Consider the following 57,465-nt stretch of genomic DNA (forward strand, 5'->3'; position numbering starts at 1 on the left):
GGTTGATAGGCCGGAAATGTAAGCCCGGTAACGGGTTCAGTTGACCGGTACTAATAGGCCGAGGACTTGCTCACAAAGGTTCTGCTCGCGTCCACTGTGTAACTCACAACAAACAAATGATCCCGCCAGCTGTTTGGTTGGTGTGTGTGGTTGTTTGACATGTTGATAAGGTTACGGCGGTCATGGCGGAGGGGAAACGCCCGGTTACATTCCGAACCCGGAAGCTAAGCCCTCCAGCGCCGATGGTACTGCACTCGGGAGGGTGTGGGAGAGTAGGACACCGCCGGACATTCTTCGATTGAGGGCCACCCCTGACGGGGTGGCCCTCAACGCGTTTACCCCTGCTTTCTGAGCACAGCGCAGCTGCTTCCGCTGACGAACGATCAGGGCGCCCGGCGGCTGAAGACGCGGATTGGCGTGGTGGCGACCGCGACGTGCACCAGCACCAGGACGGCGTCATCGGGAAGACCGACGTGCTGGTCGGCCGCCGGCCCACCGATTCCGGCCGGCGCACATCAAAGGCTCCGTCACGGAACGAGGATGACCTTGCCGCGGATGCGGCCGGACTCGGCGTCGCGGTGTATCGAGGCCAAGTCGGTGAGCGGACGCGACGCGGTGACGTCGACCCGGACAACACCGGCGTCGACGAGCTTGACCAGCGCGGCGAGGTCGCTGGTGTCGTTGCGGGCCACGAAGTGCACTGCGGTGACCGGGGAGTCGGTGGGTACCTGGACCGGGACGGTGGCGGACACGACAACGCCACCCGGCCGAACCAACTGGACCAGAGTGGTGGCTTGTCGTGCGCTGACCACGACGAGGTTGAGGATCGCGTCGACCGGTTCGTCCAAGGCGTCGGCGACGGGTGTGGTCGTGTAGTCGATGATCTGGTCGGCGCCGAGCTGGCGGACCGCGTCGGTGCTGCGTGGGCTGGCCGTGGCGACGACATGTGCTCCGGCATGCTTGGCGAGTTGGACAGCGAATCCACCGACACCACCGCCGGCGCCGTTGACGAGAACCCGCTGCCCGGACGCGACGCGCGCGTGCTCGAACACCGCCTGCCAGGCGGTGACGCCAGCGACGGGGATGGCAGCGGCATGGGCGAGAGGGATGGCGGCGGGCGCGGCAACGAGGGTGTCCGCTGCGGCGGTGACATAGTTGGCCGCCGTGCCTTCGCCGCGACCGATGACCCGATCACCGACGGCCAGGGCCTGCACCGCGTCGCCGACCTCGACGACTGTGCCCGCAACCTCCGCACCGAGCGTGCACGGGAGGTCCAGCGGAAAGATGGCGCGCAGCAGCCCGCGGCGCAGCCCGATGTCCGACGGGTTGAACGAGGTGGCGGCGACCTGGATCAACACCTCGCCGTGGCCGGGTGCTGGGCGGGGAATGTATTCCTGGCGGATGACGGACGCGTCGCCGTACCGATGAATTCGCATGGCTTGCATAAAGCGAACCTATGCCGTACGTCAAAGACGATCTATGCTTTGAAGTCGCGGATTCATATCCGACCGTCTCCGCCGCGATACGGTAGGTCGGTGGACGTACTCAGCGACGTGATTACGGTCATGCGCACCGGCCAACCACGTTCGGCGCGGGTGGCATGGCACGCACCCTGGGCGCAACAGTTCGCCTCCGTACCCGGAGCCGCCGGCTTCCAGATAGTCCTGCAGGGACCGTGCTGGCTCATCCTGCCGGGCACCGAGCCGGTGTCCCTGGCCGCCGGGGACGTGGTGTTCCGGCCCCACGGGCGGGGGCACACACTGGCGGACAACCCAGCGACCCCACCAGCCGTGCCAGTGTGCGACCCGAACGACCCGCAGGCGGTGCAGCGCTACGCCGCCGACACTGTCGGCACCCCGGCCACCACCGGTGCCCCAGCCACGGTGACGCTATGCGGTGCCTACGAACTCGATCCAAGTCGAGCCCATCCGCTGCTAGCCGACCTACCCGAACTCATCCACCTGCCGGCGCACCTCGGCAGGCACCCCGAACTGCGCGCCACCGTGGACCTGCTCGCCGTCGAACTGGAACGACCCCGCCTCGGCACGGACGCCATCGTCCCCGCACTTCTCGACACACTGCTGCTCCACATCCTGCGCAGCTGGCTCGACCAACAGCCCACCTTCCCGATCGGCACCGGCTGGGCGGCAGCGCTCAACGATCCCATCACCGCCACCGCACTACAGGCCATCCACCGCGACCCGGCGCGGCCGTGGACCGTCGCGGCGCTCGCTGCCGAAGCCGGACTGTCCCGGGCGCCGTTCGCCCGCCGGTTCACCACGCTGCTCGGTCAACCGCCGCTGACCTACCTGACCTGGTGGCGGATGACCATTGCGGCCCGGCTCCTCCAAGAATCCGACGCACCCCTGAGCGCCATCGCAGCCAAGGTCGGCTACACCTCCGAGTTCGCCTTTGCCAGCGCCTTCAAACGCCAGCACGGCACCCCGCCCGGCAGATACCGCCGCGGCAGGTAGACGCCGATCCGCGCACCCGGTCTCAGGAACGACGCCGTCCGTCGACCAGACGAGCAGCAGCCGTCAGGACGGTTCCTTGGCGCAGATGAAGCGCGGCTCCGCGTCGTAGGTCCAGCTGAACTTCTCCCGCTTGACCACCTTGCTGTCCTTCTTGATGACCCGGAAGGCGTCCTGGGTGAAGCCCTGGCTGCCGTTGGCGGGGATGCAGCTGGGTCCGGGATCCAGGTAGACGGTCTTGGGCGAGGTGATGTTGCGGCGGGGACCGTACTCCGTCTTCACGCTGTCCCAGATCTTCGTGCTCCAGATGGAGACGGTGACCGAGTTGGCGCTGTACGAAGTGTCGATCAGGACGCCGTACTCGGTGTTGTTGCGGAACTTGAAGTCGAGGTTCGGCCAGAAGATGGTCGACTCGATGACCGCCGGGTAGCGGCTGAAGTAGTACGAGTGCGGCTTGTGCTCGACGTCCTCCAGCCCCGCGTAGTACGTCGCGTTGAACAGCGTCGTGGTGAACTGCGAGGTGCCGCCGCCGACCCCCGGCACCAGCTTGCCGTCCAGGATGACCGGGGCATCCCGGTAACCCTGTGCGTACCCGCGTTCTCCGGTGTGACCGTTGAGCGAGAACGTCTCGCCGGGCAGTACCACCGTGCCGTCCACGTGCCGGGCGATCGTCACGATGTTCTGGCTGCGCGCTGACGACAGCCCGCCGGTGAAGTTCGTGGTGAAGGAGGAAACCTTCTCCTTGATCCCGAGCCCGGCGAGCTTCTCCGTGGTGAGCTTCGGCGCGACCGGCTTCAGCTCGGCGGAGATCGTACGGTCGTCGGTGCGGGGCAGCACGGCCAGCAGTTCGTCGCCGAGCGCGCTGACGTCCACCTGTTGCCCCGAACGCCCGTCGACCATCTTCGGCTTGCCGCCGGAAATGCTCATCGTGGCGTTCTTCGGCGCCACCTCGACCGCGTCGAGCCGGTCGCCGAGAGCGGACCGGAGCTGCTTGACGTCCACGCTGGGGGTGAGCTTGCCGGCCTTGTCAGCCTTGAACCGGAGGCCCTTGGCGATCGCCTGCGGGGGAATGTTCACCGAACCCCGGTCGGTGGTCAGCTTGATCGGCTTCGCCACCGCCGGCTTGGCCAACTCCTCGACCATGCGGTCCACCTCCTCGGCGGAGGTGGCGGGGTGGTTCTCCACCAGCGGTACGGTCACCGGCTCTCCGCGCAGCCAGCCCTCCTTGACCACCTGGGCCGAGTGTTCGGTGTCGATGGCCAGGCTCGGCTTGGGGTAGCGGACCTTCGGCGTGGTGCCGGCGAAGGTGATGGCCGGCATGGTCATCTTGCGGCCCTGCTTGCCGACGAGCTTCTTCAGCTCGGTCTCCAGCTTCGGCACGTCGACGGAGACCACCGGCTCGATCTCGCGGGAGCCGACCAGCCGGTCCACGGCGTGCGCCTGGGCTGCCGCCGCGGCGGCGATGGTGGCGTCCACGTCGACGGTGAGCCCGACCTCGGCCGGGGTGATCTGGGCGGTCCGTTCGCCCACCCGTACCTCGATCGGAGCGGCCAACTCGGCCGCCCGGCGGTCCAACTGTGCCTGCAACTCCCGCGCCGCGTCCGTCCGGCTGCGTCCGCCGAGCTCGGTGCCGAGCACGCTGGTGCCTCGCGGCACGTCCCCGACGTACGCGTAGACGGCCACGGCGCCGACCGAGGCGAGTACGGTGGTGGCCACCCCGGCGGCGACCAGAATGCGGACCCGGCGGGAGCGGTTTGGTCCGCCCTGCGGGGCGACCGGTGCGGGACGCTCCGGTTCCTCGACAGGCCAACTGACCGCTGTCACCTGGACCGTGGGTCGGTCATCGTCAGCGGGCGGACGGTTCTCGCCGTACAACGTCACAGCTACCTCTTCGGAAAAGGCCGTGGGTGAAGCCGGGAGCCCCCACCCCGGGAGCAACTACGGTAGCCAACGTGGCGGCCAGCGGGGAGCCTGAGTGCCGGCCGATTCGCCACCGACACCGGTTTACTGCGTCACGGCTGCCCGCCAATCACGGTGAGTAGCCCCTGAATGTCCGGGCAGTCAGCGGCGGCTCGGCCGAAAGACCAGCCAGGCCATCACCGTGGCGGTCGCGGCAGCGGCGAGCAGCGCGCAGGACAGCACTCCGGTGACGGTGCGTGGCGCGATGAGCGTAGCGCCCGCGGCCAGGCCGGCCGTGGCCACCCACAGCGGTGCGGCCGGCCACCGGGCACCGGTCGCCACCCGGTCGTTGACCAGGATGAACACCACCGCGTAGAGGGCGCCGGTGGCGGCGAACAGCGGCGCCGTGTCGGCCAGGTGCAGGTAGTCGGCGCCGCCAGCGAGTCGGAACGCCAACTCGCCGCCGACGGTGGCGGCGGCGACGAGAACCGTGCCGCAGGCCATGATCAACGCCAGTGCGACCAGGCGGGCGCGGCGATCGCCCCGGGCCAGCCGGGGCAGGACCAGCAGCGTGACGACCTGCGGGGCCCACAGCGCACCCTTGGTGAGTACCGCGCCGACCGCGTACGCCCCGGAGGCGGCGGCGGGCAGCAGTTGGCGGGCGAGGATCAGGTCGGCGTACGAGATGGTGAGCATCGCCAGCGTCGCCGCGCAGGCGGTCGTCACCTGCCGGGCGCCGAGCCGCCGTGGCACCGCCCCGCCCACCCCGGCGGAGCCCGGCTCGCCTCTCCCCGACCCGGTCGTCACCGCCCCCGGTGCGGGGGCCGACGGTGCGGGGGCCCCTGGTGCGGCGGCCGGCGGTGCGGCGCCCAGGGTGGCGGCGGCCGACGGCGTGGCGGCTGACGGGGTGGGGGGCGGCGGGGTGGCGAGGCGGGCCAGGATCGGCAGGGCGAGCAGGCCGGTGACCGTCGTCAACAGCAGGCAGGTGACCGGCCCTCGGCCGAGCAGGAGGCCGACGACCAGGCCGCCGTACCGCCCGGCGGCCAACACGGTCATCGCGACGGCGAGCCGCAGGAAACGTTGGTCGCCCTGCAACTCGCCGAGCCACCGGCCGGCCAGCACGGTGACGAACGTGGTGGCCGCGAGCAGCAGGGTCAGCGGGGCCGGCAGCCGAAGCAGCGCCGTCAGCAGCGGTGCGGTGACGAGGGCGATCGCCCCGGTCAGCGCCGCGGTGCGCAGCCCGAGCCGGGCGGCCCCACCGCCACCCCAGCGGGCCCGGTGCGCGGCCACCGCGATCTGTAGCCCGAAGCCGGGTACCGCGGCTATCGCGCCCAGCGCGAGGACAGTGGCCAGCGCGCCCAGGTCGGCGGCGGTGAGCCGGCGGGCGCCCAGCACCGGGACGACGTACGCCAGCGCGTTGGTCACCAGCGTGGCGAGGGTGACGGCGGCACCGGCCGCGCCGAGCCGAACCCTGCTGGTGTCGCTGCCCGTCGTCTGCGTCATGCCACTCCGCGTCTGCCGGCCGCCCGCGCGCCCGGCCGGCGGATCCCGTCGGGAGGCGGCCCGACCGGCAAGACGGTACCGGCCGGTAGACCGTCCGGACAGCCCCACGCCGTGACCCCTGCCCACCGGGCGCGCGAGCGTCTAGTGTGCTGCCCCATGGCGTCGACGAAGCTGGCCCCCGCAGCAACCTCCGGCCTGGCGGCCATGCTCCCCGAGCGGCTGCTCGGGGCGGCGATCCGCCGCGCGTACCCTCGGGTCGAGCCGGAGCTGGCCCGGCTGACCGAGTTCGTTCCCTCCGGCGGTACCGCGGTGGACGTGGGCGCGTGGTACGGCCCGTGGACCGCCCGGCTGCTCCGCCGGGCCGAGCGGGTGGTCGCGGTGGAGCCGACCGCAGCGCTGGCCGGGCAACTGCGCTCGGCCTTCCCCACCGTCGAGGTGGTCGAGGCGGCGATCTCCGACCATGCCGGCGAGGCCACGCTCTACCTGCCCGAAGGGGGCGCGATCGTCGGCACCTCGTCGCTGGAGGATCCGACGCAGGGCGTGCCCGTGTCGGTACGACGGATCACGCTCGACTCGCTCGATCTCACCGACGTACGGTTCGTCAAGCTCGACATCGAGGGTCACGAGCTGCCCGCCCTGCGTGGCGCGGCGCAGACCGTCCAGCGTGACCGCCCGGTGCTGTTGGTCGAGGTGGAGGAACGAATCCAGCCGGTGGAGCCGCTGCTGGATCTGCTGACCGGCTGGGGCTATCGCGGGTACGTGCTGCCCGGCCGCGAGTGGGTGCCGCTGGCCGACTTCGACCTCGGCGGGCACCAGCGGGAGGCGATCGTACGGGTCGGCCAGAGCTTCGCCCGCCGGGTCGTCTGGCCCCGCCCCCGGTACGTCAACTCGGTGCTGTTCCGCCCCGAGTGAGAGGGCGCGGCTACTCGGGTTTCGGCGCCGGCTCGCCGATCGCGATCTCGTTGGTGCAGAGCGACACCTCGCCGCTCGTCACGGTCAACTCCACCGTGTCCCCGCCGCCGACGATGCGGAAGAAGCGCTGGTTCAAACCCTTCCGGACGGGGAACTCGGCCACCCCGTCGCCGAGCCGCAGCCTCGCCGTGCCGTCCGCCGAGCTGAGGTAGCCGATCCGGACCACCCAGTGCCACTGGAAGCGCGGTTCGTTCAGCGGCATCCGCACGGTCTGCCCGGTGCTGACCAGGTAGCCGCAGCCCTCCTGTGGCCCGGGCTGGATGGTGCTGCCGACGATCGTGGCCACCTGCACGCGGCCCAGACCGTCGAGCACCGACGCGTTGTCAGTCTCGTCCACGAAGGTGGGCCGGGTACCGAAGGCACGAAAGAACCGGGACTGGAGGTTGTACGGCGAGGACAGGCGGGGTACGACGTTGTCCGGCACCGGGGCGTCGAAGAAGACGGTGTCCGGCGGCGCGCTGGCGATCTCGATCCGCACGGTTTCGATGTAGGACCGGCCGGACTTCGCCGCCCATTCGTCGCCGTACCGGGACGTGGTCCACACCGTGCCCAGACAGACCGCCACGAGGACGAGGACGAGGACGACGTTCACCGCCTCCCGGTACCGCTCGGGGATCGGGCCGAGCAGCCCCGACGTCGGCGGCTCGTCCGGCCCGGACGCTGCACCCCCGGCCGTCCGGTCCGACTCCGGCCGGTCGGCCCCGGGCTGCGGCTGGCCCGATCCGAACTCCGGCTGGCCCGGCCCGGACTGTGACTGGCCCGGCTTCGAGAGTGCCTGCCCGGCGTCGGGGGGCGTCGCGGCCGTCGCCGGTGCCGCGACAGGCCCGGGCACCGGACCGGCGGCCTGGTGCGGATCGGGCTCCGGCAGTGGACGGGCGGCCTGGTGCGGATCGGGCTCCGGCAGTGGACGGGCGTCCTGGTGGGGGTCGGGCTCCGGTGACGGGTCGGGCTCCGGGTCGACGGGGGCCTCGGCGTGGATGACGCCCCGGCGGGAGGTCACCAGCGCCGGTCGGACGGCAGGTACCGGGGCGGCCACCGGCTGCGCCGGAACCGGCGACGGCGACGCCTCGCCGACCGGCTCCCGGGGAGTCCCCGGGACCGCTGGTTCGGTGTGCGCGGTCGAGGACTCGACCGGCGGAGCCGACTCTGCCCCGTCGAGGGTGCCAGGTCGCCCGCCGATGGCAGGTGCCCCGTCGGTGGTGGACGGCTCGGTGGTGGGTGGCTCGATGGTGGGTGGTTCGGTCGCGCCGGTGGCCCGGGCCAGCCCGGCCACGGCGACGCCCAGACAGATCGCCGCGACCACGACGACGTCGCTGACGTACCGGGGGACGCCACCGGCGACCCCGCTGAAGGCCGAACCGAGCCGGGTCGCGGCCAGCATTCCCGCCACCATGACCAGGTAGGCCGCGAGCAGCAGCCAGGCCCGGCCGGCCCGACGGCGACGGCGTACGGTCGCCGCGACCACGACGGCGACGATCAACCAGCCCACCCAGGTGCCCAGTTGCGGCGGTGCGGCGACGGGCGCGCCGTCGCCGGCCCCGAGCCACTGCCATGGTCCGCCCACCAGACCGGGCACCACTGTGGAGCCGAACATCTGCGTCAGGAAGGAGAACACCTCGCCGGCTGATTCGGGCCGACGCAGCGAGGACTCCGAGCCGCTCAGGTACGCCGCCAGGAAACCGAGGGACAGTACGGTCAGCACCAGCCAGGACGGCCACCAACGACGGATCGTGGTCCAGATGGTGCGTACCGGGCCGCCGTCGGCGTAGCAGGCGGCGGTCAGCAGGAAGACCAGCGGCACGATCAGGATCGCCTTCTCGAAGAAGAAGACGCCGAGCAGGACGGACAGCGCCAGGGTCACCAGGTGTCGCTTGCGTCGGGTCTGCACGTAGCCGACCTGCGCGGCGACCGCGAGCACCATGGCGATCTGCATCGGCAGCATGTTGACGCCGACGGCCCACCAGGAGGTCGCCTCCAGGGTCAGCGGGCTGAACAGCAGCAGGCCGAGGGGCAGGAGCAGCAGCGCGGAGGGCGTGAGCAGCCGGCGCAGCAGCCGGAAGAAGGTGATCCCGAGGATCGCCTGGCCGATCGCCATGAGCAGCACGTACGGCCAGTAGGCCAGGCCCACGTACTCGGTGACCAGCCAGATGAGCAGCCGCCCGCCGGGCATGAGGTGGTTGTTGTAGAGCGTGAACAGGTGCTCCACGGTCAGCTCGGACTCCGCCGCCTGGGTGATCAGCACGTAGTCGTCGGCGGCCAGGAAACCGCGGGACGCCACCTGGGCCCGCCACAGCACACTGAGTGCGATCATGGCCAGCGCCGCCGTGCCGATCCGGTCGCTGCTCAGCCAGCCGCCGACCCGACCCGGTGCCGTCGGCACGCCTGCCCCCGTCGATGCCATGGCGGGAAGACTGCCACACCACGCGCCACGCCTCCCATCAGGTCAACGGATGGTTCGACCGCCGCAGAGCCGGGCGGAAACGGCCGCGTACAGTGGCCGCCACCTGCGCGGCCGGTCGCCGCGCACCGGCGAGGCGAGGTCGACGGATGCGGGTACGGCTGCGACGTGCCGGATCGCCGGGCGTCGGTGGGTCGGGCTGGGTGCCGCACCTGGTGGCCGTCGCTGTGACGGCCGTGGTGCTCGCGCCGTTGGCCCGGCCCGGCTACGTGCTGCGCTACGACATGCTCTTCGTGCCGAGTCAGGCGCTGAGCTGGGAGGTGATCGCCCCGGCCACCGCGCTGCCCCGAGCGGTTCCGCAGGACGCGGTGGTGGCGTTGGCCAACCAACTGGTCCCGGGATGGCTGCTGCAACGGCTGGTGCTGGTGGCGATCCTCTACTTCGCCGCGCTCGGCGCCGCCCGGCTGGTGCCGACCCGGCGCACCGCCGTGCGGGTGGTCGCCGCCCTCGGGTACGCCTGGACGCCGTACCTGGCCGAGCGGCTGTTGATCGGCCAGTGGGGACTGTTGGTCGCGTACGCCGCGTTGCCCTGGCTGGTGCGCGCGGCGCTCGGGGTGCGGGCGGGCGAGCGGGGCGCGCTGCGTCGGCTGTTGTTGGCGGCGGCGGTCTCGGCGATCACCCCGACCGGCGGCCTGCTCGCCCTGGTGACGGTCGCCGCCCTGATGATCGGGCGGTACCCGGGAGCGGCCCGGTCGGCATCGGCCGCGACAGGTGTGACGTTGCTGCTGAACGCCCCGTGGCTGGTGGCCGGGTTCACCAGCGCCGGTGATGGCCGGTCCGATCCCGCCGGGGTGGCGGCCTTCGCCGCCCGCGCGGAGAACTGGGCCGGTCCACTGGTGGCGCTCGCCGGCACCGGCGGCATCTGGAGCGGGCAGGCCACCCCGGCGTCGCGGGCTGGGCTGCTGGTGCCGCTGGCCACCGTGCTGCTGCTGGCGATCGCCGGCTGCGGCGTACCGATGCTGCGGCGTCGTTGGCCGGGGCCGCTGGTCGGTCGTCTCGGCCTGCTGGCGGTGGGGTCGTGGTTGGTGGCGGCGCTCGGGGTGCTGCCGGGGGCCGTGGCGCTGCTCGGCTGGCTGGTCGCCAACGTCCCCGGTGCGGGTCTGCTGCGCGACGGGCAGAAGCTGCTCGTGCCGTACGCGCTGATGTTGGCGATCACCGTGGCGTTGGGCGCGGAGCGGCTCGCCGAACTGCTGACCGCCCGGTTCGACGTGCCGACCGGGCGGGTGTTGCTGGTCGGTGCGGCATTGCTGCCGGTGGCGGTCCTGCCCGACCTGGCGTACGGCGGGGCGGGGCGGCTGCGGCCGGTGGCGTGGCCGGCGGACTGGGCGACGGTGGCCCGGCTGGTGGACGAGAGGCCGGGTGAGGTGGTCTCGCTGCCGTTCCAGGAGTACCAGAGCTATGCCTGGAACGCAGGTCAGGTGGTGATCGATCCGGCCCCCCGCTATCTGGGTGTGCCCGTGCTGATCGACGACACGTTGCGCGTGGACGGTACGGCGGTCGCCGGCGAGGATCCCCGGGCCGCCCGGGTGCGCGAACTGCTTGCCGCAGGTGAGCCGGTGGCGGCGGCCGATCCCCGGTGGGTGCTGGTGCAGCGGGCGGCCGGCCCGCCGGTGGACCCGGTGACGCTGGCCGGCCTGCGGCTGACGTACGCGGGCAGTGAGCTGACCCTGTACGAGAATCCGGCGTGGCGCCCCCCGCCCGCCCCCGCGCGTCCGGGGCCGGTGGGCCTGGCGCATCTGCTGGCCGCGACGGCGGTGCTGGCCATCGGTTTTTCGGGCGCTGCGCGACGGTGCTACCGCGTGGTAGCGTCCCGGCACGCGAGTCCCGCGGAAGGAGAAGGTGGATGAGGAACCTGCCCGCGTTCGTCGCCGTCGGGGTACTCGGAGTCGTGCTCGGCATGCTCGGCAGCGTCGGTCTGGCCAACGTGCTCAGTCCGTCGGCCAAGGAAGCCGCCACCACCAAGGTGAGTGAGCAGACCGAGCCCCCGCTGTACGGCACGCGCTGACCTCGTACGGCAAAGGGCGCCCGCCCGAGGCGGGCGCCCTTTCGTCGTGTTCCGGGTCGGTCAGCGGGCGGTGGCCTGGGCCACCAACTGGGCGAACCGGGCGCCGGTGGCGGTCCAGGTGAACCGGGCCGCGTGGGTCAGGGCGGCCTCGCCCATCGCCTTGCGGCGTACGTCGTCGGCGAGCAGTTCACGGACGACGGTGGTGAACTCCTGCTCGTCGTCGACGAGCAGACCGGTTTCGGTGTCCACCATCGCCTCGACCACCCCGCCCGCGTAGCGGAACGCCACCGTCGGGGTGCTGCACGCGGCGGCCTCCACGATGGTCAGTCCCCAACCCTCCTTGAGGGACGGGGTGAGCGCGAGCCAGGCCGAGCAGAGCAGGGCGTGCTTCTCCGGCTCGCTGACGAAGCCGGCGAACCGGACCCGGTCGGTGATGCCGAGCGTTGCGGACAGTTCGCGCAGCGGCTCCTCCCACCAGCCCTGCCCGGCCACCACCAACTCCAGCTCAGGCAGCTCGCCGGCCAGCTCGGCGACCGTCCGCAGGGCGATCTCCACCCGCTTGTGCGGCACCAACCGGCCGAGCACCAGCAGCGACGGATGGGGCGTACGCGGCAGGGCCGGGCCGGCCACGGTGGGGGTGCCGTTCGGCACCACGTCGATGCGTTCGGCGTCGACGCCCAGCGTGGTCAACTCGGCCCGGCTCGCCTCCGAGACGGTGACGTACCGGCAGCGCCGGTACAGCCGTACCGCCAGCCACGATTCGATCCACCACCCCAGCCGGCACATCCACGGCCCGAACACCACCGGCCACTGTTCCCGGTGCACGTGGTGCACCAGCGCGATGACCGGTCGTCCGACGTAGAGCGGGGCGAAGAACGGCACCCCGTTGCAGACGTCCACGACCAGGTCCGGCCGGCCCAGACCGCGCCGGCTCAGCGGGCCGAAACCGAACCGGCCGGCGAGGCAGGTGAGCGCCGCGCGCAGGTAGACGGTCATCCGCGAGCCACGGCGCAGCACCCGTACGCCGGTGTCGGTGGTTTCGGCCGGGCCAGCGTTGTCGTGTGCGGCACAGAGCAGAGTCACCCGGTGACCGCTGGTGACGAGTTCGGCGGCGATCCGTTCGATGTAGACCTCGGAGCCGCCGCCTTCCGGGTTGGTGGTGTCGCGCCAGTTGAGGAACAGGACGTGGCGGGAGGGGGTGCCGGAGTTGTCCACGCTGCTCCTACCGACGAGTAAGTGAGCACGATCGCGCCACCCTAGGGCGGCCCGACCCGGGTGCGCAATGGGCAGATCCGGTAGCGGCGGTCGGACGACGGGCCGTCGATCGGGGGGTTTGCCGAGGCGCACAAACCTTGGCAGGGTGTGCAGCGCAACAGCGTGCGCTGCCCGATGCCCGGTGCCCGATCTCGTCGCGGCGCGAGTGACCTGCGGCGGCGCGTCGTCCGCAGGGGTGACGAGGAGGTGAGGCGGCGGTGGAGGCCGACCGTCGAGCGCCCACGCGCGCCCTGTCCCGCCGTTCGCCGGTGGTGCTGCTCAGCGCCGCACTGGCGGTGCTGCTGGCCGGCTGGGCGGCGGTGTCGTACGTGCGCGCCGACCGGGGCACGCCCACCTGTTTCGAGCAGGTCCGGCTGCGGGTGGTGGCCGCCCCGGTGATCGCGCCGGCCCTGGACCGGGTGGCCCGGGCGAACGCCGGCAACCAGCCGTGCGTGTCGGTCGAGGTGCAGGCCCGACCGTCGGCGGCGGTGACCCGGGAACTCGCCGAAGGTGGCGACGTGGCGGACGCCTGGCTGCCGGAGTCGACGTTCTGGCTGCGTCGGGCGCGGGCCGCAGGTGCCTTCGAGGTACCCGCGGTGGGCAGTTCGGTGGCGAGTACGCCGGTGGTGCTGGCGGTGAACGATCGCCTCGCCCGCCGCTCCGGCTGGCCGGCCAAGGCGCTGACCTGGAAGTCACTGGTCGGCACCAGAGCGCGGACGGTCCAGGTCGGGCTGCCCGACCCGGCGGCCGACCCCGCCGGGGTCGCTGCCCTGCTCGGCGTACGGGTGCTGGCCGACGACAACCGGGACTCGGCCGCGACCGTGGCGGCGACGCTGCGCCGCCTCGCTGCCCGGACGTTCAGCCCGGAGGGGGACGGTCCGCTGACTCCGGGCCGTGACCTGCCGGGCCGGGTCGACGTGATCGCCGTGAGCGAGCAGGCCGTGCTCGAACACAACGCGTTGACCCCGTCCGGCAAGCTGGTCGCCGCGTACCCGGAGATCGCCGTGCCCTGGCTCGACCTGCCGTACGTGGTGTTGCCGGGCACCCAGGGCCGGGCCCGTGACGCCGCCGCGAACTTCCTCGCCGAACTGCTCAACACCACCGCCCGGGACATCTTCGTCGGCCACGGCTTCCGGACCGCATCGGGTTTTCCGCCAGCCATGCCGAACGACGACCGGCTCCGCGCGGAGGAACGCCAGCCGATCCCGCTGCCGGCCGAGGAGACGGTCACCGACGTGCTGACCGGCTGGAGCGGCGTGCAGCGAAGTGCCCGGATCCTCACCCTGCTGGACGTCTCGGGCTCGATGGCCGCGCAGGTGCCCGGTGGGGGTACCCGACTCGACGCCACGGTCCGCGCCGCCGCCGAGGGTGCGGCGCTGCTGCTGGACAACAGCGAACTCGGCATCTGGGCCTTCGCCACCAGGCTCGACGGCGACCGGGACTACCGGGAGATCCTGCCGGTCGGCCCGCTGGGCGGCCAACGCGAGCGGTTGGTCGAGGCGCTGGACGCCGTCCGGGTCCAGCCGCAGGGCGGCACCGGGCTGTACGACAGCACGCTGGCCGCGTACCGCGACGCGCGACGCAACTGGACCCCCGGGCGGATCAACCTGGTGCTGGTGATGACCGACGGGCGCAACGAGGACGACGACGGCATCGGTCGGGCCGCGTTCCTCGCCGAACTCGAACGCATGCAGGAACCCCGCCGGCCGTTGCCGATCATCTTCATCGGGCTGGGCGGCGAGATCGACCCCGAGGAGTTGAAGGCGATCGCGAAGGTCACCGGCGGGCGGGTCTTCGTCACCGAACAGCCCGGCGGGATGCGGCGCATCTTCTTCTCCGCCCTGGCCGACCTGAGCTGCCTGCCCCCGGAGTGCCGCCGATGAGCCGGATGCTGGCCCGGTTGCGCCGGTCGCCCGGCACGGTGCTGTCGCTGCTGCTGCTCACCGCGATCGCCTTCGGGCAACGGCCCGGCCAGGTCACCTTCGACACCAAGCTCGACCTGGCCGCCAACCCGATCCACTTCATGGCCCGGGCGTTGCACCTGTGGAACCCGGAGGCCACTTCCGGGGAGTTGCAGAACCAGGCGTACGGCTACCTGTTCCCGATGGGGCCGTTCTTCGCCGCCGGGCAACTGCTGGGGCTGCCGCCGTGGATCACCCAGCGACTCTGGACGGCGCTGCTGCTCGCCGCCGCGTTCTACGGGCTGCTACGGCTGGCCCGGGCGATGAACATCGGCACCGAACCGACCCGGTACGCGGCGGCCCTCGGCTACGCGTTGGCGCCCCGGATCCTCACCGAGGTCGGCGCGCTGTCGTCGGAGACGCTCTCCGCCGCGATGCTGCCCTGGGTGCTGCTGCCGCTGGTGACCGTACGCCGGATCGGCTCGCCACGCCGGGCCGCCGCGCTCTCCGCGCTGGCCGTGCTCGGGATGGGCGGGATCAACGCGGCGGTGGTGCTGATGGCTCTGCTGCTGCCCGGCGTCTGGCTGCTCACCCGGCGGTGGGACGCCCAGCACCGCCGGTTGGTCGCCTGGTGGTGCGCCTGCGTGGTCGGGGTCTGCCTGTGGTGGATCGTGCCGCTGCTGCTGCTCGGCCAGTACAGCCTGCCGTTCCTCGACTACATCGAGTCGTCCACCACCACCACGGCGGTGGCCTCGCTGTTCCAGGCGATACGCGGCACCAACCAGTGGGTGGCGTACATCGTGCAGGGCGAGCCGTGGTGGCCCGCCGGATGGCTGCTGATCGACCACCCGGCGCTGATGGCACTCACCGCGGTGGTCGCGCTGATCGGCCTGGCCGGGCTGGCCGGCAACCTGCTGCCGCAGCGGCGGTTCCTGGTGACCGGCTTCCTCGCCGGGCTGACCCTGCTCACCATCGGCTATGTCGGCGCGGTGGACAGCCCGGTCTCCGAGCTGGTCCGTGGGCTGCTCGACGGCCCGCTGGCCCCGTTGCGCAACGTGCACAAGCTCGACCCGGTGCTGCGGCTGCCGCTGATGCTCGGCTTCGCCCACGGCGTCGACGCGGTGGCCACCCGGATGCATCACGCGCTGGCCCGCCGCCGGCCCGGAATCCGGCTGCGTCCGCTGGTCTTCGTACCGGTGCTGCTGCTCGTGCTGGGCGCCGCCGCACCGGCCTGGTTGGGGCTGCTGCGTCCCGGTCCGGGCTGGGCGGACCTGCCGCCGCACTGGCGGTCGGCGGCGACCTGGCTGGCCGACCGGGACGCCCTGGCCCGTACGCTGATGGTGCCCGGTTCGGGCTTCGGGCAGTACGAGTGGGGACGCACCGTCGACGAGCCGTTGCAGGCCCTGGCCGGCGCGCCGTGGGCGGTCCGCCACCAGATTCCGCTCGGCTCGGCCGGCAACACCCGGATGATGGACACCGTCGAGGAGGCGCTGGCCGGCGGCCGTGGCTCCACCGGGCTGGCCGACCTGCTCGCCCGCTCCGGATTCCGGCATCTGCTGCTGCGCAACGACATCGACCGGATCCAGGTGGACGCGCCGCCGGTGGCGGTGCTGCGCCGGGCGCTGGCCGAGTCGCCGGGCATCGTCCGGGTCGCCACCTTCGGCAGCACCGATGCCCTGACCCGCACGATCGGCAGCCCGGTCGACGAGGGCGTCGACGAGCTGCCGGCGATCGAGGTGTACGAGGTCCGCTCGCCGGTGCCGGCCGCCTCGGCGGTGCTCACCGCCGACGTACCCACGGTCAGTGGCGGCCCCGAGTCGTTGCTGCCCCTGCTGGAGCAGGGCGTGGTGGAACGGGACCGGCCGGTGGTGCTCGCCGGCGACCGGGAGGAAGCGGTCGACGCGACCGGTGACGCGTGGATCGTCACCGACGGCCTGCGCCGCCGGGAACGCGACATCGGCCGGGTTCGGGACAACCTCTCCCAGACGTTGACCGCGAGCGAGGTGGGACGGCAGGGTCGGGTCGCCCTCGACCTGCTGCCATTTCCGGGCGAGCAGCACCAGACCACCGCGACCTACCAGGGCGTACGCGAGGTGACGGCGTCCTCGGCGGTGAGCTTCGTGGACACCCTCGGTGCGGCGGACCCGTCCCGCCTGCCGTTCGCGGCGATCGACGGCGAGCCGCACACCGCCTGGCACTCGGCACCGCTGAGCGGGCCGGTCGGGCAGTGGCTCCAGGTCGACCTGGACACCCCGCGCCAGGTGGAGAACGTGCGTCTGGCGTTCGTCACCGACCTGGCCGTGGGCTGGCCGGTGACCCGGTTCCGGCTCACCACCGACCGGGGCTCGGTGGACCACGAGGTGGCCGCGACGCTGGGCGGGCACACCTACTACACGCTGCCGGGGCCGACCAGCCGGGTGCGGGTGACCGTGTTGGCGGTGGCCGACGGGCGGCTCGACGGTGCCGTCGGCATCCGTGAGCTGACCATTGCCGACACCGAGCCGCGTCGGGCGCTGCGTGTCCCCACCGATCTGCCGCAGGACCTGGCGGGACCGGTCAGCTGGGTGTTCAGCCGGGGCCCGGCGGATCGGCCGGCCTGCTACCCCACCGAGGCGCGGGACGCCGACCGGATCGTGGCGGTCGGATCGGTGGCGCGGGCGGACGACACGGTGATCCGCTGCGACCGCTTCCTGGCCCGGGTGGGCGAGGAACCGCTCGGACTGGACCGGCTCTTCCGTAACCCGGCCGCTGGCACGTACCGGATGCAGTTACGGGCCGTGCCCCGGCCGGGCGGCGAACTGAAACTGTCCGGCCCGGACGTCACGGCGACCGCCTCGTCCCACCTGGCCGGAGACCCGACCGTGGCGGCGTACGCGGCGATCGACGGTGACCTCGGCACCGCCTGGCTCGCCGGCACCGGCGATCTGCGCCCCACCCTGCGGCTGAGCTGGTCTGGCCCACGCCGCATCGACCAGCTGCGGCTGCGGGCCGCGCAACTCCCGGTCGGCTCACTGCCCGAAGAGGTGGAGATCCGTACGCCCGGGCGTGAGGTGGTGGTGCCGGTGCGCGCCGACGGGACGGTGCGCTTCCCGGCGGTACGCACCAACCGGATCGAGATCGTGGTGCGGTCGACCGAACACCGGCTGGCCGACCAGCGGGGCAACGGCTGGCCCGCCACCGCAGGCATCGCCGAGGTGGAGATCCCGGCGCTGGCGAAGTTGCTGGATCCGGTGGACGCCGACACCCGCGTGGTCGAGCGGTGCGGGGACGGACCGGTCGTCGAGTTGGACGGGTTCCGTTACGACACGTCGGTCACCGCCACCCTGGGCGACGTGCTCGCCGGACGGCCCGTGCCGATCCGGATCTGCGGAGACGACGGCGGATTGTTGGACCTGTCGGCCGGTGGGCACCGCCTGGCGACCGTTCCGTCGGCCGGCTTCCTCGTGCAGGACGCGACGCTGCGCCCAGCCGACGACCCGGTCTCCGACGCGGCTGGCGGTGCGGCCTCCGGCGAGGTGGACGGCGACACCGACGCGCCCCGGCACCGGGCCGTCACCGTGCTGGACTGGGCACCGACCGACCGGACGGTCCGGGTCGCCGGCGGTGCGTCGGCGCTGCTGGTGATGCCGGAGAACGCCAACGCGGGCTGGACCGCCACGCTGGACGGTGCGCGGCTGGCCACCACCCGGGTGGACGGCTGGCAGCAGGCGTGGGTGCTGCCGGCCGGTGCCGGCGGCGAGGTCCGGATGGTGTTCGCGCCCGACCGGGCGTACCGGGGTGCGCTGCTGGCCGGCGCGCTGGCGGCCGTCGGCGTGGTGGTGTTGGCCGTCTGGCCGGTCCGTCGTCGGGCGTCGCCGGGCGTGGACGGGGCCGGGGCGATCCCGGCGGAGGCACCGGCCTGGGCGATCGGTGGACTGCTGGTGGTGCTGCTCGCCGCGCTGGGCGGGGTGTTGCCGGTGGCCATCGTGTTGGCCGCGATGCTGCTGCGGCAACTGGCCGTCCGGGCGCTACCGGTGGTGGTGCTGGGCGGCCTGACGGTGGCCACGGTGATCGCGGTGACCGGCCGGTTGCAGGGCCACGGGCAGGACTGGGCGTACCGCTCCTGGGTGCAGGCGGCGATGCTGGTCGCGGTCGGCGCGGTGGTCGCGGCGGTGGTGCCCGCACCCGGCGTACGGCCCGAGGCGCCCATCCCGCATGATGTGACGCCGAGCACATCCGATGCGCCGCCGGCGGCGGCCGACGCGAGGACCGAGAACGAGGACGGGACGGTGACGCGGTGACGGCAGCGGACGACCGGACGCGGCGGGCGGCGCGGCGTCGCTTCGCCACCCTGCGCCGGTCGGTGACCCTGTTCCGGGCGTTCCTGGTCGAGCAGACCGACCCGGACCACTTCTACGGTCTGCTGGCCACCGACTCGGTACGCCAGGTCCACGGCTACACGGAGTTGGCCGGCCGGACCGTGCTGGACGTGGGCGGTGGGCCCGGATACTTCGCCGCCGCCTTTCGCGCGGCCGGCGCCCGGTACATCGGGCTCGACCCGGACGTGGGTGACTTCTCCGCGGCCGGCGAATCGGTGGCGGGAATGCTGCGCGGCAGCGGCACGGCGTTGCCGGTCCGCACCGCCAGCGTGGACGTCACGTTCTCGTCCAACGTGGTGGAACACGTCGCCGAGCCGCCCCGGATGCTCGACGAGATGGTGCGGGTCACCCGACCCGGTGGGCTGATCTTCGTGTCGTACACGCCGTGGCTGTCGCCGTGGGGTGGGCACGAGACCGCGCCCTGGCACTACCTCGGCGGCGACCGGGCCCGCCGCCGCTACGAACGCCGCACCGGACGGCCCCCGAAGAACCGGTTCCGGGAGACGCTCTTTCCGGTGTCGATCGCCGACACCCTGCGCTGGGCGCGGGGCCACGACGAGATCGAGATGGTGGACGCGCTGCCCCGGTACCACCCGTGGTGGGCCCGGTGGGTGATCCGGTTGCCCGGTGTCCGTGAGGTGGTGGCGTGGAACTTCGTCCTGGTGTTGCGACGGTCTATCCGACGACAGCCCGACGTGGTGCAGAAATCAGAGCTGACCGGGGGTCGCGTTGCTATGTGACCAAGTAGTAACCTCGCGGCCATCTCACTGATCGATACCGACGAAATTCGCTCCTCTAGGGAGGAAACATGAAGCACCGCGCCGTGGGTGCCGTGCTGTTCGGCGGCGGCGTACTGCTGCTGGCACTGGCCGCCGGACTGGTGTTCGTCGTCAAGCCGGCGATGACCAAACTGCCCTACGACCTGGATCCCTCGACCTCGATCGCCGAGGCCAAGGGCGCGACGTTTCTCCAGATCACCAATGGCGCGGTCGCCATCAACCAGGCCGACCTGAAGTCCACCATCCTGGTCACCCCGGAGCGGGACAAGACCGCCGAGCTCAGCGGTGACCTCGCCGGTGACACGGTGGTCTGGCGGGTCGGCCAGACCGTCGACCGGACCGACACCAAGGAACTGGTCAGCGCGTACGGCGCCGAGCTGGCGCTGGACCGGGTCTCCGGTGCGGCCGTCGAGTGGAACGATCAGTTCCTCGACGAGAGCGGCACCCCGGAGAAGGTCACGTTCGCCGGGCAGGTCTACAAGTTCCCGTTCAACGCGGCGCAGGACAACTACGAGGTCTTCGACCGGGACCTGCGGCAGACCCGGATGGCCGAGTTCAAGGGCACCGAGGAGGTCGACGGCCTGACGGCGTACCGCTACGAGCAGGTCATCAGCGACGAGAAGCTGCCACTGCCCACCGACCGGGTCGCCTTGCTGCTCGGCGCGCTCGCCCCGGGTGCGACCTCCGGCGACGTCGTCTACAGCAACACCCGTACGGTCTGGGTCGACCCGGTCACCGGCTCCTACGTCAACGTGCGGGAGCAGCAGAAGAAGGTGCTGGTGCCGAACGTCGGCACGCCGGTGACGCTGTTGAACGCGGACTTCTCGTACACCGACGAGACCGTGGCGTCCTCGGTGGAGCGGGCCAAGACGAGCCAGGGTCAGCTGGCCATTCTCGGCGTGTGGGCACCGATCGGCCTGGCCGTGCTGGGTCTGGTGCTGATCGCCGTCGCGCTGCTGGTCTCGCGCCGGCCCGCCCCGGCGGCCGTGGCCAGCGCGCCCGTGGCCAGTGCGCCGGCCGTGGCCGACCCGGCGCCGACCCGGGTCGACCAGCCGGTGGTACGCGAGGACGACCGGGCCGGCGGCCCGCTGACCGACGAGATCCCACCGGCGACGACCAACTGGAAGTCCACCGAGGAGCCCACCGTGCCGAGCCAGCGCCCGGCGCAGGGCGAGTCGGAGAAGCAGTGAACCGCTGAGCAGCTCGACACCGAGGGGTGGACCCGCACGGGTCCACCCCTCGTCGCGTCGGTGCCCGGATCAGAGGCGGGCCAGCGCCCGGCGCAGCGGGTCGAGCCCGAGCGCGCCGAGGTCGAGCGCCTGCCGGTGGAACTCCCGCAGGTCGAAGTCGGCGCCCTTGCGGGTCTTCGCGTCGTCGCGGGCCTGGAGCCAGATCCGCTCGCCCACCTTGTACGACGGTGCCTGCCCCGGCCACCCCAGGTAGCGGTTCAACTCGAACCGCAGCATCTCGTCCGGCACCCGGCAGTGTGCCCGCAGGAACTCCCAGCCCAGCTCGGGCGTCCAGCGTTCCCCCGGGTGGAAGTCGAACGGGTTGTCCTTCGGGATCTCCAGCTCCAGGTGCATGCCGATGTCGACGATCACCCGGGCGGCCCGGAACGCCTGGCCGTCCAGCATGCCGAGCTTGTCGCCCGGATCCTCCAGGTAGCCCAGCTCGTCCATCAGCCGCTCGGCGTACAGCGCCCAGCCCTCGCCGTGCCCGGAGACCCAGCAGAGCAGCCGCTGCCAGCGGTTCAGCAAACCGGCCCGGACGGCGGTCTGCCCGATCTGGAGGTGATGCCCCGGAACCCCCTCGTGGTAGACGGTGGTCACCTCACGCCAGGTGGAGAAGTCCGTCACGCCCTGCGGCACCGCCCACCACATCCGGCCCGGCCGGGTGAAGTCCTCACTGGGACCGGTGTAGTAGATGCCCCCGTCGCTGGTCGGCGCGAGCATGCACTCGATCCGGCGGACCTGCTCCGGAATGTCGAAGTGGGTGCCGTTCAGCTCGCTGATCGCCTGGTCGGCAAGCTGCTGCATCCAGTCCCGGAAGGCTTCCTTGCCCTGGATGGTGCGGGCCGGGTCGGCGTCCAGCGCCGCGACCGCCTCGTCGATGGTGGCACCGGGGGTGAGGATCTGCCCGGCCACCGTACGCATGTCGGCCTCCAGGCGGGCCAACTCGGTGAACCCCCAGGCGTACGTCTCGTCGAGGTCGATCCGGGCGCCGAGGAAGTACTGCGAGGCCAACTCGTAGCGCTCCCGCCCGGCGGCCTGCTTCTGCCGACCCTGCGGGGCCAGCTCGGTGCGCAGGAACTGCCCGAACTCGGCGATCGCCGCAGTGGCCGCCGCCGCACCCCGGCGCAGGTCGGCGTCGAGGGCGCCGTCGGCACCCAACCGCTCGACCAGCCCGTGGAAGACGTTGTCGCCCTCCGGGTCGACCCAGGCGTCGCACTGCTTGGCCACTTCGAGCAGCTGCGCCTGGGAGCTGACCTTCCCGGCCCCCGCCGCCTCGCGCAGCGTGGTCTTGTAGCCCTCCATCGCGCCCGCGAAGAGGTTCAGCCGCGCGGCGATGTTGGCCTGTGCCTCGACGCCCTCGGTGGGCATCAGATCGAAGATCATCCGGGTGTGGTGCAGCCCGCTGGTGATGACGCTGACCTCGCTGGTCGCCTCGCCCGCCTCGTACCGGGCGAGGTCGAGGCCCAGCCGTTCCTGCATCGCCTCCCGGGCGGTGCGCTCGGCCTCCGTGTCCGGCTCGGTCGCGTCGAGGTCGGCCAGGGTGCGTCGGGTCAGCTCGGCCTGGGCGGCATACCCGTCCGGCGACAGGTCGTCCAGCTGGTCGTCGTAGCCGGCGATGCCGACGTAGGTGGCGCCGGTCGGGCTCAGTGCTGCCCACTCGGCGACGTAGCGGTTGGCAATGTCGTCGATTCGTCCCACGCCCGCGACCCTACGTTATGTGTAAGGAAGGGCCCCCTATTAACGCCTGCGGTAGAGCAGGGGTCCCTTGTTAACAGCCCGGGGCGAGGGTGTCGTGGCCGCCGAACCTGCCGGGCGAGAACAGCTGCACCGCTGCCGGCGCGGGGATTGCACTCCGCATGGCGTACGGCACTGGCCGTAGTTCGTGTGGGTGGCGTGGGCAGCGGGCAGTAGGCGGCTTCTGTGGTACGCGACACGACGACCGAAAACCGCAGGACAATGGCGCTTTCGATGGGCAGAGTGTCAGGGGTGACAGCGGACTTCACCCCTGACCGGCCAGCCCTACGGAGCTGGCTGCCCGGATTCGTCGCCCTTGCCGCGATCTGGGGCTCCAGCTTCCTGTTCATCAAGCTGGGCGTGGCGGAGCTGCACCCGCTGCACCTCACCCTCTACCGGGTCGCCGCCGGCGCACTGACCCTGCTGGTGGTGCTCGCCCTGCTGCGGGACCGGCTGCCCCGGGACCTGCGCGTGTGGGGGCACCTCACCGTGATCGGCGCCTTCGGGGTGGCCATGCCGTTCACCCTGTTCGGCTACGGCGAGCAACGCATCGAGTCGTTGCTGGCGGGCATCTGGAACGCCACCACGCCGCTGGTGGTGTTGCCGCTGGCGGTGCTGGTCTTCCGTACCGAACGGCTGAACGTACGCGGCGCCGTCGGGCTGGCGCTCGGCTTCGCCGGTGTGCTGGTGGTGCTCGGCGTCTGGCAGGGCGTCGGCGGGGCCCACTTCGTCGGTCAGCTGATGTGCTTCGGGGCAGCGGCCTGCTACGGCCTCGCCATTCCGTACCAGAAGAAGTTCGTCGCCGGCAGCACGCTGTCCGGGCTGTCCCTGTCGGCCGCGCAACTGGTGGTCGCGTCGGTCCAACTCGCCATCGTGGCGCCGCTGGTGGCCGGAGCGCCGCCGGCGCCGACCTCCCTGTCACCTCGGGTGCTCGCCGCCGTGCTGGTGCTGGGCGCGATCGGCACCGGCCTGGCCTTCGTCATCAACCTGCGCAACATCCGGATCGTGGGGGCGACCAGCGCCGCCACGGTGACGTACCTGATCCCGGTCTTCGCGATGCTGATCGGCGCGCTCGTGCTCGGCGAGCGGATCACCTGGCACCAGCCGGTCGGCGCGCTGATCGTGCTGCTCGGCGTGGCCGTGTCACAGGGGCGGATCGGACGCCGTCCGCGACCCCGGATGGCCGTGGTGGACCCCCCAGCCCAACTCGCCGCAGGCTTACCACCGGCAACCGCCACCCCGCGCTGACCATCGCCCCGTTCCGGCGGCATGGCGGTGTGGCGGGCTCACGGTTACCGCAACTCGGGCGGTATCGCGGCGCCGACACAGCCACGACCGGATCAGGTGGCCGGGGCGTGTGTCCAGGCGATCAGGTCGGTGGCGGTCCAGGTGTTGACCACGCGGTCGGCGGGTACGCCGCAGCGGGCCGCCCGCTCGCAGCCGAAACGCTGCCAGTCGAGCTGACCCGGGGCGTGCGCGTCGGTGTTGATGGCGAACACGCAGCCCGCCTCCAGCGCGCGGCGGATCAACCGCTTCGGCGGGTCCTGCCGCTCGGGCCGGGAGTTGATCTCCACGGCGGTACGGTGCTCGACGCAGGCGGCGAAGACCGCGTCGGCGTCGAATTCGCTCTCCGCGCGGGTCCGCGCCCGGTGCCCCCGGTCGCCCGGCCCGGTCACCCCGGCCGGGCGGGACGACACCATCCGGCCGGTGCAGTGCCCGAGGATGTCCAGGTGCGGGTTGGCGATCGCGGTCAACATCCGGCGGGTCATCTTCGCCCGGTCGTCGTTGAGGCCGCTGTGCACCGACCCGACCACCACGTCCAGCCGGGCGAGCAGCTCCTCGTCCTGGTCGAGTGAGCCGTCGGCGAGGATGTCCACCTCGATGCCGGTGAGGATCCGGAATCCCTCCGGCAGCGCCTCGTTGAGCCGTGCCACGTGGTCGAGTTGCCGGCGGAGCCGGTCGGCGGTCAACCCACGGGCCACCTTGAGCCGGGGCGAGTGGTCGGTCAGCACCAGGTACTCGTGGCCCAGCTCGACGGCGGCCAGCGCCATCTCCTCGATGGGGGAGCCACCGTCGGACCAGTCGGAGTGGGTGTGGCAGTCGCCGCGCAGGGCGGTACGCAGTGCGGTGGCCTCGGCATCCAGGTCGCTGCCCTCGGTGGCGAGCAGCCGGCGCAGGTAGACCGGCTCCTCGCCGGCCAGCGACTCGGTAACACAGCGGGCGGTGACGTCGCCGACCCCGGCCAGTTCGGTGAGACTGCCGGCGCGGGCCCGTTCCGCCACCTCCTTCGCCGGCAGCGCGGCCAGCGCGTTCGCCGCCGACCGGAAGGCCCGGACCCGGTAGGTGGCCTCGTTGGCCCGTTCCAGCAGGAAGGCGATCCGGCGCAGGTCGGCGATGGGGTCGCGGCTCATGTCCTGCAACCTACGCGCCCGCGCCGCCGGTCGGCAGAAGACCGGCGGCGCGGGAACGGGTGGTACGCGGGATCAGCTGTACGGCAGTCGGACGACCGAGCGGTTGCCGACGCCGAGGGTGCTGGGGTTGTTGCCGATGGCGGACCAGACCTCCACCCGGACGGTGCCGCCGCGCAGGTTGCCGAGGGCTCCGCTGCTGGAGTGCAGCCCGGCCGCCTGGGTGTAGTTCTCCCAGCCGGGCACCGGATCGGTGGCGAAGTAGCGGTACGTCTCCACCCGCTCCCAGGAACCGTCGCCGGTCAGGTCGTACGAGATGCGGGCCTGCACCCCGTTGCCGACCGCCTGGCCGGCGTCCAGGAACAGGTCGAACGCGGTCTGCCCACCGTTGTGGTTCAGGTTCAGCCCGGTCGCGGTGAACACCACCGGGTTACGCGGCGTGCCGTCGTAGTTGGCGCCTCCGGCGCTGGTCACGGTGGTCGTGCCGGCGCTGCCCGCCGCCCCCAGACCGCCCCCGGAGAGCAGGTAACGCACCGGCGAACCGGACGGCGGATTGGTCGGCGTCGGCGTCGGCGTCGGGGTGGGCGGCGAGGTCGGGGTGGGCGTCGGGCTCGGCGAGGTACCCCCGGCACCGCTGCCTCCGCTCCAACTGTGCGCGCCGCTGGTGGTGGTCCGTCCGGGTGCCACCGACAGTTGGGTCCCGTCGGAGAACCGTACGGTCAGCGGGGTGCCGGAGATGTTGCTGGCCACGTACGTCCGGGCGCCGCCCCGGTTGAAGACCGCGGCCAGCGGATGGTCGGCGGTGACCCCGGTGTCGACCCGGCCCAGCGCGGCCAGGTTGCGGACCCAGTGGAAGGTGTGCGCCCGGCTCTCGCCCTCCTCCGGGGTGTAGCCGGGGTTGGCGCGCAGCTTGGCCAGGGCGGCGTCGGCGTCGCCGAGGGCCAGGAACTGCCAGTGCAGGTCCTGCCACACGGTCGGCTCACCGCCGTTGTTGCGGACCAGTTCGGCGTACTTCTGGGAGTTGTAGTTCGGGTGGTAGCCCAGGTAGAGGTGTCCGCCGGTGATCGGCAGCAGGTTGATGCCCTGGATCATCTCCGGCTCGGCGCTGAACCAGGTGGCGTACGCTCCGCCGTCACCCCAGACCATGCCGACGTTGTTGTGCCCGAACGCGGCGGGGAAGTTCTCGTCGTTGACGTCGAACCAGTACTCGTGGATGGCCGAGGCCTGGGTGGTGTAGATGAAGATGCCGGCGTCGCGGACGGCGGTGTTGCCGGTGGCCTGCCCCCACTGGATCAGGGCGTTGGCGAAGTTCATCCCCTCCGACGACGACTCCTGGTTGTTTCCGCTGGCGAACGCGCCGTGCCCGGAGGCCCAGTCGTGCCCGGCGTAGATGTCGAAGTCCCGCAGGTACGGGAAGCGGCTGTCGGCCCGGTCGTAGTTGTTGGCGTCCCGGATGAGCAGGTCGATCATGCCGCCGTACTGGTCCTGGCGGGCCCACGTCGGGTCGAACTTGGCAAGCGTCGCGGCGGCGGCGATGTAGTAGCCGTAGTGGAAGTGGTGGTCGTTGAGTTCCTGGTCGGAGCCGTACGAGGCGGGGTAGCCGATCAGGGTGCCCCAGCGCTGGTCGTAGTAGAACAGGCGCTCCGTCTCGCCGGGCGAGGCGGTGAGCCAGTCGGTGAGCGTGGCGCGGATGGCGTTCAACGCGGCGGTCCGGGTCTCGGTGTCGCCGACCTGGTCGGCGATCTCGGCGATCCGGGCCGCCCGGCCCAGCCCCTTACCGGTCCAGTAGGTGTCGTTGCCGCGCTGGTCCATCGGGTTGCCGCGCACGGCCGCCAGGTGCTGGCGCAGCGTGGTCAGGTCGGCGCCGGCCCCGGTGGCGACGGCGGGCACCTCGGGCAGTACGCCGTGGAAGCGCATCGTGGTCCGGAACTCGGCGACTCCGGTGAGCACCTTCATCCGGCCCCGGGCCGACGGGTAGGTCTGGGTGATCGGGGTGGCGCCGGTCAGCGCCTTCCACTGGTGTGGATAGAGGCTCACCACCGTCCGCGTCTCGGTGCCCTCGCGGGGGGTGGTGGTGAAGGTGTACCGGGTCTCCACCTGGCTGGTCGCCTGCTGGTAGCTGTAGTTCACCCGGGTGCCGGTGACGTGCGCGTGCGCGTACGTGCGGTAGGTGGTGGCGAGTTGGCTGCGGGCCGTGGCGTCGGCGGTGGCCGGCAGCAGGGCGACGGAGAAGTAGCCCCGCCCGGCGAGGTTGGAGCTGATCCGCCCGCCGCTGACGGTCCAGGTCGCGCCGGTCGGCGCGTACGCCACGTAGTCGTGGCCGCGCACCGTGAAGCCGATGGTGTTGCCGCTGTTCGACCAGACGGCGGGGCTGCCGCCGGTCGCGTTGATGACCGCGTCGCCGCCGCTGCTGCGGAAGTACGTGAACGGCAGGCCGTGCCCGATGGTGGCGCGCAGGGTGCGTGCCCCGTCGCTCCAGTACGGGGTGACCGTCCAGTCCGTCCAGTCGTCCACCAGCACGTTGGGGGCGCCCAACCCGGCCACTCCGACGCGGATGTCCTCGACGTAGGGGTACTTGAATTCGCCGACGCCGGTCGCGGTGCCGGTGATGGTGGCCGTGGAGGTGGCGGAGAAGCCGAGCCCGTCGGTGACCGGCTGGTAGGCGACGGGGTGGGCGTGCAGTGGCTCGCTGAAGGCGCAGTTGAGGCGCTTCCACAGCAGCGAGGACCACCAGTCGTTGGTCGGCACCGGCCCGGGTGGCGCGGCGGCGGTGGCGAACTGCCGGGGGTTGGTGGCGATGTTCCCGCAGCCGCCGGGGAGCGGGCCGACGGGGGTGGTGGTGTAGCTGCCGGCGCCGACGGGCCCGGCCTGGGCGGCGGAGGTGGCGATGACGGCCAGCCCGCCGAGGACGAGGGCCGCGGCGGCGGTGGCGGCCAGGAGTCGGTGGTGGGTGCGGTGCGGGACGGGAGGTCGCATCTTTCCTCCATCGCGCCGGTCCGGCCGTACCGGTCGGCGCGTTTCGTCGTCATTGTCGGGTTAGGTGGCAGAGAGAGCGCTCTCTGAGTTGTTACGCGACGGTAGTTCACCAGCAAGACCTGCGTCAATGTGGCGGAGTGATGAAATGCGAATGACGCCGGACGCGACGCCTGGCGCTCAGCGCCCCGGCGGCTTCGCTGGGCACCCGTGCCGGCGGTGCCAGGCGGCGACCTCCGTCGCCGGTTCGCGGTTGCCGCCCTTGCGCCACGAATCGAGGTACGGCGCCGGCCAGACCACACCCCGGCGAATCCACCAGCCGTCCTCACCCGGGCACGGCGGAGAGACGCCGAAGTGCACATGGCAGACGTTGTTCGCGTTGCCCGTCCGGCCCACGGTGCCGAGCTGCTGGCCGGCGCGCACCCGTACGCCCGGTTCGATGCCGGCGGTGACCTCGGTCAGGTGCGAGCCGTAGTAGCGGACGCCGTCGTCGCCGAGCACCGACACCGACAGGCCGCCGTTGTACGGACCCTGTGGACCCTGCTTGTCGTACCGGTCCCGGCGGCTCACCTCGCCGATCGTGCCGTCAGTGACCGCCACGAACGGCTCGCCGCAGTCGGCGAAGATGTCCGTTCCCGGGTACGCCGAGTGGGTGGGGTGATAGTCCACCTTCCGGGCGCGTACCGGAAAGACGTGTGGCAGCCGCTCCCGGGTCGGGGTGGCGCTCGGCGCCGGCTGGTCTGCGCTGTCCGGCGCCGCACTGCCGGTGGTCGGCGCGACGCTGGTCGCGGCGGGACCGGCCGGGGCCGCCGGACCGGTCGTGGAGCGTGGACCGGTCGGCTCGGCCCAGGTGGGCGCCGCGCTGGACCCGCAGCCGGCGGCGAGTATCGGCACGAGCAGCAGCAACGCGTACGGCAGCCGTCGTCCGATCGTCAGCGAAGCCACCGGGCCATCCTGACAGACGGCGGCACTACCGGCCGGCCCGCGTCGACACCACCGCATCGACGGGCCGGCGGACGCTGAGCCGGTACGGTGAGCAGTACCACCGACCACGCGGGGGAGGAGTGCCCAGTGATGCCGTACAGCCCATCGGGTCTCTTCCCCGCCGAACGCCCCTCGCGTCCCACCTACCGCGAGCCGAACCCGGTCAGCGGTCCCGCCGTGGCCGCCGGAGCCACCGGCACGATCGCCTGGCTGGTCGTCTTCGGGCTGCTCGGCCGCAGCCTCGTCGGGTACGCCTGGTGGACCCTGATCGCCGGCGCGTTGGCCTGGCTGGCGGCCCTGGTGCTGGTCCGTTTCGGCGACCGGGGAGTGGCCACCGGCATCGCGATCGTGACCGCCGGAGGATGGAGCATCGCCGCCGCGGCGGTGGCCGCCCGCTGGGTGATCAGCGGTGATTGGCCGCTGTGGTGATTCCTGCCCGCAACGACTGCGTTGCGTCGTCGTGCAGGCACTGAAACCCATCTTGACTCGATCGCCGGGACTCGGCACTCTCCCGGTATGGCCTGGACCACTCCGCGGCTCGATCCGGATCGCAGCCGTCGCCGCCTTCAAGTGCTCGCGCAGTTGGCGGACGCCCGCGCGGTACGCGAACGAGAACGGCCACAGCGGGCGCGCACCGAGCGACTGCGCCAGCTCATCGCCACCCGTCGCCGGCTCGCCGGCTGAGCGGCGCCAGATACTTCTCCCAGGAATGACGGACCCTTCGGGGCGTTGACCGGCCGCCTGCCGACCTGACCGGATAACGTGCACGCGTAACGGGCCGGCGTGAGCTGTGCCGAGGGCTACTTGGGGGGACCGTGTCGTACTTCGCTGCGGCCGTGGTACGCGAAAAGGGCGGCTGGTCGGCCGCCGAGCTGAACCTGCGGGGGGCCACCGACGTCGACGAGGTCGCCGAGCGGCTGCGGGACGTGGGCCCAGACGCCGACGTGTCGCTGTTGTTCGTCGAGGCGGACGACACCTACCTGGTCATCCTGCGCCTCGACGAGGGCGAGGACCTGCGGGTCTTCGGCTCGGACTCGGCCTTTGCGGAGGAGTCCCGGCTGGGCGCCCTGCTGGTCGGTGACCTCAAAGCCTCGGTCACCGGGCTGGACGACACCGAGGAAGCTCCACGGACCGTCACCACCGGCGACGACGACAACGAGCAGCCCGCCGTGGACCCGGAGGCCGATCCGGTCGGCGAGGCGGACCTCCTGGCGGACCTGGGCATCCCCGCACAGCGGCTGCTCGCCCTCTGCGCCCACGAGGGAATGATGCCGGCCGACGTCACCGCCGAAGTCTGCCAGGTCCTGGGCTGTGTGGACGACGTCGAGGAACTGCGTGAGGTCTGACCCGCCCGGCGGTGCTGGACCGGTGGGCGGCGCCAGCGTTGCTGCTGGCGTACCGCTCGGTGGTGGTGAGCCGGCCGACGCGACCGATCCGGCCCTGGAGACGGTCCGGGCCGGGCAGCCCACGCCCGGCGCGATCCAGCGGGTCGGACCGGGGGCGGACGAGGAACTGGCCGACCCGACCGGCACGGGCCGCCGGCAGCGCCACGAACTCTGGATGCGCCGGGCCCTGGAGGTCGCGGTGACCGGGCGCTCCGCCGACGCCCCCGACCAGGCGGACGACGTGCCGGTGGGCGCGGTGCTCTACGGGGCGGACGGCACCGAACTGGCGATCGGCCGCAACGAGCGGGAGTTGACCGGTGACCCGACCGCGCACGCCGAGGTGCTGGCGCTGCGCCGGGGCGCCGAGCGGCTGGGCCGCTGGCGGTTGGACGACTGCACCCTGGTGGTCACGCTGGAACCGTGCACCATGTGCGCGGGGGCACTGGTGCTGTCCCGGGTGTCCACCGTGGTCTTCGGCGCGTGGGAACCGAAGACCGGCGCCGCCGGCTCGCTCTGGGACGTGCTGCGCGACCGCCGCCTCAACCACCGCCCCGAGGTGTACGGCGGCGTCCTGGCGGCCGAGACCGGCGCCGTGCTGCGCGCCTTCTTCCGCTGAGGCAGGCGCGCCCGCGAACTGGACGGCCTCCTCGGCCGAGGTGTCAGGCGGTGCGGAGCAACGTGGTGGCCACGGTCCGGGCGGTGTCCGTCCAGGGCGCCGGGCGCAGGGTCGCGGGATCGAGCCGGACGACCGCCCGCCTACCCTCGGCGTACGTCGTCGCGCCGTCCAACGAGTGGAACCGGAAGCCGTAGACGGCGCTGCTGGTGCCCAGGTGCTCCAGCCAGAAGTGCACGCCGATCGGTCCGGTGCCGGTGACCGGTGCGTGGTAGCTGATGGTGAATTCGCGTACCGCGTGGAAGGCGTCCGGAGCGGTGGCCCGCCCGGCCTGGAAGGCGATCCCACGCTCGGACCAGTACGCGGTGAGCGCCCGCTCCAGCAGCACCGCGTACCGCGCGTTGTGCAGGATGCCCATGGCGTCGAGGTCGTCGAAGTGCACCATGGCGTGTTCGACGTGGCCGTACTCGACGGCGGTGGGGTCGGCGACGGCGTTGCTCATGACGGGCCTTCCGGTAGCAGGTGGGGATCGGGGCAGAGCGCCCGCAGTCGGTCCAGCACACCCCGTCGGGCGTGCCGGTAGGTGGTCTCCGGGTCGAACAGCCGGGAGCGCATCGCGGCGGCGATTCCGGACGAGTCGATCTCGTACGCCAGCAGCGCCACGTCCACCTCGGCGGGGAGTTCGCCGAGTTCGACCGCCTCACGGACGAGCCGTTCCAGCAGGGCGGTCCAGTCGGCGAAGGCCGCGACGAGGCGATCGCGGACCGCACCCGGCCGGCCCTTGAACTCGAACTCGGTGGTGGCGAAGAAGCAGCCACCGGGCAGTACGCGGGTGGCGTAGAAGGCGATCCGGGCCTCGTGCAGGGCGTGGATCCGGCGTACCCCCCGGGGTGCGCGCAGGGCCGGGCCGATGATCAGCTCCTGCCACTGGGCCACCGCCCGGTCGATGGTGGCGAGTTGGAGCGCCTCCTTGGAGCGCCAGTGCGCGAACAGGCCGGACTTGCTCACCCCGAGGGAGTCGGCGAGGTGCCCGAGGGAGAGCCCGTCGAGGCCGTTGGCGGAGGCGAGGCTCACGGCGGCGTCCAGCACTGCGGTGCGGGTGCGTTCACCCCGGGCCAGCCGGCCGTCGACGGTCATACCGGTGACCCTACTAAATAAGACCGACCGGTCGTATTTATTTATCGGTGACGACCGTCACCCGGCCCTGACGCGAAGCGTCCCGCCACCGGCGAGCGGCGACGGGACGCAGGTCGGTACGCGGTCAGGCGACGATGGTGTCCAGGGCGATCTCGACCATCTGACTGAAGGTCTGCTCGCGCTCCTGCGAAGTGGTCTTCTCGCCGGTCTTGATGTGGTCGCTGACCGTCAACAGGGTCAGCGCCCGAGCCTTGAACCGGGCGGCGATGGTGTAGAGCGCGGCCGACTCCATCTCCACCGCCAGCACGCCGTAGTCGGCCAGCCGGTCGTAGAGATCCGGCCGGTCGGTGTAGAAGGCGTCCGCGGCCAGGATCGGCCCGACCCGCATCGCGATGCCGCGCCGCTCGGCCACCTCCACCGAGGTACGCAGCAGCCCGAAATCGGCGACCGGGGCATAGTCGATCAGCCCGTCGAAGCGCACCCGGTTCATGTTCGAGTCGGTGGACGACCCACTCGCCGCGATCACGTCCCGCAGCTGAAGATCCTCGGTCAGCGCGCCACACGACCCGACCCGGATCAGCGACTTCACGCCGTACTCGTTGACCAACTCGTGTGCGTAGATCGAGGCCGACGGCATGCCCATCCCGGAGCCCTGCACGGAAACCTCGACACCGTTCCAGCGGCCGGTGAAGCCCAGCATCCCCCGGACCGTCGAGTAGCAGCTCGCGCCTTCGAGGAAGGTCTCCGCGATCCACTTGGCCCGCAGGGGGTCACCCGGCATCAGGACCCGCTCGGCGATCTCGCCCGGCTTAGCGCCGATGTGCGTACTCATGGCAGAGATCCTGCCAGGCCGGCCTGGCAGGGACCGGTTCGGCGTCCGAACCCGGGGTCCTGTAGCCTACTCGGCGGTGGCGTGTCCGAGTGGCCTAAGGAGCACGCCTCGAAAGCGTGTGAGGGTTTACGCCCTCCGCGGGTTCAAATCCCGCCGCCACCGCTCGTGAAACGCAGAAACGCCCGGTCGATCCGCGAGGATCGCACCGGGCGTTCTGCTGCTCGGCCTGGGTGCTCCCAGGTGGGCGCTTTCCGCCCGTCCGGGCAGCCGTGTCTGGCCGGTCGGGCATGGCCTTCGATCTACGTATCCCTAGGATGTTGGAGCGATCACGGGATACGGGGGTTTCGATGCGGCGCAAGCTTGCCGGCGTGACGGTTCTGGCGGTATTGGCGGGGCTGGCGGTGAGCGCACCCGCACAGGCGGCCGAAGAGTTCCGGACCATCACCCGCGACGGCCTGACCATGCAGTACCTGCGGGTGACGAAGGCGGTCACCCCGGTGAAGGGGACCGGGACCACCCGTTCCGACTTCGACGGCGACGGTGTCGACGACATCGCGGCCTCCGCCGACACGCTCAACTCCAACCTGCCGCACTATCCGACCGGCGTGGTGGTGGTGCGTTACTCGTCCGCGCCGCAGGTCGACTACTTCATCGGCACCATGTCGGCGGACAACGCCTCCAGCTTCGGCATCGCGCTGGTGGCCGGTGACTTCAACGGTGACGGCTTCGACGACCTGGCGATCGGTGACGCCGACGAGGTAGACACCCGGAACAAGGCGCGTGGCGGCGGGGTCTGGATCATTCCGGGCAGCCGCACGGGTCTGCTGGTCGACTCGACCAAGCACTTCAACCAGGGCTCCCCGGGCGTCCCGGGCGAGTCGGAGAACTACGACGCGTTCGGTGCCTCGCTGGCGGCCGGTGACATCAACGGCGACGGGCGCGACGACCTGGCGATCGGCGCCTTCAAGGAGGCGATCGGCAGCGTCAAGGAGGCCGGCGCGGTCACCGTCCTGTATGGCAGCAGCGCTGGCCTGACCGGCACCGGTGCCCAGCAACTGCACCAGAACCAGGCTGCGGTGCCCGGTTCGGCGGAGCGCCGCGATCACTTCGGCATGTCGCTGGCCATCGGCAGGGTCAACAACAACAAGTACGCCGACCTGGTGATCGGTGCGCCGCACGAGAACGACGGTTCCGGCGCCAACGGCTCCGGCATGGTGACTCTGATGTGGGGCTCGGCCAGCGGGGTGAAGCTCAGCGGTGCCACCTCGGTCACTGGCGCGGGCGTCTACAAGGCGACCGGACGCCAGGACACCATCGCCTGGTACCTGGGCATGTCGCTGGCCATCGGCGACGTGAACGGGGACGGGCTGGGCGAGGTGATCGCCGGTGCCCCGAACGCGCAGACGCCGCACATCGATGGTGGCCTGATCGCGGTCTTCACCGGCCGTACCGGTGGCCTGTCGGGCAGCGCCGTAAAGATCATCACGCAGCGTACGGCCGGGGTGCCCGGCTCCCCGGAGGACCGTGACCGGTTCGGCGCCACCTTGGCCGCCGGCGACGTGACCGGCGACGGCCGGGCGGACGTGCTGGTCGGTGCGTACACCGAGGCGATCGGTACGAAGGACGAGGCCGGCATGATCACCCTGCTCAAGGGTTCGTCGTCCGGGCTCACCGGCAGCGGCGCCCAGGGGTTCGACCAGAACCACCCGGTCGTGCCGGGTGGCGCGGAGCGCGGCGACCGGTTCGGTGGCTCGGTGGCGCTGCTGAACCTCAACGGCACCGGTCCGCTGGACGCCCTCGTGGCGTCGACCGGGGAAGAGGTCGCCGGTGACATCCCCGGCTACCCGTCGGCGACGTTGTCCCGGTTCCATGGCTCCTCCGGCGGGATCGTCGCGCAGTCCGGCTCGTGGAGCGGGCGGTCCCTGAACACCAGCCGGTTCGAACTACTGGACTACGGCAGGAAAATCGCCGGGCCGCAGAGCAGCGGTCCGTGGTACTGAGCATCGGAACGGGGATCAGGATGCGGCGCAGTGTCGCGGGAGTGTCCGTGTTGGCGGTGGCCGCCGGCCTGGCGGTGAGTGGGCCCGCCCAGGCGGCCACGAACGAGTTCCGGACGGTCACCCGAGACGGGATCGTCCTGCAGTACCAGCGGGTGGCGAAGGCGGTCACCCCGGTCACGGGAACCGGGCCGACCCGCTCCGACTTCGACGGGGACGGCGTCGACGACATCGCCGCCTCCGCCGACCCCTACGTGCACAGCTTTCCCCAGTCACCCGCCGGCCTGGTGGTGGTGCGGTACTCCTCGGCACCGTACGTCGACTACTACGCGACGGCGGTCTCACCGGCCGGCGGCTGCGTCTGCTTCGGTGAGGTGCTCGCCGTCGGAGACTTCAACGGCGACGGCTACGACGACCTGGCCGCGAGTGAGGTGCAGGAGTACGACCACAGCGCGAAGGTGCACGCCGGAGGGGTCTGGGTGATCCCGGGCAGCAGCACCGGCCTGCGGCTCGACTCGGCGAAGCACTTCAGCCAGAGCACGTCCGGCGTACCGGGCGCCTCGGAGGACGGCGACTTCTTCGGGTCGGCGTTGGCGGCCGGTGACATCAACGGCGACGGCCGGGACGACCTGGCGATCGGGGCGTACGGCGAGGCGATCGGCACCATCCGTGATGCCGGCGCGGTAACCGTGCTGTACGGCGGCACCAGCGGGTTGACCGGCACCGGTGCCCAGCAGCTGCACCAGAACCAGGCCGCAGTGCCGGGCTCCGCCGAACGCGGCGACAACTTCGGCTGGACCCTCGCGATCGGGAAGGTCAACAACAACAGGTACGCCGACCTGGTCATCGGCGCCCCGCAGGAGAACAATGACAGCTCGCCCTTCGGCAGCGGCATGATCACCCTGATGTGGGGTTCGGCGAGCGGGGTGAAGCTCAGCGGTGCCACCTCGGTCACCGGCTTGGCACTGCGCGGTTTGACCGGGCGCAGCGACAGCTACGTCTGGGACCTGGGCATGGCGCTCGCGGTCGGTGATGTCAACGGCGACGGTCTGGGCGAGGTGATCGCCGGGGCGCCGTACTCCCAGATCCCGAAGGGCAACGAGGGCGCGGTCGCGGTCTTCACCGTTGGTTCGGCCGGGCTCTCCAGCGGTGCCGCCAAGCTCATCACCCAGGCCACGGCGGGTGTGCCCGGCACCCGTGAGGTCGGTGATCTGTTCGGGGCGACCCTCGCGGTCGGCGACGTGACCGGCGACGGTCGGGCCGACGTGCTGGTGGGCGCCCCGGGTGAGGCGATCGGTACGAAGGCCGAGGCGGGCACCATCGCGCTGCTGAAGGGCTCGGCGGCCGGGCTGACCGGCACCGGTGCCCAGGGCTTCGACCAGGATCACGCGGTGGTGCCGGGCGGTGCGGAGCGCGGTGACCGGTTCGGTGGCTCGGTCGCCATCCTCAACCTCAACGGCAAGGGCCCGCTGGACGCGATCGTGGCCTCGCCGGGTGAGGCGGTCAGTGGGGACCAGGCCGGGCTTCCATCCGGTGCGGTCGCCCTGTTCCACGGTGGCTCCGGTGGGCTGGCCCCGCTCGCCACCTCGTGGAGTGGCCTGAGTCTGCGTACCGACCTCGTCTGGCCCAAGTGGTACGGCCGCCGCCTGGCCAGCGCGCAGGACGGTGCCCTCTACTACTGACCCACCCTGGTGGGCCGAGGAATTGCCGGGTCAGCAGGGGCCGTGGCCTTCGACGAAGAGGCGCTGGGCCCAGCTGGCGTAGCCTGCGATGATCTTGTGCACGGTGTGGCCGTCGTGCAGGAAGAGGTACCCGCGATCGCCGTCGCGGGCCAGCAGGCCGTCGAAGCGGTGTGTCCCCTGTGGCGCGTGGAGCTCCCGTACGCTCGGATAACTGGCCTGGACCTCGGCGATCGGTGTGCCGGCGGTGATTCCTTCCGGGGTGCGGGCCGGGTCACCGGCCCAGAGCAGCACCAACCGCTCCTCGATGAAGATCGGGCTGACCATGTCGTGCCCGGCCAGCGTCGGGCCGCAGGCGTCGACGTCGGTACGGAGTATCCCGCGCCGGGTCAGCTCGGCCTCGGTGTCGCCGAAGTCCACGTCGGCGAGCCCGTCGAGATCGACCACGGTGACCGAGGCGACGGGTTCGGGTACGGCGATGCTCTCCGGTGACATGGGTCCGCTGCCCGATGCCGAGGCAGCCACAAGCAGTACGGCGATGAAGCCGAATTGTCGCAATTTCATCAGAATCCCCCAGTCCCCAACGTGACGGGAGCCCTGAGGTTATTGCCGTTCCTCCCATTCCTCGGCCAACTCGTCCCAGTAGTCGGCGCTCAGCCCGCGTCGGCCGTGCGCGAGCCACCCTTCGGTGCTGCGTTCGACGTGTAGTCCCAACTCGGCGAAGGGGTCGATCCACTTCCCCGGCTCCGCGCCCAGCTCGATCAGGGCGGCGTTGATCGGCCACTCCGGGCGCGGCCCGTCGAACGCCGCGTCGAAGCGCGGCCCCCAGGCCAGCGCGCCGTCCAGCCATACCGCCGCAGCCTGGTGCCCGGCACCACCGGTGAACTCCGCTTCGAGATAGGCCACCGGGCCGCGCCGCGACCAGCGGGACAGCACCTCGGTCAGGGCGGGGGTAAGGGCGAGCGTGAAGGGCTGTCCCGGGCCGGGCTCGCCGGCCGCGTAGTCCGGCGCGGTCCCGGTCAGCTCCTCGACCAGCTGCGGTGTCACCGGCAGCAGGACGAAGTCCTGCCGCAGCCGGCCGAGGACGGCGTGATCCAGCTCGCGCGTCTCCCCGCGCAGCACATCCCCGTCCGCAACGATCGCCCTGAGTTGGTAACTCACTCTCAACCCTGCGCCGCCGATCTTGGTACGAAAGCGCCCTCCAAGAGGCAGTTTCGTACCAAGATCTGCGCGGCGTTATTTTTTGAGGGCGACGTGGTCACCGGCAGCCGAGACGGACGCGACGGTGGAGCTTCCCGCGTACGAGAAGCGCCAGTAGCCGGCGGCCTTGGCGGTGGTGGTCGTCTTCAGGTTGCCCTTGGCATCGGTGTAGACGGTCTTGATGGTGGTGTACTTGCTGCTGCCGGACTTGCGGAACTGCAGCTTCACCGGCTGCTTGGCATAGCCGACAAAGGTGCTGGCGGCGTCGGTGGTGGCCCGGGTCAGCCGACCCGTCACGGTCAGCTTGCCGCCCTTGGCCACCGGCTCGGGGGTGGCGTTCACGGTCAGCTTGGCGACCTTGTAGAGAGTGACACTGTCCCCGCCGGAGGCCGAGCCGGCGGTGGTGCTGCTGCCCGCGAACGACCAACGCCACGTACCCGAAGTGGTGGCCTTGGCGGTCGTCTTCAGCTTTCCGTCGGTGCCGGAGGTGATCGTCTTGACGGTGCTGTACGACGTGGCACCGGCCTTCTTGAACTGGAGCCGCACCGGCTGGCCCGGATATCCGACGACGACCTTGGTGCTGCCGTCGGCCTCCAGGGCGTTCCAGTCCGGCTGGGTGAGCCGGCCGGTGACGGTGAGGGTGCTGTTCTTTCGGGCCGGCTCGGGCGTCGCGTTCGCCGTCGCCTGCCAGCTCTGCTTCAGCAACGGAACGCTGTCCGCCGGATCGCTGAGCAGGTTGTCATAGCGCCCACCGTCGATGGCGTAGCCCGAGATCTGTAGGCGGACGGGGTGACCTGCGGCCCTGTTGTCCACGTCGTACTGGTGGACGATCGCGGTTCCGGTGCAGGTCTGCGTGGTGGAGGTGGCCGTCACGCAGGTCATGTTGGATCCGGCGGCCCCCTCCAGGAACACGAAAAAGCCGCCGCTGAAGGTGCGGAGCTGAGCGTCGATCCGCACCACTCCGCCGGAGTCGTCGTAGATCACACTCTTGACCGGGACCGCGACCCGGCCGGTGGCACCCATGACGATCGGCTTGCCGTTGTTGATGGTGGTACTGAGGATCTTGGTGTCGTGGTAGACGGGATCGGCCTGGGCCGGCGGCGCCAGCAGCAGGCTGCCGGCGACCGTTCCCGTCAAGACCAGGCCGATGCTGCGTACGGTGGTCAAAGATTCCCCCATGGACCAGGAGTCGCGCGTCTTGGCGCGGTGGCCGCATCGTGCCACACCCATCCATCGTGATCAAGAAGCCGCTGCGTAGCCCGAACGCGACAAAGGGCCCCGACCGTGCTCGGTCGGGGCCCTGACGTCTTGCCCTGTCGGGCGGCTGCGGAGGATACGAGATTCGAACTCGTGAGGGTGTGAACCCAACACGCTTTCCAAGCGTGCGCCCTAGGCCTCTAGGCGAATCCTCCGCCGAACAGGATACAGGTCCCCGCCGACGCGCCCACCCCACCACCCCCCGAAGATCGCCGACGGGTCGGGTACGCTGGGGGCACCTCCCGTGCGGCGGTATCTCGTGAACCTCCCCAGGGCCGGAAGGCAGCAAGGATAAGCGAGCTCTGCCGGGTGCACGGGGGGCCTTTCTGTCTTCGCCCCCAGGCGCCTCCCCACCTCACTCGCCGTGCCCGGGCGCTGCCCAGCGGTGTTAACAAGGGGCCCCTGCTCTACCGGAGGCGTTAATAAGGTGCCCTTCCTTCACCTGCACCAGCGGGGTGGGTGGTCAGTTGGGCGGCGGCAGCGGAGAATGGCGCGGTCGAGAGGAGGCGGGACGCCGTGGCACTGGCGCTCTACCGCAAGTACCGGCCGCGTACCTTCGCCGAGGTCATCGGGCAGGAGCACGTCACCGAGCCGCTGTCGCAGGCGCTGCGCAGCGGGCGGCTCAACCACGCGTACCTCTTCTCCGGGCCGCGTGGCTGCGGCAAGACCTCCAGCGCCCGGATCCTGGCCCGCTCGCTCAACTGTGAGCACGGTCCCACCCCGGAGCCCTGCGGTGTCTGCGCGTCCTGCCGCTCGCTGAGCAGCGACGGGGCCGGTTCGATCGACGTCATCGAGATCGACGCGGCCAGTCACGGTGGCGTGGACGATGCCCGTGAGCTGCGGGAGAAGGCGTTCTTCGCGCCGGCCAGCAGCCGCTTCAAGATCTATGTCATCGACGAGGCGCACATGGTCTCGTCGGCCGGCTTCAACGCCCTGCTCAAGTTGGTCGAGGAGCCCCCGGAGTACGTCAAGTTCATCTTCGCCACCACCGAACCGGAGAAGGTCCTCGGCACGATCAAGTCGCGGACCCACCACTACCCGTTCCGGCTGATCCCGCCGAAGGTGCTGCGGCCCTATCTGGAGCAGCTCACCCAGGCCGAGGGAGTGCAGGTCGAGCCGGCGGTGTTCCCGCTGGTGGTGCGGGCCGGTGGCGGCAGCGCCCGGGACAGTCTCTCCGTACTCGACCAGCTCATCGCCGGTGCCGGCCCCGACGGCGTCACCTACGCGCGGGCTGCCGCGCTGCTCGGTGTCACCGACGCGGCGCTGATCGACGAGATGTGCGACGCCCTGGCCGCCGGGGACGGCGCCGCCGCGTACGCCACCGTCGACCGGGTCGCCGAGGCCGGGCACGACCCCCGCCGATTCGCCTCCGACCTGCTGGAACGCCTGCGTGACCTGATCGTGCTCCAGCAGGTGCCGGATGCCGTCACCAAGGGTCTGATCGACGGCCCGGACGACCAGATCGAGCGGATGACCGCCCAGGCGCAGCGCCTCGGGCCGGCCACCCTGTCCCGCTGCGCCGACCTGGTGCACGACGGCCTGGTGGAGATGCGCGGCACCACCGCGCCCCGGCTGCTGCTGGAGTTGATCTGCGCCCGGATGCTGCTGCCCGGCGTCGACGACTCCGCCGGTGGCCTCCTCCAGCGCCTCGAACGCATGGAACGCCGGCTCACCCTCGCCGGCACCGACGCGCCGCCGGCCACCGCCGACTCCGCCCCATCCACCGCCGCCCCGGCGGTACGCACCCAGCCTCCCGCCCCGCCCGCGGCTGTCGCCGCGCCCCAGGCCGCGACCGCCGGCGAGCCGGCGGCTCCCGGCGCCCCGACCGGGGTGGCCGCCGCACGCGCCGCCGCTGCGGGTGCCGGCACCCGGGAACCGGCCGCCGGCAACGCCGGTGCTCTGGGAACGGCCGCCGGCAACGCCGGTGCTCTGGGAGCGGCCGCCGGCAACGGCGGCGCCCGGTCAGCGGGTACCGCGAATGGTGGTGGCCAGGGAGCGGCCGGCGCTACCGGTGCTGGCTCGGGGACAGCCGGTGCGCCGGCAGCCGGCCCGACCGGGGCGGAGACCGCCCGCCGTCCGGTGCCCCCGTCGGCCGTCATGCCCGACCCGGCCACTCCCGAACCGCCCAGGCCGGGTGCGGCGAAACCCGGCGTGCTCGATGCGGCCGCAGTGCGTCGGGTCTGGCCGGAGGTGGTCGGAAAGGTCAACCGGAGCCACAAGAAGATCGCGGCGCTGATGCGCGACGCGGTCGTCCGCGACCTCGACGGCGACACGCTTGTGCTGACCGTGAAGTCGGCCGTGCTGGCCCGGATGATGTCCGATCACGCCCAGGTACTCACCGACGCGCTCTACGAGGAGTTGGGTGGGCGCTGGCAGATCCGGTGCGAGGTGGCCGGCGAGCGCGGCGGGGTGTCGCCCGGCAACCAACGCGCCACGCCCAGCCCGGCCCCCGCGCCGTCCCGCCCGACGCCGGACACCCCGCCGAACGGCACGATGACCGGTAGCGGTGGACGGCCCCACGGCGCGGCGGACGCGGTAGCGCGTTCGGATGGCCCGTCCGGATCGGGGCGTTCCGCTGGCCCGTCCGGGGCGGGGCGGGGCGCGGCGGGCCGGTCCGGTGCGGCGTCGTCTGCCGGTGACACGGCGTCGGCGGACGAGGACGAGGGCTGGCCGGAACCGGCCCGGCCCGGTGGCTCGGCCCCGACCTCGACCACCGCCGAGGCGGGCGACGCCGAGGACGGATGGCCGGAGGCGGCTCGCCCTGGCGGCGCTCCCGCAGGCCGCGACACCTCGCCGAACCTGGGCGCATCGGGCGCGGCGTCGCCGACAGCCGCTGCGACTCGGGCGGCCGGGGCGCAGCCGGCCAACGGTGCCCCGGTAGTCGCATCGAACGGTCCGCAGGCCGGCCCGACGATGCCCGCCCCGCCGCTACCGGGTGCGACCAACGGCGGTAACGGCAGCACCCGCAGCAACGGCGCCAACGGCAGCAACGGCAACGGCAGCGCCGGTGGTGCCGGTCGTGCGCCGGTGAGCAGCGCGATCGCGGCGGCTCGGGCGGCGGCGGCCGGCCGGGGTGCGCGTACCGCTCAGGCGACCCGGCAGACGGCGGACGTCGAGTTCGCCGGCGAGCCGCCGTACGACCCGGACTTCGACGGCCCGCTGCGCGGCGGTGCGGGAGGGTCCGGCGGCCAGCCGGCGGGCACCGTGGCCTACGAGGGCTTCGACCCCGGCGACGAGCCGCTGGACGAGATCATCGACGAGAAGACCGCCCGCGAGTCGAGCGAGGAACAGGCCGTACGCCTGCTCCGGGAGGCTTTCGCCGGCACCGAGAAGATCGCCGAATCCGACCACCGGTAGGCCGTTGGCCCGCAGCCACCCAGGATCGCGCCCGACCCTGGATCGGGCGCGATCTCGACGGGCGGGCCGCCGCCGGGTTGGGCTCGGGGCGGGGTGCCTCGGGCGGGGGTGCGGCGGGCACAGCGGGGTCGGTGCCGACCGTTAGGCTGGGCGGCGGTCACGTAGACGAGTCGAGGGAGCCATCGTGCGGCCTGGTGGACAGCCGAACATGCAGCAGATGCTGAAGCAGGCGCAGAAGATGCAGCAGCAGATCGCCAAGGCCCAGGCCGAGCTGGCCGAGGCCGAGGTGACCGGCACCGCTGGCGGTGGTCTGGTCACCGCGACCGTCTCCGGCGCCGGTGAGGTCAAGAGCATCAAGATCGACCCGAAGGCGGTCGACCCGGACGACGTGGAGACCCTGGAGGACCTGGTCGTCGCCGCCCTGCACAACGCCGCCCAGGCGGCCCAGGAGCTGACCGAGCAGAAGATGGGCCCGGTGGCGGGCGGGATGGGCGGCCTCGGCCTGCCCGGGTTCTGAGCCCGCAGATGTACGAGGGTGCCATCCAGGATCTGATCGACGAGTTGGGGCGGCTGCCGGGCGTCGGTCCGAAGAGCGCCCAGCGGATCGCCTTCCACGTCCTGTCCGCCGACCCGGCCGACGTCAACCGGCTGGCCGGCGCGCTGCGCAAGGTCAAGGAGCTGGTGCGGTTCTGCACCAGCTGCTACAACGTCGCCGAGTCGGACCAGTGCCGGATCTGCCGCGACCCGCGTCGTACCGACGAGGTGCTGTGCGTGGTCGAGGAGCCGAAGGACGTGGTCGCGATCGAGCGGACCGGTGAGTTCCGCGGGCGGTACCACGTGCTCGGTGGGGCGATCAATCCGCTGGAGGGGATCGGGCCGGACAATCTGCGCATCCGGGAGCTGTTGACCCGGCTCAGCGGCGGCGCGGTCCGCGAGTTGATCCTGGCTACCGATCCGAACACGGAGGGCGAGGCGACCGCGACGTACCTGGCGCTGATGGTCAAGCCGATGGGCATCGCGGTGACCCGCCTGGCCAGTGGCCTGCCGGTGGGCGGCGACCTGGAGTACGCCGACGAGATCACCCTCGGCCGTGCCTTCGAGGGGCGCCGGGCCGTCTGAGTTCGTCGCTCAACCCGCCCCGCGTTCCGGGCAGACTGCGGATTCTGTCGCGGTACTGCTGACGACATGGTCGAATGGCCAACGAACGGCGCTCGCCGAGGTCTACCAGAGACTTCGGCGAGCGTCAATTCAAAAATGCGTGCTGTTGTGGTGGTGCGGCGACTATCCGATCTGGAGGGTGCCGCTGCCAGCGGAGTAATTGGTGGGGCATGCCGCGACCGACACCGGGTATGGAACCCGATCCACCCAGGCGCCATAGGCGGTCGTCCTTCTGCCATCCTCCCGTACGCAGTAGGCGACGGCGCGGTACCGGTCCGTGCCGGGGTTGGTGGACGTCGAGCAGCCGCCCTGCCAGCCGCTATAGCCGTTCCACTGCCCGTTCCAGCAGCCGGAAAGTGCGGCTTGGCCAGCAGTCGCGGTCATCGGCAGTATTGCCGAGACCCCCAATGCCGCAGCGGCTACTACGCGGACCGCGGTTGAACGTGCGCGCATTCATCCCCCTCATTTCCACTGTGGATTAAGCAGCAAGTATACATTTGATTACTACCCGTGCAACCCCGGTCCGTGTCGCAGGGCTATTGCATAGCGGGGAAACTGCTGGTCACGGTGGCGATTAGGTCGTGAGGGCGGCGAAAATTGCGTCGGCGGACGACACCAGATCCGTCCACCCGGGAACAGGGTCGGCGTCGATCGGACGCGCTGGTCAGGAACCGCGACGGTGCTCATCGGCGGGTCCCGTCGGGACGCGTCCACGCCCGGGTCGGGTCGGGTGCGGCCCCGGGGTGAGGTCGGCGGGTCGTGGGTGGTCCCAAGTTGGTCGAGCACCGCCGGATCCGGCACTGGTGGTCGGGGGGGGTGTCCCTATGGGCTTCGTCAAGTGGCGATTGAGGCGACTGGGCGGGGTTGGTAGGGGATCTTGTCGCGGAGCATGGCGTATAGGACGTCGCAGCGGCGTCGGGCGAGGCAGATGAGGGCGGCGTTGTGGCGTTTGCCTTCGGCGCGTTTGCGGTCGTAGTAGGCCCTGCTCACGGGGTCGGTCAGGGCGGCAAACGCGGCGAGGAAGAAGGCGCGTTTGAGGTTCTTGTTGCCGCCTCGGGGTGGATGTTCACCGCGGATGCTGCTGCCGGAGCGTCGGGTGACCGGGGCGAGTCCGGCGTAGGCGGCGAGGTGGCCGGGGGTGGCGAAGGTGGTGCCGTCGCCGACTTCGAGCAGGATCCGGGCGGCGGTCCTGACGCCGATGCCGGGCATCGAGGTCAGGACCGAGGCAAGAGGGTGTGTATCGAGCATCCCCTCGACCTCTTTGGCGACCTGGTCGCGTTGTCGCAGGACGTCACGCAGGCTGCCGGCGAGACGGGGCAGGATCGTCTCCGCAGCCTGGGTGCCGGGGACGGTGACGGTCTGCTCGTCGAGGGCGGTCATGATCTGCTCGACCAGCCGCTCACCCATGCGCGGGGCGTGGACCGCGGCGATTGACAGCAGTTTGCGGCGGCCGGCCTTACGCAGCCCTACTGGTCCGCCGCAGCGCGACAGCAGCTCCAACACGGCCTTGTGGTGCGCTCTCGGGCCGAGGATCCGTTCCAGGGCGGGGTGGATCTGGGTGAGCAGCCCACGGATACGGTTCGAGATGCGGGTGGCCTCGCCGGCGAGGTCGTCGTCGAAGCCGACCAGGACTTCCAGCTCGGCCAAAGCCTCGTCGTTGACGTCGACCCGCCGCAGCGTGTGCGGCAGGGTGCGGGCGGCGTCTGCGATGACGTAGGCATCACGGGCGTCGGTCTTCGCCGTGCCGGGGTGCAGGTCAGCGATGCGCCGCATGGCCAGGCCGGGCAGGTATGCCACCTGATGCCCGCATGCCCGGGCGACCGCGACCGGCAGGGCACCGATCGAGGCGGGCTGGTCGACCACCACCAGGACCCGGCCATGGCGGGCCAGTTTGTCGAACAACTGCCGCAGCCGGGCCTCGGTATTCGGCAACGCCGCGTCATGCAGCCGCTTGCCGTCCGGCGCCAACCCGACCGCGTGGTGATCACCTTTGCCGACGTCCAAGCCGAGGTAGACGCCATATCCGTCGTTCACCAGCACCCGCCTCCACACATCCGTGGCCTCGGCCGCTGGTCCAGGCGCCGGACTGCCGGCAGCCACGTTACGAAGAGGCCTACCCAACCCGGATGGCCGTGTCCCTATCAGCGGTCCGCCGACGCCCCCCGGCCCGGCGACAACACCCCCCGGATCATCCGAACGACAGGGGCAGGAAGTCATACCGAGCCGGGCGACCGAGGAGTCCCCGGCTGGGGACGATCAAAAAGGTAACGGGCGGCAGTGATGCTGACCTCGCACAATGGTCATGACACTTGGTGGGCGGACCGGTCGGTTGGACGTAACAGTTTGGCATCGCGTGCGTGGATCGTTCGGTGATGCCCTCTTTCTGCCTATGGATCGTCGGTCAAAACGCTGACAAAGACACGATCCGATACCAGTCGCCCATCCAATGGTTCCCGCGCAGTCGGCGTGGGGGCTAAAGTTCCGCCCATCGGTGGCCCCGGTCACCACGTTGTCCGTACCCCTAAGGACGAGGTGAAGCACCCATGCGTGCATCCAGGCCGAAGGTCGCTGTCGCGGCCATTGCGGCTGCGGCCCTCGCGGTTGCAGGCTGTGCCGAGAGCGACCGCGACGCGGATTCTGGCGATAGCAAGAAGGACACAATGGTCTTCGGTGTCGCCTCCGACCCGAAGGTGCTCGACCCGAGCTTCGCCAGCGACGGTGAGTCGCTGCGCGTGGCCCGTCAGGTGTTCGAGACCCTGGTCCGCCCGGAGGAGGGTGGCACCAAGGTCAGCCCCGGCCTCGCCGAGTCCTGGGAGCCCGACGCCGCAGGTACCACCTGGACGTTCAAGCTGCGTTCCGGCGTGAAGTTCCACGACGGCACCGACTTCAACGCCGAGGCCGTCTGCGTCAACTTCGACCGCTGGTACAACGCCAAGGGCCTCATGCAGAGCCCGGACGTGACCGCGTACTGGCAGGACATCATGGGTGGCTACGCCGCCAACGAGGACGACACCCTCGGCGAGAGCCTCTTCAAGTCCTGCACCGCCACCGACCCGACCACGGTCAGCCTGGCCTTCACCCGGGTCTCCAGCAAGATCCCGGCCGCCCTGATGCTGCCGTCCTTCTCCATCCACAGCCCGAAGGCGCTCCAGGACTACGACGCCAGCAACGTCTCGGGTAGCGCGGACGACATCAAGTACCCCGCGTACGCGACGGAGCACCCGACCGGCACCGGTCAGTTCAAGTTCAAGGCCTGGGACGTCGCCAACAAGACGCTGACCCTGGAGCGTAACGAGGACTACTGGGGCGACAAGGCCAAGCTGAAGACGCTGATCTTCAAGACCATCTCGGACGAGAACGCCCGTAAGCAGGCGCTGCGCTCCGGTGACATCCAGGGCTACGACCTGGTCGGCCCGGCCGACGTCGAGCCGCTCAAGAACGAGGGCTTCAACCTTCTGACCCGCCCGGCCTTCAACATCCTCTACCTGGCCATCAACCAGAAGGGGAACCCGAAGTTGGCCGACCTGAAGGTCCGGCAGGCGATCGCCCACGCCGTCAACCGGCAGGCGCTGGTCGACTCGAAGCTGCCCCCGGGTGCCCAGGTCGCGGTGAACTTCTTCCCCGACACCGTCGAGGGCTGGAACGGCGACGTCACCAAGTACGAGTACGACGTCGAGAAGGCGAAGTCGCTGCTGGCCGAGGCCGGCGCGTCGGACCTGACCCTGCGGTTCCACTACCCGACCGAGGTCACCCGGCCCTACATGCCGAACCCGAAGGACCTCTTCGAGCTGGTCTCGGCGGACCTCCAGGCGGCCGGCATCAAGATCGAGGCGATCCCGCTGAAGTGGACGCCGGACTACATCAACGCCACCACCTCCGGTAACAAGCACGACCTGCACTTCCTCGGATGGACCGGCGACTACGGCGACGGCTACAACTTCATCGGTACGTTCTTCGACCGGCAGAAGGACGAGTGGGGCTTCAACAACAAGGCCCTGTTCGACAAGTTCAGGCAGGCGGACACCACCGCGGACCAGGCGGCCAAGGTGGCGCTCTACAAGGAGCTGAACGCCGACATCATGAACTTCCTGCCGGGTGTGCCGATCTCGCACTCGCCGCCGGCGATCGTGTTCGGCAAGGACGTGACCGGGGTCAAGGCGAGCCCGCTCACCGACGAGCGGTTCGGCACCGCCGAGTTCAAGTCCTGATCTGACGCACCGACCGCGGGCGGGCGCTGTTACCCACAGCGCCCGCCCGCGATCCCCTGCTCATCCTCCGAGGCCGCCGTGATCCGGTTCATCGTCAGACGCCTGCTCCAGTTGATACCCACGCTGTTCGGGCTCTCCATACTGCTGTTCATCTGGCTCCGGCGACTGCCCGGCGGCCCCGAGACCGCCATCCTCGGCGAGCGGGGTACGCCCGAGATGCGCGCCGCCATCCGCCACAACCTCGGCCTCGACGAGCCGATCATGATCCAGTACGGCCGGTTCGTCCGGCGGATGATCCGACTCGACCTGGGCACCTCGATCTCGACCAAGCGCGAAGTGACCACCGAGTTCCTCCAGCGCTTCCCCGGCACCGTCGAGCTGACCATCACCGCGATGGTGATCGCGATCGGCATCGGCATCCCGCTGGGCTACCTCGCCGCCCGCCGTCGCGGCCGGCTGCTGGATCACCTCTCGGTCGGCGGCTCGCTGATCGGCATCTGCATCCCGGTCTTCTTCCTGGCGTACATCCTCAAGGCGATCTTCTCCGAGAACCTGGGCTGGTTTCCGTCCAGCGGCCGGCAGGATCCGACTCTCGGCGCCACCCGGATCACCAATTTCTTCGTCCTCGACGGGCTGATGACCCGGGAGTGGGACGCCGCCGCCGACGCGCTCTGGCATCTGGTCCTGCCGGGCATCGCGTTGGCCAGCATCCCGCTGGCGATCATCGTCCGGATCACCCGGGCCAGCGTGCTGGAAGTGCTCAACGAGGACTTCGTACGCACCGCCGAGGCCAAGGGCCTGACCGAGAACGTGGTCCGCCGCCGGCACGTGCTGCGCAACTCGCTGCTGCCGGTGGTCACCTCGGTCGGCCTGCTCACCGGTGGTCTGCTCTCCGGCGCGGTGCTCACCGAGACCGTCTTCGCCTTCAGCGGTATCGGGGCGTTCGTCGCGGAGGCGATCAGCCAGCGCGACTACCCGGTGCTGATGGGCTTCATCATGATCATCGCGGTGGTGTACGTGCTGGTGAACCTCATCGTGGACCTCTCCTACAGCCTGATCGACCCGAGGGTGAGGGTCCGATGACGATCATCAGCCGCAAGAAGAAGGAGAAGATCGACCGGCTCGCCGAGCTGGCCGCGCGGGACGACGAGCGCGGCGTCAGCCTCTGGCAGGAGGCGTTCCGTCGACTGCGCCGCAACCCGGCCGCGATGGTCGGCGCGGTGATCCTGGGCCTGTTCGTCATCGTCTCGGTGGTCGGCCCGTTCCTGGTCCCGTACGCACCCGAGGCCCAACACTGGAAGGACGAGATCCGGGTCGGCTTCCTTCCGGGCGTACGTGCCGAGAACTGGTTCGGCGTCGACCACATCGGCCGCGACCAGTTCAGCCGGATGATCGTCGGAGCCCGGCAGACCCTTCTGGTCGGCGTGGTCGCGACGATGATCGGTCTGGCCGTGGGCTCGCTGATCGGCGGGATCGCCGGTGCCGCCGCCGGCCTCGGTGGCCGCTGGGGCCGTGCCGTCGACAACGTCCTGATGCGTTTCATCGACATGCTGCTGGCCATGCCGAGCCTGCTGCTGGCGATCAGCATCGCCGCGATCCTGGGTGCCGGTCTCACCACGGTCATGATCGCGGTGGGTGCGGTCTCGGTGCCGGTCTTCGCGCGGCTGCTGCGCGGATCGATGATCGCGCAGTCCAACAGCGACTACGTCCTGGCCGCGACCTCGCTCGGCGTACGGAAGCCGAAGATCGCGCTGTCCCACGTGATTCCGAACTCGCTGGCCCCGGTGATCGTGCAGGCCACCCTCACGCTGGCCACGGCGATCATCGAGGCCGCCGCGCTCTCCTTCCTCGGCCTGGGCAACAACGACGCGGCCATCCCCGAGTGGGGCATGATGCTCGCCGACGCGCAGCGCTACATCGACATCGCACCGCGACTCGCGATCCTGCCCGCACTCGGCATCATCATCACCGCGCTGGGATTCACCCTGCTCGGTGAGGCGATGCGTGAGGCCCTAGACCCGAAGCTGCGGAAGTAGGTTTCTCCATGGCACTACTCGAAGTGGACGACCTTTCCGTCACCTTCGCCCGGCGTAACCAGCGTGCCGTGCACGCCGTCGACGGAGTCTCCTTCTCGGTCGACGCCGGTGAGGTGGTCGGCCTGGTCGGCGAGTCCGGCTGCGGCAAGTCGGTGACCTCGCTGGCGATCATGGGACTGTTGCCCAAGCAGCCCGGCCTGCGGGTGGGCGGCAAGGCGGTGTTCGACGGGACCGATCTGCTCCAGCTCGACGACCGGTCGCGGCGGGACATCCGGGGCCGGGACATCGCGATGATCTTCCAGGATCCGCTGTCGTCGCTCAATCCGGTCATCCCGATCGGCCTTCAGGTGACCGAGGTGCTGACTCGGCACCGGGGGATGAAGGGCGACGCGGCGGCGAAGGAAGCCGCCCAGCTGCTGGACCGGGTCGGTATTCCGGACCCGAAGCGGCGGCTGAAGGAGTACCCGCACCAGCTCTCCGGCGGGATGCGGCAACGTGCCCTGATCGCCATGGCGGTGGCCTGCCAGCCTCGCCTGCTGATCGCCGACGAGCCGACCACGGCCCTGGACGTCACCATCCAGGCGCAGATCCTGGAACTGCTCAAGGACCTGGTCCGCGACTCCGGCACCGCGCTGGTGATGATCACGCACGACCTCGGCGTGGTGGCCGGCATGTGCGACACCATCAACGTGCTGTACGGCGGCCGGGTGGTCGAGACCGCCCGGCGGCGCCCGCTGTTCCGCGAGCCCCGGCACCCGTACACCGTGGGGTTGCTCGGCTCGGTGCCCCGCCTGGACGCCGGGCGTGGCGAGAAGCTCAACCCCATTCCCGGCTCGGTACGGGATCTGCTTCCCTGGGCGGACGGCTGCGCCTTCGCACCGCGCTGCACCCGCCGGGTGGACGCCTGCGTCGGCCAGCCGCCGGAACTGGTGCTCGCCCACGACGGCCGCAGCTACCGATGCGTCAACCCGGCCCCGGTGCCGGGGCTGACGCCGGCCGAGGCGGCGCCGGTGACCGTGGCCGGTGCCGCCGACGTGCCGGTCGCGGACGAGCCGCCCGCCCCGGCCGCCGGCCCGGTGCCCGCGCCGCGCGAGGAGGAGAAGCCATGAGCGACAGTGACGTCCTCGTCCAGGTACGGGACCTGAAGGTGCACTTCCCGATCAAGCGGGGGGTGCTGTTCGACCGGACGGTCGGCCACGTCAAGGCGGTCGACGGCGTGGACCTGAGCATCCCGCGCGGCAAGACGTACGGCCTGGTCGGCGAGTCGGGCTGCGGCAAGTCCACCCTCGGGCGGGCGCTGCTCCAGCTCACCCCGCCCACCGCCGGGGAGGTGAGCTTCGACGGGGTCGAGCTGACCACACTCGCGCCGGGCAAGCTGCGCGCCATGCGCAAGCGGATGCAGATGATCTTCCAGGACCCGATGTCCAGCCTCGACCCCCGGCAGAACGTGGAGTCGATCCTGACCGAGGGCTTGCAGGCCCACGGCATCGGTGGCAACCGCGAAGGCCGCCGGAAGATCATTTCGGAGACGCTGGACAAGGTGGGTCTGCCCCGCTGGGCGTTGTCCCGCTACCCGCACGAGTTCTCCGGCGGCCAGCGGCAGCGCATCGGCATCGCCCGCGCGCTGGTGCTGGGCCCGGAGCTGATCGTGGCCGACGAGCCGGTCTCCGCGCTGGACGTGTCGATCCAGGCCCAGGTGGTCAACCTGCTCGACGACCTCCAGGACAGCCTCGGCCTGACCTACCTGGTGATCGCGCACGATCTGGCGGTGGTCCGGCACATCTCAGACACGGTCGGCGTGATGTACCTGGGCGCGCTGGTCGAGGAAGCGCCCAGCGACCGGCTCTACACCGAGCCGCTGCACCCGTACACCCGGGCGTTGATGTCGGCGGTGCCGGTGCCGGACCCGGACGTCGAGGACCGCCGGGAGCGGATCCTGCTCGCCGGTGACCTGCCCTCGCCGGCCAACCCGCCGGCCGGTTGCCGCTTCCACACCCGGTGCCCGTGGGCGCAGCCGACCCGCTGCGCGGACGAGCGGCCGGCGCTGCGGGAGATCGGCGGCAGCCGGGTGGCCTGCCACTTCGCGGAGCAGATCGCCACCGGTGAGCTGCGCCCGCACAAGGTGAGCGCGGAGATCGTCCGGCCGGAGGGCGAGGGCGAGGAGCCCGGCGTGGTCTCCGCCCCCAGCGAACCCGGCTCCTTCGTGTAAGGAAGGGCCCCTTCCTAACGCCTCAGGTATAGGAAGGGGCCCCTTTTAACAGCCGGGCCGGCCGGGCCGAGCTTGCCTCAGCCGAGCCGGCCGGGCCGAGCTTGCCTCAGCCCTCCGGGCGGTTCAGCAGGCCGACCGCGATGCTGTGCACCGCGTCCAGCCCGGTGGCGTCGGGCAGCGGAGCCTTGCCGCCGGTGACCACGTACCACTCGTCCGCGTCCTTGTACTGAACATGCAGCGTGACCTGGCCGTCGGCGAATTCGGTGCGCAGGGTCAGCTCCCCGGTGACCACGCCGACCTCGTCGGTCATCACCCCGCCCGGTCCGGGCACGATGTCCGTGGTGTGGCTCTGCGGGCCGGTCGCACCCCCGGCGTCGGCGATCATCCCGGCGCTCGGCACCTCGACCTCGCCAGCGGCGGCGCCGTCGGCGGTCATCCCGGCCGTGGTCGGGCCAGGGCTGCCGGTCGTCGCCGCCGCGTCCTCTCCGCCGGCGTCCGGTGCCCCCTCGGGCGCCGGGCTGCCGTCAGCTCCGGTTACGGCTTGCTCTCCCATGTGCAGCCCTCCAACATGTCGGCCAGTGCGGCCTTCTCGGCACTGGTCACCGTCAGCTGCCAGTGATGCTTGACCGCCACCCAATCGCCAGCGTATTGGCACCAGTACGACTGGCTCGGCGGTTTCCACTGGGACGGATCCTGGTCACCCTTTGCCCGGTTGGAGGAGGCGGAAACCGCAAAGAGCTGCGGCCGGTCGAGGTCGTTGGCGAAGTCGCCCCGCTTCGCGTTGTCCCACTCGTCGGCGCCCGAGCGCCAGGCATTGGCCAACGGCACCATGTGGTCGATGTCCACCTGGGACGGATCGGTGAAGGTGCGGCCGTCGTACACACTCTCCCACCGACCACCGACCACGTTGCAGCCGGAGCGCTCGATGTCCTTGCCGTCGCGCTCCAACACGGTGTCGCGGACGTCGCAGTTCTGGCCGGTCTTGCGCCAGTGGGGGAACTTGCTACGGCTGTAGCCGCGCATCGGGTTGGCCTCGGCGACGGTGAGCTGGGAGAGCATCTGGGTGGCGGTGCCACCGTCGCTGCTCGGCGACGCGCCCGGCTCCTCGTCGAGCGGGACGCAACCGGCCGCGCCGAGGGTCAGCGCCGCGACGAGCGCGAGCGCTCCCAGGGCGCGCGGTCCTGATCTGGTACGCACAGACGACACCTCTCCAGCTTGCGGGCTTTCGGCGATCCCGCACAGTACCCGGGCGGGGTTTCGGCGTTTCGTAGTGTCTGGCAGATGGTGCACGGCACATTGGTAAGCATGCCCGAACCCGCACCCGCCCTCCGGATGAGCACGGCAGCCGGCCGGGGCACCCTCGCCGCCGCCGTACTCGCATCCGGCATGGTCTTCCTGGACACCACCGTGGTCAACGTGGCGCTGCCCCGGCTCGGCGCCGAACTCGGCGCGTCGGTCGCCGGCCTACAGTGGACGGTCAATGGCTATCTGCTGACGCTCGCCGCGTTCGTCCTGCTCGGCGGGGCACTCGGCGACCGGTTCGGCCGGCGCCGGGTCTTCCTGGTCGGCGTGGTGTGGTTCACCGTCGCCTCGGTGCTCTGCGGACTGGCGCTGCGGACCGACTGGCTGGTGGCCGCGCGCTTTCTCCAGGGCGCGGGCGGGGCCCTGCTGACCCCGGGTTCGCTGTCGCTGCTGCAAGCCAGCTTCCATCCGGACGACCGGGCGAAGGCGATCGGGGCGTGGTCCGGACTGTCCGGCGTCTCCACGGCGCTCGGCCCGTTCCTCGGCGGCTGGCTGATCGACGCCCTCTCCTGGCGGTGGATCTTCTTCCTGAACGTGCCGCTGGCCGTGCTCGTGGTGCTGGCCACGCTGCGTTGGGTACCGGAGAGCCGGGACGAGAGCGCCTCCCGTACCCGGGGATCGGGCCGGCAGGCCCGGCGGTTCGACGTCGCCGGTGCGCTGCTGGGTGCGCTCGCGCTGGCCGGTGTCACGTACGCCCTGGTCGACGCGCCGGGTCGGGGCCTGCGTTCCCCGGCGGTGGCCGGGGCAGCTTTGGTCGCGGTGCTCGCCGCGGTGGTGTTCGTCCTGGTGGAGCGCCGGCGCGGCGAGACGGCGATGTTGCCCACCGGGTTGTTCGGCAGCCGACTGTTCTCGGTGCTGAACGTCTTCACCGTGCTGGTCTACGCCGCCCTCGGCGGGTTCACCTTCTTCTTCGCCGTCTACCTGCAGAACGTGGTCGGCTGGTCGGCGCTGGTGACCGGGCTGGCGCTGCTGCCGATGACCCTGCTGCTGCTGGTCGGTTCACCCGTGGCGGGTGCCTTGTCGGCAAAGATCGGGCCACGGCTGCTGCTGACCGTCGGGCCGGTGCTGGCCGCCGTGGGTCTGCTGCTGCTCCGCGAGGTCGGCCCGGGTGCGTCGTACTGGCGGCAGGTACTGCCCGGGGTGGCGCTGTTCGGAGTCGGGTTGACCATGGTGGTGGCGCCGCTGACCGCCTCCGTGCTGGCCGCGGTCGGTGACCGGTTCGCCGGGGTGGCCAGCGGCTTCAACAACGCCGCCTCCCGGGTGGGTGGCCTGCTCGCGGTCGCCGCCCTGCCGCTGCTGGTCGGGCTCTCCGGCAGCGGGTACGAGCAGCACGCCCCACTGACCGCCGCCTACCGGGGCGCGCTGCTCTGGTGCTCCGGGCTGCTGCTGGCCGGCGCGGTCATCGCCGCGCTGCTCGTCCGTCGTCCACAGGGCAAGTCGTAAGGAGGGGGCCCTTGTTAACGCCTTCTGTATAGGAAGGGCCCCTTGTTAACAGCGGGCCGGGGCAGACCGGCGCCCCCGCAGGTGGGCGGTGCCGGTCTGCCGCAACGGTGTGCTGCGCGCGAGGTGAGAAGGGTTCCCTTCTATGCACCAGGCGTTAACAAGGTGCCCTTCCTTGCACCGCTCCGCTCAGCGGTGGGCGCGGTTGATGGCGCTGGTGACGGCCTTGATGGAGGCGGTGACGATGTTGGCGTCCATCCCGACGCCCCAGACCGTCCGGCCGTCCACCTCGCACTCCACGTACGCGGCGGCCTGCGCGTCGCCACCCGAGGAGAGCGCGTGCTCGTGGTAGTCGAGCACGCGTACCGCCACGTTGGCCGAGCCGAGCGCGTTGACGTACGCGTCGATCGGGCCGTTGCCGATCGCGGTGAGCGCCCGCGGCTTCCCGGCGACGTCGACCTGCGCGATGATCTCGACCTTGCCGTCGGTGGTGCCGATGGTGTACTCGGTCAGGGTCACCATCGGGTCGCTCTGGTGGTCCAGCAGGTACTGCCCGGCGAAGATCTGCCACATGGTGGCCGGGTCGACCTCGCCACCGTCGTGGTCGGTGACCTGCTGCACCACGCCCGAGAACTCGATCTGGAGCCGGCGGGGCAGGTCGAGCTGGTGCTCGGTCTTCATGATGTACGCGACGCCGCCCTTGCCGGACTGCGAGTTGACCCGGATCACCGCCTCGTAGCTGCGGCCCAGGTCCTTCGGGTCGATCGGCAGGTAGGGCACCGCCCAGGTGAAGTCGTCGACGGGTACGCCGGCCGCCGTCGCGTCGGCGTTCAGCGCGGCGAAGCCCTTGTTGATGGCGTCCTGGTGGGAGCCGGAGAAGGCGGTGTAGACCAGGTCACCGGCGTACGGGTGGCGCTCGTGCACGGGCAGCTGGTTGCAGTACTCGACAGCCCGCTTGATCTCGTCGATGTCAGAGAAGTCGATCATCGGGTCGATGCCCTGGGAGAAGAGGTTCAGCCCCAGCGTGACCAGGTCGACGTTGCCGGTGCGCTCGCCGTTGCCGAACAGGCAGCCCTCGATCCGGTCGGCGCCGGCCAGCAGGCCCAGTTCGGCGGCGGCCACCCCGGTACCCCGGTCGTTGTGTGGGTGCAGGCTGAGCACCAGGCTGTCCCGGCGGGGCAGGTGCCGGTGCATCCACTCGATCGAGTCGGCGTACACGTTGGGCATGGCCATCTCGACGGTGGCCGGCAGGTTGATGATCAGCTTGCGGTCCGGCGTCGGGTCGATCACCTCGATGACCTTCGCGCAGACCTCCAGCGCGTACTCCAGCTCCGTGCCGGTGTACGACTCGGGCGAGTACTCGTAGTGGATGTCGGTGTCCGGGGTGTGGATCTCGGCGTACTTCTTGCAGAGCCGGGCGCCGGTGGTGGCGATGTCGGCGATGCCGTCGCGGTCCAGCCCGAACACCACCCGACGCTGCAACGTGGAGGTGGAGTTGTAGAAGTGCACGATCGCCCGCCGCGCCCCGCGCAGCGACTCGAACGTCCGGTCGATCAGGTGCTCCCGGCACTGGGTCAGCACCTGGATCGTGACGTCCTCGGGAATCAGGTCCTGGTCGATGAGTTGCCGGACGAAGTCGTAGTCGGTCTGGCTGGCCGACGGGAAGCCGACCTCGATCTCCTTGTAGCCCATCTGGACCAGCAGCTGGAACATCCGGCGCTTGCGCTCGGGGGACATCGGGTCGATCAGCGCCTGGTTGCCGTCGCGCAGGTCGACCGCGCACCAGCGGGGGGCGGCCTCGACGTGCCGGGTGGGCCAGGTGCGGTCCGGCAGGTCGATCCGGAACTGCTGCTGGTACGGCTGGTAGCGGCGGTACGGCATCCGGCTGGCACGCTGCCGGGCGATGGAATCGGACTCAACGTCGGTGATGCTGGCTGGGTGAGCCATGGCGGAGTTCTCCTGGGTCATGTGACGTCAGCAGTGGCTGTCGGCAAGGGTGCCGAGCGGAAGGATCCGGGACAGTGCTGGCGGCGCGGTTCGACTCCGCGACGAGGTGCCGGCCGTCAGGCCTCGTCGCGGCGACCAAGGAGGAGGTGCGCCTGCCACATGACAGAGTCACCCTACGTGATGGAGGCGGGGGTGGGAAGGTTCGTCCGCAATATGGGACGGATTTCGTGCCCGCCGTTCACAGGGGCGCATCTCCGCAGCTCAGGACGATTTCGCTGAGGGGTCGCCGATGACGCAGGGTGGTTTCGCGGGTCACCAGATCGGCCGGCAGGCTCAGTGGATCGCCCAACTGCCCGATCGCGACCACCACGTACGGTCGCAGGTCGGCGGCCAGGTCGAGGTCGGCGGCCAGGCCGGCGCGATCGAGGTCGGTGACCTGGCGTACGTGCAGGCCGAGCGCGGTGGCCTGCACGGTGAGATGGGCCACTGCCTGACCCAGGTCGTACGCGGCCATCGGGTGGCCGGCGCGGGGATGCGCGACGAGCACCAGGAGGCTGGCCCGCCCCGCCCAGCGTTGCTCGGCGGGGGGCAGGTTGACCAGGATCCGTTTGAAGGTGTCGTGGTCGCGATGTCCGACCGCGAACCGCCACGGCTGCCCGTTGCCGATCGAGGGCGCCCAGCGGGCCGCCTCCAGCAGCGTCGCTATCTCGGCCGGGGTCACTTCGGCCTGCGGGTCGAAGGCCCGAGGGCTCCATCGAAAGGCGAGCAGCGGGGTGA

Annotated in this window: 44 protein-coding genes, 2 tRNA genes, 2 rRNA genes and 1 other RNA gene (1 of these 49 only partly in view); 28 read left to right on the plus strand and 21 right to left on the minus strand. The window is 71.1% G+C overall.

Annotation, left to right across the window (positions count from 1 at the left end; all coding sequences use genetic code 11):
* Together E0H26_RS05380 and rrf are read left to right on the plus strand one after the other, a co-directional pair.
* Window positions 1–74 (plus strand): 23S ribosomal RNA (locus E0H26_RS05380); the annotation flags it as partial.
* 98 nt (window positions 75–172) lie between these two features.
* A 5S ribosomal RNA gene (gene rrf, locus E0H26_RS05385) occupies window positions 173–289 on the plus strand.
* Between the two features lie 238 nt (window positions 290–527).
* Here the strand turns inward: rrf and E0H26_RS05390 are convergent.
* On the minus strand, window positions 528–1,436 hold the full coding sequence (locus E0H26_RS05390; protein WP_240742023.1) for an NADP-dependent oxidoreductase: 909 nt from the start codon (window positions 1,434–1,436) through the stop codon (window positions 528–530).
* A gap of 99 nt (window positions 1,437–1,535) precedes the next feature.
* Between E0H26_RS05390 and E0H26_RS05395 the strand changes: the two genes are divergently transcribed.
* On the plus strand, window positions 1,536–2,474 hold the full coding sequence (locus E0H26_RS05395) for an AraC family transcriptional regulator (protein ID WP_131301485.1): 939 nt from the start codon (window positions 1,536–1,538) through the stop codon (window positions 2,472–2,474).
* A 63-nt stretch (window positions 2,475–2,537) separates the two neighbouring features.
* On the opposite strand, the gene E0H26_RS05400 is transcribed toward E0H26_RS05395, so the two are convergent.
* Window positions 2,538–4,352, minus strand: a complete 1,815-nt coding sequence (locus E0H26_RS05400; protein WP_131301487.1) for a VanW family protein — start codon at window positions 4,350–4,352, stop codon at window positions 2,538–2,540.
* Window positions 4,353–4,532: 180 nt separating this feature from the next.
* Complete coding sequence (locus E0H26_RS05405; protein ID WP_131301489.1) at window positions 4,533–5,873, minus strand: polysaccharide biosynthesis protein; 1,341 nt, start codon at window positions 5,871–5,873, stop codon at window positions 4,533–4,535.
* 156 nt (window positions 5,874–6,029) lie between these two features.
* Between E0H26_RS05405 and E0H26_RS05410 the strand changes: the two genes are divergently transcribed.
* Entirely contained in the window at window positions 6,030–6,785 is a 756-nt protein-coding gene (locus E0H26_RS05410) for an FkbM family methyltransferase (RefSeq protein ID WP_131301492.1), read from the plus strand.
* Between the two features lie 10 nt (window positions 6,786–6,795).
* Here E0H26_RS05410 and E0H26_RS05415 read toward each other — a convergent pair whose 3' ends face one another.
* Window positions 6,796–9,246 (minus strand): hypothetical protein, encoded by a 2,451-nt coding sequence (locus tag E0H26_RS05415; RefSeq protein WP_131301494.1) that lies wholly within the window; start codon window positions 9,244–9,246, stop codon window positions 6,796–6,798.
* A gap of 146 nt (window positions 9,247–9,392) precedes the next feature.
* Here E0H26_RS05415 and E0H26_RS05420 point away from each other — a divergent pair, with 146 nt between their 5' ends.
* Together E0H26_RS05420 and E0H26_RS29140 are read left to right on the plus strand one after the other, a co-directional pair.
* On the plus strand, window positions 9,393–11,150 hold the full coding sequence (locus E0H26_RS05420; protein WP_206024895.1) for an MmpA family trehalose lipid delivery protein: 1,758 nt from the start codon (window positions 9,393–9,395) through the stop codon (window positions 11,148–11,150).
* Window positions 11,147–11,308, plus strand: coding sequence for a hypothetical protein (locus E0H26_RS29140; RefSeq protein WP_165521764.1), 162 nt, complete (start codon window positions 11,147–11,149; stop codon window positions 11,306–11,308). The genes E0H26_RS05420 and E0H26_RS29140 overlap by 4 nt, the downstream gene beginning before the upstream one ends.
* A gap of 60 nt (window positions 11,309–11,368) precedes the next feature.
* Here the strand turns inward: E0H26_RS29140 and E0H26_RS05425 are convergent, their stop codons facing one another.
* On the minus strand, window positions 11,369–12,523 hold the full coding sequence (locus E0H26_RS05425) for a glycosyltransferase family 4 protein (protein WP_131301496.1): 1,155 nt from the start codon (window positions 12,521–12,523) through the stop codon (window positions 11,369–11,371).
* A 257-nt stretch (window positions 12,524–12,780) separates the two neighbouring features.
* On the opposite strand from E0H26_RS05425, the gene E0H26_RS05430 reads away from it, so the two are divergent.
* The 4 genes from E0H26_RS05430 to pgfA all read left to right on the plus strand — a co-directional run bounded on the left by E0H26_RS05430 (window position 12,781) and on the right by pgfA (window position 20,790).
* Window positions 12,781–14,445 carry a substrate-binding and VWA domain-containing protein gene (locus tag E0H26_RS05430; RefSeq protein WP_131301498.1) on the plus strand — a complete coding sequence of 555 codons (1,665 nt, stop codon included), beginning with the start codon at window positions 12,781–12,783 and terminating at the stop codon, window positions 14,443–14,445.
* A complete protein-coding gene (locus E0H26_RS05435; RefSeq protein WP_240742024.1) occupies window positions 14,442–18,743 on the plus strand; it encodes an alpha-(1->3)-arabinofuranosyltransferase in 4,302 nt (1,433 codons plus the stop codon). The genes E0H26_RS05430 and E0H26_RS05435 overlap by 4 nt, the downstream gene beginning before the upstream one ends.
* Window positions 18,740–19,561: a class I SAM-dependent methyltransferase gene (locus tag E0H26_RS05440; protein ID WP_131301502.1), complete on the plus strand. Its 822-nt coding sequence runs from the start codon at window positions 18,740–18,742 to the stop codon at window positions 19,559–19,561. The genes E0H26_RS05435 and E0H26_RS05440 overlap by 4 nt, the downstream gene beginning before the upstream one ends.
* 68 nt (window positions 19,562–19,629) lie before the next feature.
* Window positions 19,630–20,790 (plus strand): cell envelope lipid trafficking protein PgfA, encoded by a 1,161-nt coding sequence (gene pgfA / locus E0H26_RS05445; protein WP_131301505.1) that lies wholly within the window; start codon window positions 19,630–19,632, stop codon window positions 20,788–20,790.
* A 69-nt stretch (window positions 20,791–20,859) separates the two neighbouring features.
* On the opposite strand, the gene E0H26_RS05450 is transcribed toward pgfA, so the two are convergent.
* On the minus strand, window positions 20,860–22,530 hold the full coding sequence (locus E0H26_RS05450) for a DUF885 domain-containing protein (RefSeq protein WP_131301507.1): 1,671 nt from the start codon (window positions 22,528–22,530) through the stop codon (window positions 20,860–20,862).
* A 270-nt stretch (window positions 22,531–22,800) separates the two neighbouring features.
* Between E0H26_RS05450 and E0H26_RS05455 the strand changes: the two genes are divergently transcribed.
* Window positions 22,801–23,814 (plus strand): DMT family transporter, encoded by a 1,014-nt coding sequence (locus E0H26_RS05455; protein WP_420812790.1) that lies wholly within the window; start codon window positions 22,801–22,803, stop codon window positions 23,812–23,814.
* 92 nt (window positions 23,815–23,906) lie between these two features.
* On the opposite strand, the gene E0H26_RS05460 is transcribed toward E0H26_RS05455, so the two are convergent.
* The 3 genes from E0H26_RS05460 to E0H26_RS05470 form a co-directional block, all read right to left on the minus strand.
* The gene (locus E0H26_RS05460) at window positions 23,907–24,977 is read right to left on the minus strand and encodes a PHP domain-containing protein (protein WP_131301511.1); all 1,071 of its coding nucleotides are present in this window, start codon (window positions 24,975–24,977) and stop codon (window positions 23,907–23,909) included.
* Window positions 24,978–25,049: 72 nt separating this feature from the next.
* The gene (locus E0H26_RS05465) at window positions 25,050–27,950 is read right to left on the minus strand and encodes a glycosyl hydrolase (RefSeq protein WP_131301513.1); all 2,901 of its coding nucleotides are present in this window, start codon (window positions 27,948–27,950) and stop codon (window positions 25,050–25,052) included.
* Between the two features lie 177 nt (window positions 27,951–28,127).
* The gene (locus E0H26_RS05470; protein ID WP_131301515.1) at window positions 28,128–28,949 is read right to left on the minus strand and encodes a M23 family metallopeptidase; all 822 of its coding nucleotides are present in this window, start codon (window positions 28,947–28,949) and stop codon (window positions 28,128–28,130) included.
* A 72-nt stretch (window positions 28,950–29,021) separates the two neighbouring features.
* Between E0H26_RS05470 and E0H26_RS05475 the strand changes: the two genes are divergently transcribed.
* The 4 genes from E0H26_RS05475 (at window position 29,022) to tadA (ending at window position 30,932) form a co-directional block, all read left to right on the plus strand.
* The gene (locus E0H26_RS05475) at window positions 29,022–29,360 is read left to right on the plus strand and encodes a hypothetical protein (protein WP_131301517.1); all 339 of its coding nucleotides are present in this window, start codon (window positions 29,022–29,024) and stop codon (window positions 29,358–29,360) included.
* An 87-nt stretch (window positions 29,361–29,447) separates the two neighbouring features.
* Window positions 29,448–29,615 (plus strand): hypothetical protein, encoded by a 168-nt coding sequence (locus E0H26_RS29145; protein ID WP_165521765.1) that lies wholly within the window; start codon window positions 29,448–29,450, stop codon window positions 29,613–29,615.
* A 131-nt stretch (window positions 29,616–29,746) separates the two neighbouring features.
* A complete protein-coding gene (locus tag E0H26_RS05480) occupies window positions 29,747–30,277 on the plus strand; it encodes a tRNA adenosine deaminase-associated protein (protein ID WP_131301519.1) in 531 nt (176 codons plus the stop codon).
* A 133-nt stretch (window positions 30,278–30,410) separates the two neighbouring features.
* Window positions 30,411–30,932: a tRNA adenosine(34) deaminase TadA gene (gene tadA / locus E0H26_RS05485; RefSeq protein ID WP_276320379.1), complete on the plus strand. Its 522-nt coding sequence runs from the start codon at window positions 30,411–30,413 to the stop codon at window positions 30,930–30,932.
* Between the two features lie 43 nt (window positions 30,933–30,975).
* Here tadA and E0H26_RS05490 read toward each other — a convergent pair whose 3' ends face one another.
* The 3 genes from E0H26_RS05490 to deoD form a co-directional block, all read right to left on the minus strand.
* Window positions 30,976–31,431 carry an acyl-CoA thioesterase gene (locus E0H26_RS05490; protein ID WP_131301521.1) on the minus strand — a complete coding sequence of 152 codons (456 nt, stop codon included), beginning with the start codon at window positions 31,429–31,431 and terminating at the stop codon, window positions 30,976–30,978.
* Window positions 31,428–32,066, minus strand: coding sequence for a TetR/AcrR family transcriptional regulator (locus E0H26_RS05495; protein WP_131301523.1), 639 nt, complete (start codon window positions 32,064–32,066; stop codon window positions 31,428–31,430). The genes E0H26_RS05490 and E0H26_RS05495 overlap by 4 nt, the downstream gene beginning before the upstream one ends.
* A 124-nt stretch (window positions 32,067–32,190) precedes the next feature.
* Window positions 32,191–32,898: a purine-nucleoside phosphorylase gene (gene deoD / locus E0H26_RS05500; protein WP_131301525.1), complete on the minus strand. Its 708-nt coding sequence runs from the start codon at window positions 32,896–32,898 to the stop codon at window positions 32,191–32,193.
* 75 nt (window positions 32,899–32,973) lie between these two features.
* Here deoD and E0H26_RS05505 point away from each other — a divergent pair.
* The 3 genes from E0H26_RS05505 to E0H26_RS05515 all read left to right on the plus strand — a co-directional run bounded on the left by E0H26_RS05505 (window position 32,974) and on the right by E0H26_RS05515 (window position 36,577).
* A tRNA-Ser gene (locus E0H26_RS05505) sits at window positions 32,974–33,060 on the plus strand.
* 206 nt (window positions 33,061–33,266) lie between these two features.
* The gene (locus E0H26_RS05510; protein ID WP_240742025.1) at window positions 33,267–34,898 is read left to right on the plus strand and encodes an FG-GAP-like repeat-containing protein; all 1,632 of its coding nucleotides are present in this window, start codon (window positions 33,267–33,269) and stop codon (window positions 34,896–34,898) included.
* Between the two features lie 20 nt (window positions 34,899–34,918).
* Complete coding sequence (locus tag E0H26_RS05515; protein ID WP_131301529.1) at window positions 34,919–36,577, plus strand: FG-GAP and VCBS repeat-containing protein; 1,659 nt, start codon at window positions 34,919–34,921, stop codon at window positions 36,575–36,577.
* A 30-nt stretch (window positions 36,578–36,607) separates the two neighbouring features.
* On the opposite strand, the gene E0H26_RS05520 is transcribed toward E0H26_RS05515, so the two are convergent.
* The 4 genes from E0H26_RS05520 to E0H26_RS05535 all read right to left on the minus strand — a co-directional run bounded on the left by E0H26_RS05520 (window position 36,608) and on the right by E0H26_RS05535 (window position 39,186).
* Window positions 36,608–37,138, minus strand: a complete 531-nt coding sequence (locus E0H26_RS05520) for a thioredoxin domain-containing protein (protein WP_131301531.1) — start codon at window positions 37,136–37,138, stop codon at window positions 36,608–36,610.
* Between the two features lie 39 nt (window positions 37,139–37,177).
* Entirely contained in the window at window positions 37,178–37,735 is a 558-nt protein-coding gene (locus E0H26_RS05525) for a hypothetical protein (RefSeq protein WP_131301533.1), read from the minus strand.
* A gap of 75 nt (window positions 37,736–37,810) precedes the next feature.
* Window positions 37,811–38,953, minus strand: coding sequence for a hypothetical protein (locus E0H26_RS05530; RefSeq protein WP_131301535.1), 1,143 nt, complete (start codon window positions 38,951–38,953; stop codon window positions 37,811–37,813).
* A gap of 148 nt (window positions 38,954–39,101) precedes the next feature.
* Window positions 39,102–39,186: transfer RNA gene (locus E0H26_RS05535), tRNA-Ser, on the minus strand.
* An 81-nt stretch (window positions 39,187–39,267) separates the two neighbouring features.
* Between E0H26_RS05535 and ffs the strand changes: the two genes are divergently transcribed.
* The 4 genes from ffs (at window position 39,268) to recR (ending at window position 43,507) form a co-directional block, all read left to right on the plus strand.
* Window positions 39,268–39,357, plus strand: an RNA gene (gene ffs, locus E0H26_RS05540) — signal recognition particle sRNA small type.
* A gap of 190 nt (window positions 39,358–39,547) precedes the next feature.
* Complete coding sequence (locus E0H26_RS05545; protein ID WP_131301537.1) at window positions 39,548–42,388, plus strand: DNA polymerase III subunit gamma and tau; 2,841 nt, start codon at window positions 39,548–39,550, stop codon at window positions 42,386–42,388.
* Window positions 42,389–42,596: 208 nt separating this feature from the next.
* On the plus strand, window positions 42,597–42,905 hold the full coding sequence (locus tag E0H26_RS05550; protein ID WP_240742047.1) for a YbaB/EbfC family nucleoid-associated protein: 309 nt from the start codon (window positions 42,597–42,599) through the stop codon (window positions 42,903–42,905).
* Between the two features lie 8 nt (window positions 42,906–42,913).
* Window positions 42,914–43,507, plus strand: a complete 594-nt coding sequence (recR, locus tag E0H26_RS05555; RefSeq protein ID WP_131301541.1) for a recombination mediator RecR — start codon at window positions 42,914–42,916, stop codon at window positions 43,505–43,507.
* A gap of 873 nt (window positions 43,508–44,380) precedes the next feature.
* Here the strand turns inward: recR and E0H26_RS05560 are convergent.
* Window positions 44,381–45,580 carry an IS110 family RNA-guided transposase gene (locus E0H26_RS05560; protein WP_165521766.1) on the minus strand — a complete coding sequence of 400 codons (1,200 nt, stop codon included), beginning with the start codon at window positions 45,578–45,580 and terminating at the stop codon, window positions 44,381–44,383.
* Window positions 45,581–46,089: 509 nt separating this feature from the next.
* On the opposite strand from E0H26_RS05560, the gene E0H26_RS05565 reads away from it, so the two are divergent.
* The 5 genes from E0H26_RS05565 (at window position 46,090) to E0H26_RS05585 (ending at window position 51,999) form a co-directional block, all read left to right on the plus strand.
* Window positions 46,090–47,754, plus strand: coding sequence for an ABC transporter substrate-binding protein (locus E0H26_RS05565; protein ID WP_131301544.1), 1,665 nt, complete (start codon window positions 46,090–46,092; stop codon window positions 47,752–47,754).
* A gap of 78 nt (window positions 47,755–47,832) precedes the next feature.
* A complete protein-coding gene (locus tag E0H26_RS05570) occupies window positions 47,833–48,837 on the plus strand; it encodes an ABC transporter permease (protein WP_131301547.1) in 1,005 nt (334 codons plus the stop codon).
* Window positions 48,834–49,790 (plus strand): ABC transporter permease, encoded by a 957-nt coding sequence (locus tag E0H26_RS05575; protein ID WP_131301550.1) that lies wholly within the window; start codon window positions 48,834–48,836, stop codon window positions 49,788–49,790. Before E0H26_RS05570 ends, E0H26_RS05575 begins: the two co-directional genes overlap by 4 nt.
* An 8-nt stretch (window positions 49,791–49,798) precedes the next feature.
* Window positions 49,799–50,899, plus strand: a complete 1,101-nt coding sequence (locus E0H26_RS05580; RefSeq protein ID WP_131301553.1) for an ABC transporter ATP-binding protein — start codon at window positions 49,799–49,801, stop codon at window positions 50,897–50,899.
* Window positions 50,896–51,999, plus strand: coding sequence for an ABC transporter ATP-binding protein (locus tag E0H26_RS05585; protein WP_131301556.1), 1,104 nt, complete (start codon window positions 50,896–50,898; stop codon window positions 51,997–51,999). Before E0H26_RS05580 ends, E0H26_RS05585 begins: the two co-directional genes overlap by 4 nt.
* 106 nt (window positions 52,000–52,105) lie before the next feature.
* Here E0H26_RS05585 and E0H26_RS05590 read toward each other — a convergent pair whose 3' ends face one another.
* Together E0H26_RS05590 and E0H26_RS05595 are read right to left on the minus strand one after the other, a co-directional pair.
* A complete protein-coding gene (locus E0H26_RS05590) occupies window positions 52,106–52,552 on the minus strand; it encodes a hypothetical protein (protein ID WP_131301559.1) in 447 nt (148 codons plus the stop codon).
* The gene (locus tag E0H26_RS05595; protein ID WP_131301561.1) at window positions 52,534–53,196 is read right to left on the minus strand and encodes an HNH endonuclease family protein; all 663 of its coding nucleotides are present in this window, start codon (window positions 53,194–53,196) and stop codon (window positions 52,534–52,536) included. The genes E0H26_RS05590 and E0H26_RS05595 overlap by 19 nt, the downstream gene beginning before the upstream one ends.
* 108 nt (window positions 53,197–53,304) lie before the next feature.
* Between E0H26_RS05595 and E0H26_RS05600 the strand changes: the two genes are divergently transcribed.
* Window positions 53,305–54,744 (plus strand): MFS transporter, encoded by a 1,440-nt coding sequence (locus tag E0H26_RS05600; RefSeq protein WP_131301564.1) that lies wholly within the window; start codon window positions 53,305–53,307, stop codon window positions 54,742–54,744.
* Window positions 54,745–54,930: 186 nt separating this feature from the next.
* Here the strand turns inward: E0H26_RS05600 and leuA are convergent, their stop codons facing one another.
* The gene (gene leuA / locus E0H26_RS05605) at window positions 54,931–56,709 is read right to left on the minus strand and encodes a 2-isopropylmalate synthase (RefSeq protein ID WP_206024897.1); all 1,779 of its coding nucleotides are present in this window, start codon (window positions 56,707–56,709) and stop codon (window positions 54,931–54,933) included.
* Between the two features lie 217 nt (window positions 56,710–56,926).
* Window positions 56,927–57,465, minus strand: the 3' portion of a protein-coding gene (locus E0H26_RS05610; protein WP_131301572.1) for a nitroreductase family protein. Its footprint extends 10 nt past the window's final position; 539 of the gene's 549 nt are visible here — the last part of the coding sequence; its start codon lies off the right edge, out of view — the gene reads right to left on this strand; it ends in the stop codon at window positions 56,927–56,929.

It is taken from the genome of Micromonospora zingiberis (genome assembly GCF_004331455.1).
Taxonomy (GTDB): domain Bacteria; phylum Actinomycetota; class Actinomycetes; order Mycobacteriales; family Micromonosporaceae; genus Micromonospora; species Micromonospora zingiberis.

Excerpts from the sequence above, each read along its gene's own strand:
- E0H26_RS05580 (WP_131301553.1), top strand. The coding sequence starts at position 49,799 with ATGGCACTACTCGAAGTGGACGACCTTTCCGTCACCTTCGCCCGGCGT.
- E0H26_RS05490 (WP_131301521.1), bottom strand. The coding sequence starts at position 31,431 with ATGAGCAACGCCGTCGCCGACCCCACCGCCGTCGAGTACGGCCACGTC.
- E0H26_RS05390 (WP_240742023.1), bottom strand. The coding sequence starts at position 1,436 with ATGCGAATTCATCGGTACGGCGACGCGTCCGTCATCCGCCAGGAATAC.
- pgfA (WP_131301505.1), top strand. The coding sequence starts at position 19,630 with ATGAAGCACCGCGCCGTGGGTGCCGTGCTGTTCGGCGGCGGCGTACTG.
- E0H26_RS05435 (WP_240742024.1), top strand. The coding sequence starts at position 14,442 with ATGAGCCGGATGCTGGCCCGGTTGCGCCGGTCGCCCGGCACGGTGCTG.
- E0H26_RS05455 (WP_420812790.1), top strand. The coding sequence starts at position 22,801 with ATGGGCAGAGTGTCAGGGGTGACAGCGGACTTCACCCCTGACCGGCCA.
- E0H26_RS05550 (WP_240742047.1), top strand. The coding sequence starts at position 42,597 with ATGCAGCAGATGCTGAAGCAGGCGCAGAAGATGCAGCAGCAGATCGCC.
- E0H26_RS05405 (WP_131301489.1), bottom strand. The coding sequence starts at position 5,873 with ATGACGCAGACGACGGGCAGCGACACCAGCAGGGTTCGGCTCGGCGCG.
- E0H26_RS05420 (WP_206024895.1), top strand. The coding sequence starts at position 9,393 with ATGCGGGTACGGCTGCGACGTGCCGGATCGCCGGGCGTCGGTGGGTCG.
- E0H26_RS05530 (WP_131301535.1), bottom strand. The coding sequence starts at position 38,953 with ATGGGGGAATCTTTGACCACCGTACGCAGCATCGGCCTGGTCTTGACG.
- E0H26_RS05470 (WP_131301515.1), bottom strand. The coding sequence starts at position 28,949 with ATGCGGTGGTGTCGACGCGGGCCGGCCGGTAGTGCCGCCGTCTGTCAG.
- E0H26_RS05410 (WP_131301492.1), top strand. The coding sequence starts at position 6,030 with ATGGCGTCGACGAAGCTGGCCCCCGCAGCAACCTCCGGCCTGGCGGCC.
- E0H26_RS29140 (WP_165521764.1), top strand. The coding sequence starts at position 11,147 with ATGAGGAACCTGCCCGCGTTCGTCGCCGTCGGGGTACTCGGAGTCGTG.
- E0H26_RS05590 (WP_131301559.1), bottom strand. The coding sequence starts at position 52,552 with ATGGGAGAGCAAGCCGTAACCGGAGCTGACGGCAGCCCGGCGCCCGAG.
- E0H26_RS05495 (WP_131301523.1), bottom strand. The coding sequence starts at position 32,066 with ATGACCGTCGACGGCCGGCTGGCCCGGGGTGAACGCACCCGCACCGCA.
- E0H26_RS05520 (WP_131301531.1), bottom strand. The coding sequence starts at position 37,138 with ATGAAATTGCGACAATTCGGCTTCATCGCCGTACTGCTTGTGGCTGCC.
- leuA (WP_206024897.1), bottom strand. The coding sequence starts at position 56,709 with ATGACCCAGGAGAACTCCGCCATGGCTCACCCAGCCAGCATCACCGAC.
- E0H26_RS05415 (WP_131301494.1), bottom strand. The coding sequence starts at position 9,246 with ATGGCATCGACGGGGGCAGGCGTGCCGACGGCACCGGGTCGGGTCGGC.
- deoD (WP_131301525.1), bottom strand. The coding sequence starts at position 32,898 with ATGAGTACGCACATCGGCGCTAAGCCGGGCGAGATCGCCGAGCGGGTC.
- E0H26_RS05465 (WP_131301513.1), bottom strand. The coding sequence starts at position 27,950 with ATGCGACCTCCCGTCCCGCACCGCACCCACCACCGACTCCTGGCCGCC.
- E0H26_RS05515 (WP_131301529.1), top strand. The coding sequence starts at position 34,919 with ATGCGGCGCAGTGTCGCGGGAGTGTCCGTGTTGGCGGTGGCCGCCGGC.
- E0H26_RS05475 (WP_131301517.1), top strand. The coding sequence starts at position 29,022 with ATGCCGTACAGCCCATCGGGTCTCTTCCCCGCCGAACGCCCCTCGCGT.
- E0H26_RS05600 (WP_131301564.1), top strand. The coding sequence starts at position 53,305 with ATGCCCGAACCCGCACCCGCCCTCCGGATGAGCACGGCAGCCGGCCGG.
- recR (WP_131301541.1), top strand. The coding sequence starts at position 42,914 with ATGTACGAGGGTGCCATCCAGGATCTGATCGACGAGTTGGGGCGGCTG.
- E0H26_RS05460 (WP_131301511.1), bottom strand. The coding sequence starts at position 24,977 with ATGAGCCGCGACCCCATCGCCGACCTGCGCCGGATCGCCTTCCTGCTG.
- E0H26_RS05565 (WP_131301544.1), top strand. The coding sequence starts at position 46,090 with ATGCGTGCATCCAGGCCGAAGGTCGCTGTCGCGGCCATTGCGGCTGCG.
- E0H26_RS05575 (WP_131301550.1), top strand. The coding sequence starts at position 48,834 with ATGACGATCATCAGCCGCAAGAAGAAGGAGAAGATCGACCGGCTCGCC.
- E0H26_RS29145 (WP_165521765.1), top strand. The coding sequence starts at position 29,448 with ATGGCCTGGACCACTCCGCGGCTCGATCCGGATCGCAGCCGTCGCCGC.
- E0H26_RS05585 (WP_131301556.1), top strand. The coding sequence starts at position 50,896 with ATGAGCGACAGTGACGTCCTCGTCCAGGTACGGGACCTGAAGGTGCAC.